The organism is Rhizobium sp. CFBP 13644 (assembly GCF_014842165.1).
Taxonomy (GTDB): domain Bacteria; phylum Pseudomonadota; class Alphaproteobacteria; order Rhizobiales; family Rhizobiaceae; genus Agrobacterium; species Agrobacterium tumefaciens_C.
Map to the genome: position 1 here is coordinate 1 of NZ_JACYVF010000006.1, position 57,671 is coordinate 57,671.

A 57,671-nucleotide genomic window follows, 5' to 3' on the forward strand; every position below is an offset into this window, starting at 1 on the left:
ACCCGCCGCTACCGCCCCGAATACAGCAACCCAAAACCGCTGGAGCGAACTCAAAACTGGATAAAACTTGGGGGCAAGGTCAACACCGATGTTCAACAGTTCCGATAGAGCAGCAGCGCTTTACTGCCGTGCCTTCAGGCGGTCGATATCGAATGGATCGACTTGTGTGTTGGCCTTTGACAAGTCGGTGTTCAGGCTGGCCAAATCCTGCGTCTGGTTGGTGAGTGTGAGATTAGCCGGTGTCAGGGTTGCCCTGGCGCCACCCGTCTCCTCTTCCTTCGCGGGCTGGCTGACGGATGGCAGAGGGATGCCAGACGGGCTGAGCGTGATGCCGCTGGCCGAGGTGGAAGCTTCCGAGCGGTTCTCGATATCCGAATAGGTCAGATGATCGGCGGTCAGGCTGTTGTTCTTCGCGGCCGATGACGCGATGACGCCAGCCTTCAGATCAACGCCACCCTCTGCCACAACATGATAACCGCCGGAACCGGCGACAATGCCGCTTTGCTCAGAGGCGTCGGCTTAGTCTCACGTCCTAATTGCATCCGACATCACATTGGTTCAGTAAACGGCAGAAAGTTAAAATTGCCTTCCTTGCGCGAGAGAACATGGTCACAATAGCCATCAATTGCCTGCGCAGGATTTGTAAGAATGCGCATGTTTTCGACATCGTTACCACGAATGTGGTAAACGGTACCGTCCTCGCAAAAGCTTTTCACCCAAAGAAAATCAACCATTCCATTCTCGTCAGGGACACTCTCTAACATGCAGCGAAAATCAAAGAACCCGTACTTAGATGGTTTTTTCGGCTGAGTTTCTGGTAATTTTTCAATCAGCCAAGGAATATATTTTTTCTTATAGCCGCGGAACTGCCCTAGATATTGATCCCAAAGTGTCCAATTATTTGTATTACGTGGTAAAAAGCGACCATAGACGGAAACTGTGGGGCGCTCCGGCAGCTTCATTCCATCGAAGGTTGTGTAATAAGCTTCTCGCAAGGGTTCAGGCAATGCCCGCAGAAGTTCTGCACCAGGCTTGTTCTGATGAAACGTAGTATCCGCTGGGTGCATACCATAAAAGCCTCGCTCGATCATTACCATTTGACGATTGACTTCTAGTCCGAAATTTAAAACCCAACTTTCGACAGGGCCGACAGCCATAGTAGGAATCTTACTAGCACGTAAAATAAGCGCCCCCCCCTCTGTTAGCAATTTGGCTGTCCGCGGCTGATGTTGACGAAGCCCAGTAAACAACCCATCTTTTTCTAAATGTAACGGGGTATAGTAGTCAATTTGGGAACCATCAACTAACATTGCCTCAATCAAATCATTAGGAAGCTCACCTGCAGACATCCAAAAACCAATTGTGTTCTCTTCTGAGGTGAACTCGAATTCATCGATAGTTTTACATCTCATTATTTGAATTCCAATTGCATTAAGCTCAGAGTTTGCTTGGTATCATACTATTGATCTCTTGGCTAAGTTCTCTACGAATCGCCTCCTGAGTGACATCCAACCATTTCTGATAATCTGAATTCAAGGGCTGCCCTTTGTAAGTCAGCCAAGGCTTGTCTCCAGACATTACACAGTTGCTTTTCGAGCAGTTCATTGAGCCATTCAATGGCTGAAAATTGGAAGGATGATTGAGTATTTGTTTTTGCTGAGCTGGCGTCAACGCTGTGAACCCTCTGAGCTGACTGATTTCCGATATTGGATATATATGATCACGATGGAATGGAACACCCGTAGGAATTGGCTCAACTTCATTGGTTAGTGGGTTTCTCCATTTGACTGGATTCCCTGCTTCATCGTAGAAGTTCGCGTTAGGAGTTTTGGGAAAGCCCTCGTTTGGTTTTCCTGGTAGTTTGCCTAAACCCGACTCACCACCTCCGCCATTACCATTAGGCTTACCACCCACTACCGATTTTGCGTTTCCGTGGCCTCCATAGAGTATGACACCCAACATAATCGGATCACGAACGATCTTTGCGATTTCCTCTTTCGTTCCCGTAAGAAGCGCTCGGGCCTGCTCACTTCTGAGTGTCGCTGCGAAGTCGGCCAGATCTTGCCTGCTCGTATCATCTTTGGAGTCCGCGTACTTCCAGACAGATAGAAACACCATATGACGTTCAAGCAAAGAAAGTTCATCCAGATCGTCACCACCGCCGGATAATGCAGCGTCAAGATACGTCGCCGCCGCGACTCTCAGATCGGTCCTAGCCTTGACGCACGAGCTTGACGTTTGGCCTACGCAATCATCGAGCTGTTGGTCGCGAGCTGCAGACAGATCACGCAATTCATCCACGCGGTTACAACTCGACGCATCTCCCATGCCGCAAGCTGCCAGAACCTTTTTGAACTCCTTACGTTCAGCGTGCGTTAGATAATTATAATTGACGTTATCGAGCGCCGCCGCCGCCCCACCTTGGCCTCCAGCGGCTGCGCCGACAGCAACGGCGATCCACTGGGTGATTGCGCTCTTCTGCTCATCCGTCAGGTTCGGATCGGCCTTCAGAACCTCCTGCAAGGCTGCATTGGCGATTTCGCTCAACGCGCCCGCGAGGGCACCTGCGCCAACGTCCGTGCCCGCCATGGCGGCAACTGCGGCACCCACCGCTGCATGCAGCGCCACCTTAACCGGTGAACCTTCGGCAAAACCAAGCTGTTCAGATAGGTCGCCTACACCGATGTTCAACAGTTCCGATAGAGCAGCAGCGCTTTGCTGCCGTGCCTTCAGGCGGTCGATATCGAATGGATCGACTTGTGTGTTGGCCTTTGACAAGTCGGTGTTCAGGCTGGCCAAATCCTGCGTCTGGTTGGTGAGTGTGAGATTAGCCGGTGTCAGGGTTGCCCTGGCGCCACCCGTCTCCTCTTCCTTCGCGGGCTGGCTGACGGATGGCAGAGGGATGCCAGACGGGCTGAGCGTGATGCCGCTGGCCGAGGTGGAAGCTTCCGAGCGGTTCTCTATATCCGAATAGGTCAGATGATCGGCGATCAGGCTGTTGTTGTTCTTCGCGGCCGATGACGCGATGACACCAGCCTTCAGATCAACGCCACCCTCTGCGGCGACATGATAACCGCCGGAACCGGCAACAATGCCGCTTTGCTCGGCAACATTGGCATAATCACCTTCGATCTTGGCCGTACCAGCACCGCCGGAAACTTTGACGCCGCCACCCGAAATGGAAAGACCAATCGAAGCGTTTTTGCTCTTCTCATCATAGGTTGCCGTATTTTGGCGACTCTCAATGGAAAGATCACCTCCAACATTGGCAATGATCGTATTCCCTGAAACAACAGCGCCCTTCAGATTCGTGTCTTCGCCGGAATTGAGGGCCACGGTCCCTGTGCCGGTTACTCGGCTATTGATTTCATTGGTGATGGCAGAGTTCGATTTGGCCGAACCATGGGAGGCTTCAGCTTTCATACCGACTGAAGGCCCACCCATGCCAATGTCCACACTAAGGCCGATACTCGCGCCGGTGGAAGAGGAAGAGGAGGTTACGCTATTGGACGCCTGAGCGCTGGACAGCGAAATGTCCTTGCCCGCCGAGAGCAAAACGTTACCGGCCGATGGATCATTCGACGCTACAGGCTTACCGGCCTTGTCGAAACCTGCCGCGATTTGTGCACCATTGCCGGTTATATTGCCCTGCTCGGCAACGACGGCAGTGGAGCCGCCGCTTGTCAATTCGGTGACAACAGGGGCAAAAGCCGATGCGGCTTGTGAGGATTTCTGCGAATTAAAACCAACGTTCAACCCAATCGACGCAATCGGTGATGCCCCGTTATTGACGGCTTGAAGCTCTTTATAGGCTTTGTATGCTGAAAGAGCGGTCGGCGCGACGCTGTACTTCGCATTCTCCCCGCCCAAACCATTCGCTGCGCTAGCAACGTTTTCCGCCGCAGCTACCAGTTTGGAGGTAACGGAAAGGGTGACACCGGCAAACATCTGCTCATGGATGCGAGCATAATTCGTTTCATCCATGGCAGACAGCAGATTGACATCGCGAACCGCGTTTACTGTGAGGTCACGGGCAGCAAATGCCTTTGCTGCTTGGAGATTGGCATCTTGTCCTGGATCTATGGAAAAGTCGCGTCCAGCAGAGATTTTGGCAACAGAATTGATGTTGCCGGACTGAAGAACTTCATCCCTGGATTTCGCGACACCTAAACCAATGGAAAAGCCGCCATTGCCTGAGCCAAAGGAAATACCAAAACCGGATTTTTTCTCCTTTTCTTGAGATGCGTAAGCTTCCGCACCTGGCGTTACACTAACGTCTCGCGCAGCAGAGAGGCGAATGTCACGGTCGGCCTCGAGCATTGAACCAATGACTGCTATGTCGCCTTTCCGCGCGTTGACGTTGATATCTTCCCCGGCTGAAAGAAGGGAAGCGACGTTCTGAGTTGAAGAGCCGATTCGTTCCTTCTGTTCCTTGCCCCAAAGAGAGAAGAAACCGCTACCGGAGCCAGCAAACAGGCCAGACTTCTTGCGCTTTTCTGCGTAGGCGTGTTGTTCTTCTGCGCCCATGATGACGACGCTATTGCCTTCAACAGACACGGATTTTTCGGCATTGAGGCTTGAGCCTGATACGGCAATGTTGTCTTGAGCATTGAGGTTGACGTTGCCAGAGGCACTCAGCTGCGAAGCAACTGTCTGTTCATCGAAACGATTGAGCGAAGATGAGCTCTTTCTCAGGAAGCCTTTTGATGTCGTTTGTTCTTGCAACTCCACGACATTTTTGCCGGAAGAAATGACAATATCTTTGCCTGCCGATATATTCAGATCTGCCAGTCGATCTTTGTCTCCAGTGTCCAGGTGAGAAGCAGAGATAATGGTATCTTCACCTGATCGCAAGCCGATGCCGGAGCCGCCAGAAATCGACGAACCGACAGCGGTCTCGATACCAATTTGACTTTTTGATTTTGTGCGACCGGACTTGAACGCCAGTTTGGCGGACGATGTATCATGTGCTTCTGCGATTGTGAGGTCGCCCGCCGCCTCAAGATCGACTCGATTAACCGCCTGCAGTTTACTACCCACAATATTGATATCGTGGTCTCCGCGTTCTGTGCCAGCCACCGCCGAAATTGAACCGCCCGATGTGATCGAAGATGCATTGTTTGTCTGCGAAACAACGGCGCTCGAGCCAAAACTGCGGCTGTTTGCTTCTTGAGCCGTCGTGATGTTGATGTCATCTTTTGCGCGCAGAGCAACATCGCTGCCGCTACGAATGGACGAGCCAGACAGCAGAATGTCGTCACCGGCGCGGATGTTCGTAGAGCCACCAGCGCGCAGCACAGAATCCTGCTGACTTATCTCATTCATGCTGGTGTAACCGTCAGATGTTTTGCGACTTACACCAGCCGTGACGACGTTGACGGAGCCCTGTTCAGCTTCGATCAAGAGATCGTTGCCTGCTTTCGCTGAGCTTCCAATGATCGAAACATCGTTTTTCGAGACGATGGCAATGTCTGTACCCGCTCTCAACGCGCTACCGGTCGAATTTTGCGAACCCTGATTATTGGCCTTCAGGCTATCAAGAGTGATCGAATTGGCCGCAAGAGTCAGCACTCCGCCAGCTGCCAGTGTCGTTCCTTGCAGTTTCAGGTTATCATTTGCGGATAGAAAGACATTTCCGCCAGCACTGATCGCCGGACCAGGTACGATCATGTTCATGCCGCGCATATCGATGGATTGTGCTGTTAAAGTTATGTTTGCTGCAGACGCCAGGTGAACATTCCCGCCGGCAATAAAACTACCACCATTTAACCGGATATCATGCGCTTTAACCGCAATATCTGTGTCAGCAGCGATCACGCCAGAATTGTCGATCTCACCAACGTCCATGTTGAGATATCCGCCCGCGATAATCGCACCGCCCGCGGACAGCCGCTCCTTATCCACACTGGCCAGGTAGACGACCGGTGCCAAGACTTCGACACCTTTTACCGTGTGTTTTTCGTAAACCACGATGGACGTCGTTAGCTTGATAAGTTGTTCAGGGGAGAGCTTTTCACCAATCGAAAGGTTGTTGGCCTTCGCGTATTCGATGCCATTGTCGAGAAGCAGTTTCATCTCCTCGATGGCGTCTTTACCTTGACTAAAAATGCCCGAGCCCAACCGCAATCCCGTCGCTTGCTGGATTTGCTTGTTAATCAGCTGATTCTCGAAATAGGCGTCACCTAGGAAAGGGATTTGTGTGTCGGGCTGATATCCAATTCGACTTGCATAATAGCCAGAGCCATAGAATTTACTGACGTCAAGGAATTCTGCGCGCGTCTCAAAAAGGAAAACCTGCCCTGGAAGAGTTCCGCCGAAACCGCCTGAATTGGGCTTTGTAATGGCGCTCAATGTGCTCTGCGATAGCGCTAGACCCTGATTTGCCCCGATCGTCTGGGGCTGCAGCATCAATTCAGGTGTTTGTGGGGACGCGGGCACCACACTTACGTTGGCAGTGTCGCCGATGCTTGAGCTGGTAATAACCGAGCTTACATTATTTGGACCACCGATAGGGGCTTGCACCTCAGCGTTCAAACCAAGCAATGCAGCGTTGGGTGTGAACAGTGCCTCACCTGCTGTTAAGCCAGAAAGTGCCAATAGCGGGTTCCCGACACTCGATCCGTTGGCAATCTTTGAACCGCCAGCAATCGAATTCGACGCAGAAGTGTTGCTTACCGTTGTAAAACCACCGATATCCAGATTGCCGCCAGCCTTGATTAGTCCTGCTTCAACTCCAGTGACCGCTGCCTGAGAAAGGACAGATGTGCCCACCGCAATATCTCGGGACGGATCTCTGTTGCCTTCGGCATCATATCCCTCACATGCACCGAGGGCGTTACAGGTAGTCGACGTCGTTCTACGAAGAACAAGACCCTCATTGTTCAACGTGCCACCTCGAAGCTGCGCGTTATCGCCTGCTTCAATGGTGCTGTATGAATTCGTTAGATTATCCGCCGTAATGCTGAGATTGCGGGCTGCACGGATAACGGCCTCTTCACCACCTGATGTGGCGATCTGGTCTTCTCGAATCGTCTGAGTTACTTTGGAATTAGCATCCCAATAATAAGCCGTGCTCGTGTCCGTCTTGCTTCCTTCATATTGAACTACGAAGTACTTTGACGGATTGCTTGGATCCAAAGTCAGGTTTCCGGTTGAATCCCTTGGTGCGACAGATGCGATCCAGTTATAAATATTGTCTGACCACCTCGGACCGTTGCCTGAATGCCACGTCCATGCTCTCCAAGATGTTCCATCTGCAAGTTTTACTTCCGACCAAAGTTTATCTGAATAGTCCTGCCAATACTGTTTGGGTAAGTCCTGGTAAAGCCAACGACCGTCGCCATTGCTTCCATAGAAAAGGTGGGCGAATGGCATGCCGGCCACCTGGGAATTTAGCTTAAAACCCGTTTCAACATTGGTGGCCACCAAAACGTCACGGTTTATGACCGGATTTGATGACCGCTTGTTGGTAAGCATTTTGGTTTTGATCGATAAATCGCCATCGGCTTGAATCAAGCCCGATATATTGGTGAGAGTCGTACTATCGATGCCTGCGCTCTCTCCAGCAATCGTGAGATCGCTGCCGGAAAGAATTGCTCCACGGTCATTTAGAATTTCATCGCTTACAAGCAGACTTGTGTCACGCCCTGAGTACAATAATCCAGTAGAGAAATTACCCAGATTTCTTGCTGAGATGTTGAGATTGCTCCCGGCAGCGACTTGGCCATAATTTTCAAAATCAACTGTATACAGATTGATATCTCTCTCAGCCAAGAGAGAGGTCTGCGCGTTCGTTTTGATGGATTTGGCGTCAATCGTCACATTGCCACCGCTACCGGACCGATTAAGCGCTCTGATCGTGGATCCAAATAGTGTAGCCTCACCGGAAATCTTGAGATCGAAATTGCCGAAGCTATATGTACTATTCGAAAAATCGGCTGTATCCGCCGAAATCGACAATGTGCCATTAGTGGCGACGCGGCCTCTGCTTTCGCGGAAATCAAGGCTTCGTGCAGACAATGAGATGTCGCCAGCAGCGCGCGTAGTATGATTGATACTTATCGTGCCGGCAGCGCTCGCCAAATCTGCGTAATCAAAGCTCTGCAGGCTCTCATACGAAATATTCTGGTTGGCTGATGCAATCAAACCACCGGCACTTAAAAGATTTTTAGCCGCAATGCTGCCGGCAGAAGCAGTGATATTCAGTTGGCCTTGGGATTTGAGAGCTATCGCGCCACTAAGAGAGCTTTCAGTTTTTTTGAAATCAACACCAGCAATTGCTGTGTCTACATCCACATTTCTGGCGATCAAAGACAGATGACCACCAGCGAGTGTCTGGGATGACAACTTTATAGTATTGCCTGCGTTGATTGATACGTTTCCTCGCCCTGTGATTTGCGCGGAAACATCGCCTGTGGACGCCAGAACGGTATTCTCAGCAGATAACAGGCTGGCAGCGACGACATCGCCGGAGCTTGCCGTTAAGTGAATATTTCCACCATCCTTCAAAATTACTTTGCCGGAAGATATTGCTTCCATTGCAGAGAAATCGACGCCTGACACAAGAGTACCGGCATTTATGGCTGCGCCGTTTATATCTAGGTCATTACCCGCCAAGACAGTGCCTTCAATGAACGTTGTGCCCTTGATGGAGACATTGCCACCTGAGTTTATTATCTTGCCTGAAAAAGTGGCCGAGCGGCTCTCAACGTCATTGGCGCTTAGTATACTGCCAACCGACACATGCCCATTGATAGCGTCAATGATTACGTTTCCATTGGCCCCGGGCAGGAGCGAACCTTGAGTTGGAGACTGCGCGGGTGCAAAATCGACGCCGGATGCGAGTGATCCGACATCTATATTGTTGCCGGATATGTAGGTGTTTGATCCGCTCGATATGCGGTCAGCTGTCAGATTTCCTGAAACCCTCGCCTCGCCATGAGAACTGCTATTTGAAGCAGTGACCGTATCCGCTTTTAAAACTGAAGACCCGGCAGACATCAAAGTATCGAACTTGATGTCTCCATATATGGCGGTGATCGTAGCATCACCAGAGTTCCCCAGGAGAATATTACCCGTTGCAGATTGTCGTGTGGCGTCAAAATCCACCCCGGACACAAGTGTCTGGATGGAATGTTTTTCACCCAGGATCTCGACGTTTCCACCTGACAATAAACGGTCGCTAATATATGTGTTGCCAAGCACACTGACATCGCCTTGGCTCAAAATTGATTTGGCGCTTAAGTTTCCAGTCTGCACGTCAAGACGGCCAGCACTCTGGAGAGTGTCAATCTTTATCTCATCGCTTCGGACACCTACGTCTAGTTTCAAGTCTCCTGTATTTCCGAGGACAAGACTACCATCGCTCGCGCGTGTCCTGTCGAAGTCGACCCCAGATGCCGCCAATTCCGCTGTGATCGAACTTCCCGAAATCGACAGGTCTCGGGCGGCAAGAATTTTGCCTGTCACGTTAAGGTCGCCGACAACTTCTGCGTTGCCGTGCGCCGTAATATCAGAAGCAGAAAGCCTATTTACATTGAGGAACATGTCGGAAGCGGACATCAATGCTTCTGTATCTAAAATTCCTGATGCTGCATTTATGGTTAAATGTCCGCTATTCTCTAAAACAAGGTGACCCGCAAGCGCGGTTTCCTTGAAATTCATGCCAGCAATAACGGTTTCTATGGAAAGGCTACGCCCTGCAATATCGATGCCGTTGCCGGATAATAACTGGCCGACATCTGCGACGTCTGTATTTAAGGAGATGTTTGCTCTTCCGGTAACGGCGTCCGCTTTAATGTGCGCGCTTTTAAGAGCAATGTCCCCTCTCCCTTCAAGAGTACCCACTTCAACAAAGCTATGAGCGTTTATCGAAATATTTCCGCGGCTCATATTGCACGCTGTCTGATTGTCAGAATTGGGGTTGCCCGCGAAAATAGAGTTGGCTGCAATTGAAATACCGGTAAAGTCTACATTTCCACCTGCAATGATATTACCCTGCGTTTCGACCGAGCCGTTGAGATCGATGTTCTTGTTGCTGGTAATGTTTCCAATATTGATGTTTTGAGCTTCGGCTGTAAACGAACCGCCCGTTAGAACTGCGCGGGCGTTAAAATTTCCTGAAGCGGTTTGGATATGAACATCACCCGATGCGCCAACGACGATACTTTGAGAGTAGGCATTCGTAAAATTCACGCCAGACGCGAGAGAGCCGATTGAAATACGTTTACCGGAGAGGAAAATATCCCCGCCGGCCAACATTTGTTCTGCAACGGACGCATTGCCTTGGATGGCTATCAGGCCACGTGCTACGATGCTGTCTGACTCTAAGGCACCGGACTTGATATCCAGGTCTCCAGCACTATCGATCGACCGAACGTCAATTTTCCCGCCGGCAGAATCAATCGTGATGTCAGTGGCAGGTACGGAGACGGCAACATTTCTGGCGTTCTGATCCGAACTAAATATAAAGCCAGAGGTTATTGAATCAGCTACAACGGAATTCGCGGTTATTTTAATAGATTTTTGGGCAATAATATCTTCAGCGGCCTCGACATTTCCCTCAATATGTATCGAACCATAGCTGTTGGCGTTTTTGATCTGCGTTTTGGCTGCACTTATATCAAGAGCGCCTGCCGACAACAGAGACTGGGCTTTAACGTCCGCCGTCGCCCTTAGCGTGAGATCGCCATCCTGGCTCACGACAGGTGTTGCTTCAGAATTAACCGAGGTTGCGGCCACATCAAGTCCACTGACCGCAGATCCTACTTGAATAGAGCGACCTGTAGCGCCAATATTCCCGCCAGCCAAAAGGTCCTTAACTATGCCGACATCAAGGCCTGCTTCAATGGTAAGATTACGAAAACTGACGAGAGAGCCCGCCGAAACCGAACCAGATATTGCCCTTACAGAGACATCATCGCCAGCTCGGCCGTCTTGATCGATGTTAATATTTCCATCGCTGCTATGAATGATGAGCGACCCTTGTGCGCTGACACCTCCGGTCGAAATATCATTCTTGGCGCCAAGAAATACTGCTTTGGAGCCTGCTATATCGCCCGCCACAGTCAACAGGCCTGAGCCAGCGTTCATCTCAACATCATCTTCAGCGGCAAGCGATGTGATTACAATTCCGGTATCGGCTTTCACTGCCAAACGTTTTTTGGATGTAATCTGACCCGCTTGTACACTTGCTTTGGACCGGATGTTGACACCGCCAGCGCCTGACGTATTTCCAATGGAAATCTTGCCATCGGCGGAGAGTGACAGTTCTCCCACATTCGCTGCCATCCCGGATTTAACACGAACGCCCGCACCTTTGTCGGTGACAACTATTTTAATCCGGTCGGCCTGCATCGCCCCAAGGGCAGACCCATCCAGTGCAAATTCTGGCGTACCACTCAGTTCTTCTAGAGGTGTAAGCTCTCCCGTCGCGTAGGAAGACTTGTTTGCCCCCAAAGATACGCGCAAGTCTTTGGCAAAGAGAGGCCCATCGATCTTCAAGGAGCGGGAAACGACGTCAAATATATCAACGACGCCTTGGCCGGATGCAAAATTGCCCCCGTTTTTTCCAAATGTAACGTCACCACCTCTGACGGAAAAACCTTGCAATTGACCGTCCGCGCCGACATCTGGATTACCCGTTGTCAAAGTGGCTCTGGGCGTGTTGATGAACCCGCATCCGTCGCAAGTGATCCCGTTGGGGTTCGCAATGATTACGTCTGCACGCCCGCCAAAAACCTCAGTTGGCCCCAGCAACTGGCTCCGATGACCACTGGTGACCTCATTCAAAATGACCGTGGCGGAGCCGGTCTGGCGAAGATTTCGATTGCCTGGCGTGATCCCTCCCAGCATTGATGTCCCGACTTCACCGCTGAAATTGTTCAGGATCAGACCTGGCGTTCCGATATTAAATTGATCGTATTTGTTGTGTGACAGGCCCCTGCTGTTGGGTGTGACGATGTCGATAAGGGGGACGCCATTAGGCGCTGCTCCAATACCGGGCTGGCTCGTCGGTGATCCAGAACTTGCAGACAGCGATTGTGCATTTACCAAGACAGGCTGGAAAAGCAGAACACTGATCAATGTAACGCAGATTGTACGCTCATCCATTTTCACCAAGGAAGTCCGGTTGCGCGCAAACACTTTACTCATCACTGCAATCCACTTACCAAAATGCATCATTTGCAAAGTGGGTTCGACTTTTCGAACCCGTTTAAATCATTCACCATTTGAGTGATGTGACGACAAAGAAAAGGCCCGTGTCATTTTGGGACCGGTTGCTTACCTTGCCGTCAGAATAGCCGATATCGACATTGAGACGTCCCCCGCTCAGACGAGAGCCAATGGTCCAACCGAACATTTCGCCGCTATCGATCTGGTAAGCAGGTTGAGCGAACACACGCCCATGGTCGAGGCCGAGATATGGCTTCCATTCACCAAGGAGCTCGGTCACACGAGTGTTGTTTTCCCACGGAATTGTTCGCCATACCAACTCGTTGCGAACAAAGAAGCCATTGTTGGCGAACAACAATCCTTCCCTACTGCCGCGCACGTTGGAGAAGCCGCCGAGCGACGTTTGCTCCGCACCGAAAAAATTGTCATCAGACATTTGACCGTTGAACAGCGAATTTGCCTCGAAGCGCTGCCCGCCTAACTCGAAGGGGAAGCTGGCATTCACAGTGGCAGAAAATTTTGTAAAATTCGGGTCGGCATCGCCAGCGCCGGGTGCATTTGCGTCCACAGCATTAAACAGGTCGAGGCCTTGATCCACGCTAATGTCGAAAGACCATGAAACTCCTAGAGCCGATCGGGAATGCGATATCCCGAGAGAACCGACGGTGTAACGACGGCTGCCAACTTCAATGAGGTTGCCGAGGAGAAAGTTATCCGTTTCCTTGTAGGTCAGGCCACCTTGAACCTGAGTAATGGAATTTTTTCCACGATGAACGACGCGCTCAATTGTTGCGCCCCACTGAGAAGACGTGCCTTCTGTTTCCATTGAAGTGAAGCTACCGGGAACGCTGCTCGTATATTGATACCACGATCCGTTGATTTCGAAGGTCCAGTATCCATAAGGTATCTGATACGATCCTGAAACGCTGTTACTGCGACCCCATCCGTCACTTTTGCCGGGGTAATCGGGTCCACTACGCTCATAGCTGAGGGCCATAACATCGTTGATGTCCAGCAGATTGTCCTGGCGAAGAGATACGTTACTCTTGGAACTCCCCGTTGATTTTTGACCGAGGTTGTTATTCGCAACCGATATGTGCCAAGGATTTTTCCGTTCAAGCGCTATGTTGAGGATAGACGAACCCTCCGAAGATCCTGGCAGTAATTCTGTCGATGCTTTGCTTGACGGCAGGCGGTTGATTTGATCGAGACCCTGTTCCATATCTCGAATATTGATAGGCGATCCCACCATCCCCGGAAAGGCCGTCACGATTAACCCGGAATGTAACGGCTTTTTCCCGTTGAGATAAATATCAGCAAGAGTGCCTTCAACGACAGTTATCTTCAACGCACCGGATGTTGCGATATCCTGTTCTGGAATATAGGCGCGAGACGCGATAAAACCACGATCAATATAAAGATGCGTGACATCTTTCAAAATGCTATTGATTTCGCCGATACCAATGCATCGCCCCGCATATTTACGAGTAATAGTTGTGACGTCTTTGCTCGCAATCAGGCTCACACCCTCAACCAAAATGGTTTGGATCGAAAAACATGGTCCTCCGGGGCCGGTCGGCGAGTCGGCCTTTGTTCGCGAGATAACAGTCCTGGGTGTCTGAGATTGTAACTCATCCAGCCTCTCAAGACGCTGCTCTTGAGTTTTGATGCGGGAGAATTCGTCAGTCGGGGACTGCGCATACGCGCTCTGCAGCAGAAGAATCAGCCATATACCTGCAGCGGCAATATATCTAAGAAGCTCTACCATACTGTGCATGGTCAGTTGGAAGCGACTTGTTCTTTAAATTTCGCTAAAGCCGCTGTCAGCCCCTTGAGCGAAAACCGGATGGTTACATTCTGGCCGTTCATAAGACGTATCCGCGCCGCACCAGCCTGCCCCACCTGCAAGGCAGCTACCATTTTCGCATCCAAGCGCTGTTGAACCCAGCACCCAGCCTGATTGCAATTCCGGTAACCGCCTTCGAATAATTTCACATTGTCCGAATCCATTCCAAAGCCAGCGGGCAAAAACACATTTAACGGCACAAGAGCAGTGAGCAATAAAGCTGGCTCAGATGCCTTGTTCTTTGCTTCACCTGCGACCGACGCGGTGCGAGCGATGGCAAGCGTGAGAATACTGACGTCCTCTTCACCCTGCTTAACCTTCGCGACCTGAACCACTTCGCATTGTTTCAGCTCTGCGTCACCGGCGGTGTTTGATTCTGCGCAACGGTAGCTCCAGTCATGAAAACGTTCAGTCTGCGGCGTTACGGAACCAGAAAGCTCCCGTGCATTCGATATTGAAGCCAGAACGACAAAAGTTGCTGGCAGCGCGACCCATCCTAATCTCACAAAAACCACCAATAAATAAAATCATCCAAAGATTGAAATTTTTCGTAATTACCGAGTTAATATATGTCAACTACTGATGGATCATTGTTCGTGCGCAAGGCCGGGATGCTTTAAAATTAATTGTGATTTTGATTAGGATACAACCAATATGAACACGACGCTTTGTGGCCTGCTGCCGCTTTCGTGGACATCTAGTTAAAGTGTTCCTACTCAAGCTGGAGAGCATGAATTTAAACACGAATATGCACTCGAGAGTATAAAATTGAGGCGGTGAACCTGAACAGCGAACCTGTCGTCAGGCTGCCCAAGCCGCCCGTGCCCTTAATATGCATCGAATTGTGCTGCGCAAATAGGCTCGGGAAACTCGAATGCAATAAGACCTCAAAAGATCAGATTCCAAGATAAACTTTTACGTGTATATATCACACTTTGCCCAAAACCGTCGCTCGTCGCCATTTCGCCGCCATATGTCGTTGTCGCGTTAGTCGAATAGCTATGTTGATGTTCTGCTGATGGGGTTGAGGTGCATTGTCTTTTGGCATGATCTTTTGAGGAGAAAGAGGTTTGGCTGAGCAGGCGAGCATTTGAAACGTCGTATCTGAACTCGGAGGAGAGTTAGGAATGAGCAGGAACAGAGGTGTAGTGTATTTGCGGCCGGGCAAGGTCGAGGTGAGAGATATCGATGACCCCAGGCTTGAGGCGCCGGACGGCCGTCGGATAGAGCATGGTGTGATCCTCAAGGTCATTTCCACCAATATTTGCGGGTCCGATCAGCACATGGTGCGAGGTCGCACGACGGCCTTGCCGGGTCTTGTGCTGGGCCATGAGATTACCGGTGAGGTCATCGAAAAAGGCATCGACGTCGAGATGCTGGAAGTTGGCGATATCGTTTCCGTGCCGTTCAACGTCGCCTGTGGTCGGTGCCGCTGCTGCAAGTCACAGGATACTGGCGTGTGCCTCACCGTCAATCCGTCACGCGCAGGCGGAGCCTATGGTTATGTCGATATGGGCGGCTGGATCGGTGGCCAAGCCCGCTACGTGACCGTGCCCTACGCCGATTTCAATCTGTTGAAATTCCCGGATCGCGACAGGGCTCTGTCGAAAATCCGCGATCTGACGATGCTCTCCGACATCCTGCCTACGGGTTTTCACGGTGCGGTTAAGGCTGGTGTCGGTGTCGGATCGACGGTCTATGTTGCAGGGGCCGGTCCAGTCGGTCTTGCAGCCGCCGCATCAGCGCGCATTCTGGGTGCCGCTGTCGTCATGATCGGGGATTTCAACAAGGATCGCCTTGCCCATGCCGCCAAGGTCGGATTTGAGCCGATCGATTTGTCGAAGAGCGACCGACTCGGGGAAATGATTGCTGAGGTCACCGGGAGCGACGAGGTTGATAGCGCTATCGATGCCGTTGGGTTCGAAGCTCGCGGACATTCCGGCGGCGAGCAGCCGGCGATCGTTTTGAACCAGATGATGGAAATCACCCGCGCAGCAGGCTCGATCGGCATTCCAGGTCTCTACGTCACGGATGACCCCGGCGCGGTTGATGAAGCAGCCAAAATCGGCAGCCTGTCCCTTCGCCTGGGTCTTGGCTGGGCGAAGGCGCAGTCCTTCCACACCGGCCAGACGCCCGTGCTGAAATACAATCGCCAGCTCATGCAAGCGATCCTTCACGACCGGCTGCCGATTGCAGACATCGTTAATGCAAAGATCATTTCGCTTGAGGACGCCGCACAGGGCTATGAAAGCTTTGATCAGGGGGCAGCGGTGAAATACGTGCTGGACCCACATGGAGACCTGACAAAGGCCGCCTGATCTGCTCGAGCGGTACTCAAAATGGTTACAATTGCCCTCCCACGCGGCAGGGCAAGTGCAGTATTTTCGGCCGAATTGCCATTCCCGGCAATCCAGAGGATGCGAAAGAGGAGAACCCACTTTCGCATCCTGTCTGACGACGCTGGTCAAGCCGAGTGACGGAACTCCTCATCATATGCGTCTGGTCCACCCATCGACATATCCAGCGCGAAGCCTTTCGCACGCGCCTGCTGTGACTGCAGAGAGTGATCCTTGGCAGAAGGGCGTGGGGATACGGCTGGTTTCGCTGTGCTCCGTGGCTGTAGATTTGACCGGGATGGCTGTGCGGAACCAGTGCGATCGACCTTGAAGAAGGAAATGCTCGCCTGAAGTTCTTCAGCCTGTGCGGCCAGTTCTTCTGATGTTGCCGACATCTCTTCGGACGCACCTGAGTTCTGCTGCGTGACCTTATCAAGCTGCTGAATGGCCTCGTTGATCTGGCTTGCACCAATGTCCTGTTCGCGGCATGCAGCTGAAATCTCGGCCACCAGTTCCGCAGTCCTGCGAATGTCGGGAACGAGGCGGTTCAGCATGTCACCGGCTTCGGTCGCAACCTGAACGGTTTCGCCCGACAGCTCAGAAATTTCGGCTGCCGCTGCCTGACTGCGTTCTGCCAGCTTGCGCACTTCAGATGCAACGACCGCAAAGCCCTTGCCATGTTCACCGGCGCGTGCGGCTTCCACAGCAGCATTGAGAGCAAGAAGGTCGGTCTGGCGCGCAATTTCCTGCACGATGGATATCTTTTGGGCGATGGTGCGCATGGCGGTTACCGCACGGCCCACGGCCTCGCCGCTCACTTCCGCATCCTTGGAAGACTGGCGGGCAATCTTTTCGGTCTGGGCGGCGTTGTCGGCGTTCTGCTTGATGTTGGCGGCCATCTGTTCCATCGAAGCAGATGCTTCTTCGGCAGAAGACGCCTGTTCTGTTGCGCCCTGCGAAAGCTGTTCGGAGCTGGAAGACAGCTCCTGGCTGCCGGATGACACATTGCCGGCTGCGGCAAGCGCGTCAGTGACAACACCGCGAAGGCGTTCCACCATTTTCTGGAGAGCGAGGCCCAGTGTGTCATTTTCCGAAAGAGGTCTGGGGGTAACCGTCAGATCACCGTTGGAAATCAGGTCCGCAACCTTGGATGTCTCGCGCAGATTTCCAACCATGCGAAGCATCGCCTGACCGAGCAGATCCTTATCAGAGAGTGGCTTGACGTCCTTAGACAGGTCGCCCTCGGCGATCGTGCTGGCAACCTCGGCGGTTGCGCGCAGATTTCCAGTCATGATGTTGATGCGGTTGACCAGATCCTTGATTTCGTCATTCGTCTTGATATCGACGTCCTGGTTGAGGTCTCCGAGAGAAATAGCTTCGGCAACGACCATGATCTTGCGCAGACCGCTGCTGATACCAAGCGCGATCCAGAGAGCCGTGCCGACTGCAATGACGACAGCTGCCAACGAAATGATAATCAGCAACATGCGGGTTTGCAGATAGTCAGCATTCTGAGACGCTTTGGCATTCTCAAGACGTGTGCGGTTCATGGTGACGCCCTGCTCGAGCTTCTGCGTCAGCGCATTTGCAGCGGTGCGGCCTTCTTCCGACGAGTAGGCGGATGCGGCAGATGTGTTGCCTTGACGGACGTATTCCCGAACGCGGTTGTCACTGGCTTCAAACGCCTGGGTAACCGCCAATAGCTCAGCCCAGTAACTGCGCGTCTCAGTGCTGGCTGTGGCTGCCATGTCGTTGATCATCTTGTCCATTTCGAACCGTAATTCGTCGCTTGTGGCGATGTGTTTTTGCACTTCCTCCGGTGTCGCTGCCAGAATGATATTTTTCTGAGCGCGTACCGTGGAAATCGACAGGGCATTGATCTGGTGTGTCTTGTCCAGACGCACGACCGTGCCGTCCACCACATCATCCATTGCGTCCTTGGCAACGCCAAGGCTGTAGGTGCCGTATGCAGCTATTCCGGCGAGCATAAAGATCAAAAATCCGAATGAAACCGCTAGTTTCATTTTAATCGTAAATCGCATTTTAGACTTCCTTAGAGAGGTCGATATTTATTACGAGAAGTGCCGTTCACGTGTGTGTCTGGCTATGGGTCGAACTGGTAAATGGCTCAAACAGGGTTCGACACTCCATTCTCCTAAGAAATCTATTGAACATCGAATAAGTCGACGCGTTCAGAGGTAGATGTTCATTTGAGATTCGACTGCGGCACCTGATCTTTTTGAAAGCTCCCATGAGGACGGGGCGCACCGCGCCTTCCTGTTGGACATAGTATTCCCATCTCAACGCCGTGTACGCAGACCGCCACTCCCAAAGCGGCAAGCACACACGCGCATCGATGAAATCGATTTGCAATTTTCCACAAGGGGGCAGGCTGGCAGTTGCGTAAACGCTCCAGCAGTCAACCAGATTGAAGAACTATTTTGGGAGGGGAACTGCTGCTCTCATCATGTGATCAGCGGGGTGTAGTAACTTCACAAACCATTGAATTTACGAAGTGACTTTCCACGTAGAGGACTAAAGTAGTTACAGTTAACAGGAGTTTAAAAAGCAAATGCGAAACTTCGCCCATTGGCACCGAAGCACTGCGCCAACATGCGGAAATGACGATCCAATCGATATGATAATTCTCGACACGAGCCGACAGTGTGGCCTGTTTTTGGCAGGCTAGGCGAGCTTGCCATCCTGTTTTCGCATCAATTGACGCACTTGCGCCGCTGGCGCATCCGGCCAATAAATCAGGCCGTTGCGGTTGTTATTCCTGCTGGAAAGAATAGGTCCAAGACGAAGGCTGGATGGAGTCTGATCGCTATCCACTGGGTTTTCGATCAGCTGGTAATTGGCCGACCTGAACAGGCTTTACAACTCGGTTGGACATGTTGACCGACAGATTTCTGTCTAAAAAAATAGAGTTTTGAAACTGACTGGATGACCGCCATTTACGCCGAAATATGACGTAAATGGCATGATGTCTTTTGCCTCTCAGAGTTGTTTATTTCTCGCAACCTGAGACAGCATGCGCTCTGCTTCACGCGTGCGGGCGCAAACGAGCGCGTCCCAGATCTTCTTTCCAAAAGAGCTACGTGCGTGGTTTGAATTGCGGTTCATTTGATTGCTTTCCGGTTTGCTTTCTGAGCCTATTGATAAATCAGGCAGGCGGAAAGTTGCAGTCGAAAGCTTGCATCGCTGCATTGCGTTTTTGCCTTGATGAAAGCTTCAACAGCTAGGACGATGCAGTAAGGTGAGGTCACCCCGCAAAACCTTGCCGCAGATAAGGCGACCGAGAGAGTTCGAGAAAGCATGCAACTTCCCATTAAATCGATTCTGGTTTTTCATGCTGCGGCAAGAGCTGGAAGCATTTCACGCGCTGCGGAAGAACTGAGTGTTACTTCGTCGGCTGTCAGCCAGCAGATTCAGGTGCTTGAAGGCCAGCTTGGGGTAACGCTGCTTGCAAAGGCTGGTCGCGGCATCATGTTGACAGAGGCGGGCGAACGATATTTTTCGATGATTGCCGATCAGATCGAACGTATCGAAGAGGCCACAGGGACTATCAGGGGCTTCAGGTCAGTCACGACACTGACCGTGCGGGCCACACCCACTCTCTCCAACAAATGGTTGCTGCCACGGCTCGGCACTTTGCTTGATACGCATCCCGACCTCGAACTGCGCCTTGATGGCACCAATGAGCCAACGGATTTCAATCAGGAAGCAGTCGACATCGAAATCCGGCATGGTGATGGGCGTTGGCCGGGCCTTTTCGTGGAGGGCATAGCGGAAGAGCAGTTTTATCCGGTTTGCTCTCCGGATTACGCGGAAGCTGGCAGCTTGAGCGCGCAGGACCTACTCGAACACCGCCTTATCCATTCGGTAAAATCGCAAGCCCAATGGAACAGCTGGTTCCCTTTGGCCCAGGTCTCTCCAAAGGAACGATGGCCCCGTATTCTTTTCGACAGAAGCCATATGGCCATTGATGCCGCAGTGCGGGGAATGGGTATTGCTCTGGAGAGCACCCTCATGATGGGCGATGAGATTGAAAGTGGGCGGCTGGTCTGCCCGGTCGCTTCGCCACCCACTGTCAGGATCACGACACAGTGGATTGTTTGCCCGCGAGACCACCTTCGGCAGAAAAAGGTACGCATCTTTCTCGACTGGTTGCGGCTTGAGCGAGAGACCTGGCAAGGGATCTACCCGCTGGGCGCCCTGCCAGCGTAGCTGGCCGTTGCGCTTGAGGATCGTCCGCCCCGGACGATCCTGAGATGCGAAGTGTAACCGCCTCAGTACATGCCCAGCAGGCGGATCGGCCCCAAGGTCAAGACTGGAAACAGCACGAGGGCAAATATAGCCAGCGTCAGTACCGCCATGGGCCCAAGCGATCCACGTATGACATCCTCTACACTCATATTCGCCACCTGAGCCGCCGCAAACAGGCAAACACCGACGGGTGGCGTTACAAGCCCGAGCGTTAGCGTCATAACCGTAACGATCAGGAAATGCATGGGATCGATACCGAGCGCCTCCACGGGAGGCATCAACACCGGAATGAGAATGAACATGGCCGGGATGGCTTCCATGAAGATGCCAATGATCAGCAGGAAGACAAAGATAACGAGCATGCCCGTCATGGGACCCAGGTTCATGCCTTTCAGCAGCTCGGCAACCTTTTCCGGCAAACCGTCATAGGTGAAAACCCAGGCTGCGATCTGCGACGTCGCAGCGATGAAAAGGATCGTCCCGGAAATACGCGCGGTTGAGATCAAAATCTCCGGCAATTCTTTGATCGGCAGCGTCCGATAAACAAGAACGCCGAGGATGCCGACATAGACCACGGCAATTGCAGCGGCTTCCGTTGGCGTGAACAGGCCGCTGGCGATGCCGATGATCAGGATGAGCGGTGTCAGCATCGGCAGAATGGCGCGAAGACCCGTCACGATAACGACGCGCATGTTGAAAGGTGAAGGCGGATTATAGCCGTAATAGACCGAATAGATGTGGTTGTAGACCATGAAGGCAAAGGCGATAAACAGACCCGGCACCAGACCTGCAACCAGCAGCGTTCCAATCGAAACATTCGCAATCGAGCCTGCAATCACCACGAGGATTGATGGTGGAATGATCGACGACAGAGTTGCCGTGCAAAGCGTCATGCCAACGGCATAACCTTTGGGAAAGCCGTGGCGCTCCATGGCCTTGATTTCGATGGCGCCAACGGAGGCAATATCGGCAACCGATGAGCCGGAAACGCCGGAAAAGATGACCGACGAGATGACGTTGACGTGACCCAGGCCGCCCGGCAACCAACCCACCATTGCCTCCGCAAAGTCAAAGATGCGTTCTGCGACACGCCCACGCTCCATCACCGTACCGACGAGAATGAAAAGCGGCACTGCAACGAGCAAAAACGAATTCATCGACGAGAACATCGTCTGCGACAGGAGATCGAGCGGCATTGAAGTGTAGATGGACAAAGTCGCGACACTGGCAAGAGCCAGAGCGACGGCCAGCGGAATGCCGAGCATGCTCAGCCCGAAAAAGGAAACGAGAAGAAACACCGACATGGTCTAATGTCCTGACGTGATGGACACATCGGCGTGGGCAATTTCGCCCGCCGGAAGTCCGAGTTCTGGAAGTGCGATCAAGTCGCGACGGCTTTGCAGAGAATCGATGATCGCCAGGATTGCGATGACCGCCGACACCGGCATCACCATGCCAATAAGCCACATCGGTATAGGCAGCGTCGCAGCCGTTTCATTCATCATGACTTGCTGGCGCATGAGCGTGAACCCGGTCCAACCCATCAGACCGAAGAAAAACACGGACGAACCGACATAAATCGGAACGGCCAGATGCTGGAACAGGCGCCGACCCATTACGAGAAAGATGACGACACGGGCGCTTTCCACGGTTCGAAAACCGGCTGCAAGGCCAAGAAAAACCATCCAGATGAAAAGAAAGCGAGTGGCCTCCTCGGTCCAGGGAAGGGGATGGCCCGACAACCGGCCGATGACCTGCAACAACACGACGATCAACACGCCGCCACAGGCGACACCAGCTGCAACATCCGCAATGATTTTGACCACGGTACCCAGCAGCGAACTCACGGAACTACGCATATAAATGCCCTTTCAAGGAATGATGAAAAGATGGGAACCGACACGTTGCACTGAGCACAACGTGTCGGAAAAGCATCAATTCGTCTTGATGAAAGTACGCGTGCGATCGAAGAAGGACTGATCCTTGACCAGGGCTGAGAATTTGTCGGAAAGACCTGACGCGACATCGACAAAGGCCTTGCGCTGCTCGTCAGTCAACTCGTTGACCTCCATACCATTCGCCTTCAAGGTCGCGATGGATTTTGCAATGTCGCCATTATCGTTTTCAGCTTTCCACGCTTCTGTTTCTTTGGCGGCATCATTTAATGCGGCCTTGAAAGCGTCGCTCAAGCCATCGTAGCGTGCAGGGTTCATGCCAAGCACCCAGGCATCCGCAATGTGGTTGCTGATGGTCACGTATTTCTGGACTTCGTAAAGCTTTGCGCTGACCGGGACGTTGATCGGATTTTCCTGACCGTCAACGACGCGCAACTGCAATGCGTTGTAAACTTCTGCGAAGGCCATAGGCGTCGGTGCCGCCCCCATAGCGCCGAAAAACTCGACCCACAATGGATTGTTCGGAACGCGCAGCTTCATGCCCTTCATGTCAGCGGGGGACGTGATGGCAACCTTGGAATTTGTGATCTGGCGGAGCGGCCTTGACCAGAGATCGAGACCTTTGATGCCGATCTTGTTCAGATCGGATTGCAGCTCCTGGCCAAGATCGCTGTCGAGATAGCTGCGCAGCTGTTTGATATCGCGGAACTGATAGGGAATGGCAATTGCCGTGAATTTCGGGTTGAAGGTTGCGTAAAGCGATGTCGAGTTCAGCAACAGGTCAAGCGAACCGCCAGCCAGCTGCTTCACGCCAGCCGATGGGTCACCGCCGTAGAGCGTACCGTTTGGGAAGACCTTGATGGTCAATTCACCCTTCGTCTTAGCAGAAACAATTTCTGCGAATTTCTTCGCGGCAACTGTAATTTCTGATGTGTCTGCGTCTGGCGTGGAGAGTGTCAGCGTTTCCGCATGTGCGATAGAAACGGACATAAGCGCCGCCGCAGCGATCAAGCTACGAATCCCGTTATATTTCATTGTCATTCCTCCCGTTGGTGGTCATATCGCACGCATTCAACAGTTTGACTGTGAATTCATACGCTGTATTTCGCGGATAATTCCGCTGTGATCCAGTTCGCCATCGCCATTGTCGACCATAGCCTGGAAAAGTCGGTCGACCTCCTCGCCGACCGGTAGTGTCAAGCCACGGCTTCGCGCAAATGCCAGAGCCGTGGATGTATCTTTCACCTGATATTTAGCCGGTCCACCCGGCACAAAATTCCCTCCAACCATGCGCAGACCATGCTGGCGGAACACGGTGGAGTCAGCGAAGCCTCCAAGCAATGCTTCGCGGACCTTGGCCGGGTCCGCACCGCCGCTTTTAGCAAGCGTTAGTGCCTCGGCGACAGCACAGATCGTTGACGCCACGATCAGTTGGTTTGCGAGTTTCGTCAGCGCTCCGCTGCCCAAAGGGCCGACATGTGTGACACGTCCAAGGTGGGAAAAGACCGGTCGAAGACCGTCCACAACAGCCCCTTCGCCACCGGCCATAATGGCCAGGGTGCCTTCAACGGCCCCCTTCTCCCCGCCCGAAACGGGCGCATCGACGCAGAAGACGCCGCGCGCTCTAGCAGCCTCAGCGATGGTAACGGCTGTTTCCACCGGAATGGAACTCATCACCACGAGCACCGATCCCGCCGCCATCGCCTCTACGACGCCGCCCTCGCCAAGCAGAACCGCTTCGCAAACCGGCCCCGAACTCAGCATGCAGATAACCACCGTGGCCATGGACGCGGCCTCTGCCGCAGTGGCGACAGTGGCTACGCCCCTGCAATGCAGCGCCGCTGCCTTTTCCAACGTCCTGTTCCACGCCTTGACCGTGTAACCTGCCTGCGCCAGGCGACCGGCCATGGGTGCGCCCATGATGCCGGTGCCGAGGACGGCAATGGTCGTGTCACGCCTTTGCCCGTCCATTTCGCTCATGGGTATTGCCGTGTTGAGAAGCGGACGGGCCGCTCTTCCACGATCAATGACGGGAAGGCGTCTCGAAACCGGCCGAGATGCGGCGTTTCCAGATGCGCGTCGAATGCTTCCCGGCTGTCATAGACTTCGTAGAAGACAACGACGTCATCAGAGCCTTGCGGGCAGATCACATCGAACTGGTGGCAGCCCGGCTCATCTGCCACAGAATGCTCGGCATCATCCTTTGCTGCTTCCAGAAAAGCGGCCAGGCAACCCGGCTTTATCTGGAACTCTGCAATGACCACGAAGGCCTTGTTGTCTAGCGTTGTCATGTGGCTCACTCCGCCGCTATTTTGGCAGGACGGAAGCGATTTTCCATCTCCTGGCGAAGCGCAACCACATCAAGGTCATTCACAAGTTCCACGTCATCGAAGGACACGATCTGATCCTTCTTGATCGCACGCTTGAGTTTGACATTATGCGCAAGCCCGATCGGAAGCGCCTTGAGATCCAGACTGCGGCTGGCCGGAATGGCATTGGCCCAAACGGCGTAACCGCCCTCACCGTCCAGCATCTCGCCCGGCTGCATGTCCTTCTTCGCGGTTGCAACCGCATCTCCGCGAAACTCCTTCGAGCATCCGGTCGGCTCTTTGCGCAGAACGGCAGACAGAACGCTGATGGATGTTTCAAGGCCGATGATGTGAAACGGACGCCACATGGAAGCGTACCAGCCGGATGGATCGGTCAGAAGGCCGTATTGCTTGAAGCAGGCACGTGCATACTCATTATGCGCCTTGAATGTAACGAAAACACCGTAACGGATGTTGTTGAAGACCTCGCGGCCATCGGGCTCCTGACTGGCCGCGATATCGACCAGACCCGAGCGTGCCATGCGGCCGCCGTCGGCAACCGGTCGGAACACACGAGCCAGATCATGCAGGCCTGCGGGCGGGAAAGCCAGACCGTCATCCGGGCAATCAAGACCAGTCCCGTTGGCAACCGCCGCCATCTCGATCGCAGCCTTGGTGCCATCGGTGAAGGAGTTGTAAAGCTTCGGATTGAGATTGTCCGCAGCCACCTGCTCCTCGGTCCATCCGAACAGACCCCAAACCGTATCGGGGGTCGAATAGCGGTAGCGCGGCTCAAAATTCATGCCTTTGCCCGCTGATGTGATTTCAAAGCCTGTTGCTCTGGCCCAATCGACGAGTTCACAAATGAGGGCTGGCTGGTCACCATAAGCCATGGAGTAAATCAGGCCCTTGGCACGAGCCTTTTCCGCGAGGATGGGCCCCACCATCACGTCAGCTTCCACATTGACCATGACCACATGCTTGTTGTGTTCGATGGCGCCAAGTGCATGGCGCGTGCCTGCAATCGGGTGACCGGTCGCCTCGATAATGCATTCAATCTCGCCGCATTCAAACAGCGCCTTGACATCGTCAGTGACGAAAGTCGTGCCGTTCTTGATGGCATCTGCGGCGCTCGTGGCGGAATACCGCTCCTTTGGCCAGCCCACCCGGTTCATGGATTCTTTTGCTTTGCCGACATCGAGATCAGCAACGGCAACCATATGGAAGCCGTCGATCCGTTGCGCCTGAGCAAGGACCATGGAGCCGAACTTGCCGGCACCGATCAGTCCAACCCTGACCGGCTTGCCGCCCGCGGCCCGCAACGAAAGAAGAGAATACAGGTTCATTAAACAAAGTCCTCAACTAGGGAATGAATGTGAGGAGTGCTTTGCTTGGCAAAGCTGCACGAGTTCACCAAAGCAAAGCTCGCGCTTCGCTGGTCCAAGGTGGCGTCAATGCTGTTTCAATCTCCTCCAAGAAGCACCGGCAGAACCGCCACTCCCAGCTGCCTCCCAAGCAACTTGTATTAAACCTATGTTAAGGGAGAAATTAGCTCAATTTAGAAAGTCGTAAAAACATATTAGATTTTCTAATCCATTGACCAGCACTTGAACCGCAATTTTTGAGCTGAAGGCCTGCACGCCCACTCGCTTCTGAACCGTCTGGCCACACCGCTGCGTATTATTTGCCGCTGCCATCTTTGAATTCGGCCCGGGGCATGTAAGAACCCTTGCACGTGTTGAAAGGCAGCAGCGATATGCCTCTTGACCCTGTGCGGGCTGCACAAACATTTGGGGGTGTTATGGTATCGTCTGTTACGGTTGAGGATGGCCTCAGAATTGCCGGTGTCGGCGCGTTTCAAAAGCGGCTTTTTGCGATTTTTGGGCTGGTCTGGGCAGCGGATGCCATGCAGGTTCTGGCAATCGGCTTCAGCGCGCCGTCCATTGCCAAAAGCTTCGGCGTCACCGTGCCGCAAGCGTTGCAGACGGGCACGTTTTTCTTTCTCGGCATGCTGGTTGGCGCATTCGCGTTCGGGCGGTTGGCAGATCGGATCGGTCGGCGGCCGGTGTTGTTCATTGCCATCATTCTCGATGCGGTTTGTGGTGTAGCCTCGGCTTTCGCGCCTGATCTGCAATGGTTGATCGTCGCACGTTTTCTGACCGGTATCGGTGTCGGTGGAACGTTGCCGGTTGATTATGCGATGATGGCCGAGTTTCTTCCCTCCGACCGACGCGGCCGCTGGCTGGTTCTTCTGGAAGGATGCTGGGCCATTGGCACCGTTGCGCTGGCGCTTCTGGCGCTTGTGGCGGGCACGCAGGGGGGAGAGGCCTGGAGAACGATCTTCTTCGTAACTGGTCTTCCAGCACTCATCGGCATTCTGCTTCGCCTTTATGTGCCGGAATCGCCCTTCTACCTCAATCAGAAGGGACGCTCGGATGAAGCACGTAAAGTGTTGCAGAGGGTGGCGAACACCAATGGCAACACGGAGGAAATTCCGCCTCTGGCCCCGCAGCCGCAACAGCGCACCGCGCTGACCGACCTGTTTTCAAGCACTCTGCGCCGCAGAACGCTCTATCTCATGCTGGCATGGCTGCTGATCTCGGTGTCCTATTACGGCGTGTTCGTCTATCTGCCGGTCAAACTGGCCGCAGATGGCTTCGGCTTTGTGCGTGGTCAGGTCTTTCTGGTGTATCTGGCAATTGCCCAGTTGCCCGGCTACGCGCTTGCGGCTTACGGCGTGGAAAAATGGGGGCGCAAGCCCACGCTGATCGGCTTCCTGTTGCTCAGCGCCATCGGCACCTTCGCCTTTGGACTGGGCCAGAGTGCTGAGATCGCCGTCGCTGCCAGCCTGCTGCTCAGCTTTTCGCTGCTTGGCACTTGGGGAGCGATTTACGCATTCACGCCCGAGCTTTATCCCACAGCCCTTCGCGCGACGGGCATGGGCACAGCCGGGGCCGTGGCGCGCTTTGGTGGATTGCTGGGACCGCTCATCGTCGCGCCGCTGATGGTCTCGAATTTTGGACTGGCGCTTGGGCTTATCTCTGGCTTGCTGGTTCTTGCCGCCGCCAGCGTATGGCTGATTGACGCAGAATCGAGACATCAGGCCCTAGAATAGAGCCTGATGTCGCCAATATCCTATCGCTTTCTGAGCAGCGCCACGCCGAGGCCACCAGCAACCTGTGCGGGGTTGATTGTCTCGCCGAGTTGCCATTCCGTCCTTGTCAGCACATCCACATAGGTGTGGTTGGCAAGTTCGGGCGGAATCGCGATCTCGACAGATGAATAGGAGCTCTTCCCATCGCCGTCGGCCTGCATCGTCAGGCGTTGCGCAATGGTGATGAGAGCCGCGTCCGGGCTCACCCTTGCAAAGGCAACAAAACGCCCAGCCCCCTCTCCTTGTTCAACCAATGGAACATAGGTCCCCGCGCCAAACAGCTGCGGCATTTGCTGGCGCATGGGCAAGACGGTGGCGATGAGGTGCTGTTTCAGTTCAAGGCTTGAACTGTGCTCACCTCTGTCCAACCGCTTCTGAAACGTATCATAGTCCGGCATACGCCTGTTGTCAGGGTCCACAAGGCTGAGGTCGAAACCTTCACTTCCCTGATAGATGTCCGGCACGCCGGGCGCCGTCAACTTTATCAGCGTCTGCGCCAGACTGTTGGAAAGCCCGGCCTTGACGAAAGGCTCTAGCGTCTCAGTGAAATCCCTGAGGAACGCACTGTTTTGCGGCGCAAGAAGATCGCGCACATAGCCCGCCACGGCACTTTCATAGGTCTCGTTGTTCTCGCCCCAATCCGTGCGCAGCTTGGCTTCACGCAATGCCTTCTCAAGATAGGCAAGAAAGCGTTCTTCCAATTCCTTTAGCGCTTTTTCATCCGTCCAATCGAATTCGACAGGCCAGACACCGGCCAGTGCCTGATAGATCAGCCATTCCACCGCAGGCTCGGGCGCTGGACCATCGTCCAGCGTCTGAACGAAATGCGCGTTCGTGGCCTGCCAGCGCTTCACGGCGCTTACCCATATGCCCGGCTGCTCCGTGATGGCGTAAAGCCGCGCACGGGCGTCTTCGCCGCGTTTCGTATCATGGGTTGATGTGGCCGAGAGGGCATCCGGCTGCTGCCGAAGCCGCTCAGCCATGGCGTCATGAAACTGATTGACGGAAAATGCATGCTGCAGGGGCTCAGCGCCCACTTCATTCAGCGCAAGCGCCATGTTCTGCCGGTAAAACAGCGTGTCTTCCACCGACTTTGCCATCAGCGGGCCGGTCAGTTGCTGAAAGCGCGTCCTGAATTCGCACGCCAACTCACCCGTGCCTTCGCTCAGCAGGCTCTGAAGACTTGCAAGCAGGTCGGCATCCGGCGCATGGGCACTGGCTTTGATGGTCTCAACGACATTTTTTAGAACCGCTTTGCTCTCATTGGGAAATCCATCCGGCGTGCCATAGGTTCTGTAGACCGGGAAGGCGACCAGCAATTCACGCAACGCCGACCGAAGCTTCTCGTCATCGGGCTGTCTGTCATGCGATTCAGCGCCAAGCAGATCACGCGCCATCTCAAGCAGCCGGTTGAACTCGCCGGCAAAGTTGCGGTCCGCCATCAAAAGCTTGGCATCCCGCAAGTGCTTGGGCATATCCACGGACTCGCCCAGACATGCCTCATAGGCCGCGCGCAATTCGCCCAGTTTATCGTTCGCGACGAACAGATTGCTCAGCGCCGCGATGAACTCGTAGCCGGTCGTGCCAAAGACAGGCCAGTCCTTCGGCAGTTGTTCCTCTGGGCCCAGTATCTTCTCAACGGTGATATGGCACTCTGGACCAGCCTCGCGGCGCAGACGCTCCAGATAGGCTTTGGGGTCGGCGAGACCATCGACATGGTCCACACGCAAGCCATCCACAGAGCCGTCCCGCACAAGCTCCAGAATCAGGCGATGGGTATCATCGAAAACGTCAGCGTCTTCCACCAGCACACCGACCAACCCCGCGACCTCGAAAAACCGTCTATAGGACAGGTCGCGGCTGGCATCGCGCCAGGATGTGAGCCGGTAGGGCTGGCGCTCATGCAGCTCAGCAATGGCAGCCGTATTGATCGTTTCGAGCACGCTACCGTCCAGACCGGCATAGGAGGCCGGGTTCAACGGATAGAACGAACCTTCGTAAAAGAGTGCGGGCTTGCCCGTCTCAAGGTCGGTCTTGACGCTGATCTTGCCCGCCTCCAGTTCCTTGTCAAAGTCATCACCCAGAAACGGCATTGTCAGGCGTCGTGACCAATCGATATCGAAATGTCGGGCATATCGGCTGTCTTCGCCATGTTCGATCACATCTTTCCACCATGGATTATCCAGAGACGACGCCATGTGGTTGGGCACGATGTCGAGGATCATGCCAAGACCCGCTGATTTCAGCGTCTGGACCAGCCTGTCGAAGCCTTCGCGACCGCCAATGGCAGGGTCGATCTCGTTGGCATCGGTAACATCATATCCATGGGTGGAGCCATCCGTGGCCGTAAAAACGGGTGAGGCATAGAGGTGGCTGATGCCGAGTTGTTTGAGATAAGGCACGAGTGTCGCTGCGCGATCAAAACTCATGCCGTTGCGGAATTGAATGCGGTAGGTGGAAGTCGGGACGGTCATGCAAGGCTCCAGTGGGAGAGGAGCGAGAACTGCACCGGCCACGACTTGTTCCACATTTCAGCCGGGAAATATCAAATGGCCGCAGCAGTCGACATCGTGTCGCCCATGTGGTTGGCGAGAAAATGCTTGGCTCTGTTCACCCGGCTTTTCACTGTGCCGACGGAAATCGCGCATTTGTCCGCCGCCGCATCATAGGCTTCGCCATCCTCGATGACGAGATGGAAGACATCGCGGTAAATCTCCGGCATTGCCGCAAGCGCCCGGTCATATTCGATCTTACGAATGGCCCATTCCTGCGGCGAGGGCGCTGCCGGAATAAGGTGTTCCATATTGTTCGTACCAACTGTGATACGCTTGTTTTTCTGATAGGCGGTATGATGCGCGTTGCGCATGATGGTGAACATCCAGGATTTCAGATTTGTACCTGGCGTATAGGATGGCAAGGCGCGCAGCGCTTTCAAAAGCGTTTCCTGCACAAGATCCTCGACGTCGGTCTGGCTGCGGTGAAATCTCGATCCGAACCTGTGAAGGGCTGGAATAAGGGCAATGACTTCCTGCTGAATATTCTGCTCTGCTGACATTCTCGATCTCCCTTGGTGCATGGGAGATCAAGTCATTGCCACCATCATCGTTCCGGCTTCTGCGCTCTGGGTACGATAACGTACGCTGGCGCTAATATGCTTGATTTTCTCGGCATCTGGCACGTATCGGTCGAATGTTCAGCACAGTGCAGAGGACCGACGCACGGGAAATACGGTGCTTCAAGAACCGCGGTTTTCAGGGTTCGAACTTTACGCTGTCCCTGAAGGGAACAGTTCGGACGATATCGCCGTTTTCCATCGTTATTTCGAAAATCTCTCCATCGATCACCTCCCCGCGGAGCAACCGATCGGCGAGGATTTCACGTGCGGAATGAAAGGCTTCATCACATGCTGCGTTCAGGCTCTCAAATTCAGCCCCTTCAGGGTCGAGTGCCAGCCCGTCATGACTGCGAACGTGAAAATAATATCTCATTACAATTCTCCACTGTTCTTCCCGAACCAAGGCCGCTTGCAAAAGTTTCATCACAACAGAATTTACGGCCAGAAAGACCGCAGGCCTGCCGCCCGGCATTTGATGGCCTCACATGTTACAGACCATTTGAAAGGGTATCGCTTTGACCTGGACCAACAACGGCCTTCTTAAAACCCTCAATCGGGAAGACATGGCGCTCATTCAGCCGCTCTTGGAAAAGGTGACGCTCGCCCAGGAACAATCCCTGTTTGAAAGCTACGAGCCCATCAGCCATGTCTATTTCTTCGAAAGCGGCCTCTCGTCTGAGGTTGTGGTTGCCTCGAAGTCGATTGAAGTCGGCTGCATCGGCCATGAGGGCTGTTCCGGCGTTCCAGTTTTGCTGGGCGTTGAGGCCAGTCCGCACAAGGCCTTCATGCAGGTTGGTGGCGAGGCCCTGCGCATCCCCTCGGCTGACTTGCGCGCGCTGATGAACGACAGCCGGACGCTTCGCGAGCACCTGCAAAAATACGCCCATGTCTTCATGATCCAGATCGCGGCGACAGCTCTGGCGGATGGTCGGTATGATGTGGAACAGCGGCTAGCCCGCTGGCTTCTCATGTGTCAGGACCGGTTGGGTGATGAGCTACCTCTGAAGCATGACTTCCTCGCCATCATGCTGGGCGTCAGGCGGCCCAGCGTCACCGATGCGCTTCACAAGCTGGAGGGAAATCTCGCCATCAAGGCAGAGCGCGGCATGATCACAGTCAAGAACCGCGACATATTGCTGGAAACCGCTGGCGATTCCTACGGCATACCGGAAGCCGAGCACCGGCGCCTCATCACGCAACAGCAAGGGTAAGGCAAGTGCTTGGCGTGGATCAGTATCCAGTCATTTCCAGATAGCCCTCGCCTCTTGCACTTCCGTCAAAGCTGATCGGGCCTTCCCAATAGGGCATGGAGGTCCTCATCCATGCCTGATCGTTCAGTGCCCGTGTGGTGATATCCAGCCCCTTGCCGGGAACACGCACGCGCCATTCAACCGGCACGTCCTTGCCATTCACGGAAGCGCTGCGCACCGGCTCAAGCACCACATCGCCCGGAAGCAGGGGCGTGGTCTCGCCGCTCGGCAATATCCAGTTACCGGATGTGTAACCGGCGCCAGCATCGCGCAGCCGAAACGCCATGAGTTTTTCGCCAGATGGCAAATGCAGCGAGAACCAGTCCCATCCCGTCTGGTCAGATGCGAGCGGCTGAGACGACCACTCGCGGTCCAACCACGCCTTGCCGCTAACCTTGACCGGCGCCCCATCCAGCGTCACCATTCCCGTCACCTCGTAAAATGGCTGGGAGTAATAGTAGCTCGCCTGACCGGATGCTGATTTGACCGAGTAACCGCGATCACCTTGCGCAACGAGTGGTCCCTTGACTGCGAGGGTCAGTTGGTAGCCGAAATCATTGCCCTTGGCACCAAGCTCAAGCCTGTCCAACTCGTCGCGGCCATCATTCGGCAAAGCCTTCATCTGCCAGTCATCGATCCAGGCTTCAAACGGTGTGGCAGTTACGCCCGCCTGCCCCACACCACCTCGCCCCAGCCGCTCCGCAACGTAATGGCGGGAAGCCGTCGTCACCGCCGCATGGCCGATCCATATTTGCGGACTTGCCCAGCCTTGCGCATTCTCAGGCGCAAGTGCCGATCGAAACAGTGTCCACTGTATGCCAAGCGGCGTGCCATCCTCCGTCTGAAGGTTGGCGGTGACATACCACCATTCGATGCGAAAATCCGGGTGGGGACCATGATCTCTAGGGAAGGACAAGGCCGTACCGCGCACAGGCACCTGAAAGCCTTGGGCATCAGACCCTAGCCCGGCAAAGCCCTGAGCAAGCGCGCCACCCGGCAGACAGGCCAGTGCAAGCAGCATCATCAAAACGCGCAGAATTCTAGCGTTCATTGGCAAATACCCGCAGCAGATCGGAAGGGTTGATGGTTGCCAGCCGGATGACGGGCACAGCCACGGACAGCATCGCCGCAACAAGCGCAATCGCGGCCAGCCGCAGCCAATCCCACGGAAAGATCATCATCGGCAACTTCCAGCCAAAGGCCTCGACATTGATGACTGACAGTAGCACCCATGCCAGTGCAAGCCCGACGGGAATAGCGGCAACAAAGGTCACGCACCACAACGCAAATGTTCTCAAAACCTCGAGCAAGGCAAGGTTTCTGCGGCGTATCCCCATCGCCCAGACGGGCGCAAGCTGCGGCAGGCGCAATGTGGAAAGCGTCAGCAAACTGGCAAACATGGCAAAGGCCGCCACACCCAGCGTCAGCACATTCAGCGCGCCAGTCACAACGAAGGTCTGTTCGAACACGGCACGTGATTGCTGTTTGAGCGAGACTTGATCGATAATACCCGCCTCGGGAAGACCAATCTGCTCGAAAAGCTGCTTTTTCAAATCCTGCACCCGGGCTGGATCAACGCGAATGCCATATCGCAGTTTCGAAACGTCAGGGTAGTGTCGGGTGAGCGCATCCACACCCACCATCACCTGCCCCTTCGGATTTCCATAGTCGGAATAGACCCCAGCAACGGTTACCACCCAGCCACCCGGCAATGTCAGCTCCTGCCCCGGCTGAAGCTTCTTCTCTCGCCATAGCTGCTCGTTGATCAGCGCACCCCGTCCCTCGGCCACGCTGTCCCAAACATCAGGCTGCTGTTCCAAGAGCGGCCAGTGGTCGCGATAGGTCGCGTGGTCGGAAATCCCGGCAATCTCCAGCTCCTCTCCCAGAACCGTCCCTCGCGTGCTCCAGATGGGCAACACAGCATCGGAGTGGAGCGGCAGCCACGCACGAAGCTTCATCGCCTCGTTCTCATCGCGGGCTGTCACGTAAAGCTCAGCCACCAGCCTCTGGTCCAGCCAACCGAGAAAGGTGGTGCGGAAACTAGACACCATGGTTCCGACACCGACATTGGCAGAAAGCGCCAGAAGAAGCGCCATGAGCGCCAGCGAAAGGCCCGGCAGTTGCAGGCGCGTATCCGCCCAAAACCAATGCGTCATGGCGTGCCGCGACCGGCGCTCGACGGATCGCAGAAAGATGGACAGGACAGGCGGCAGCAAAAGCGCGCAACCCAGCAGAAGCGCACCCAGAACCACAAATCCCGATATGAGGCCAGAGCCTGCCACGGCAAAACCCGCACTGATCAGAAGCAACACGACGCCCGCCAGAGACTGGAACCGCAGTGCTGTTGCCGATGCCAGACCCCAGGCCTGGGGCTGCGATGATGCCAGAATGGGCATCGTCCGCACTCGCCACAGGCTTTGGAGAGATGACAGTGCCGTGCCTGCCAGCGCCATGCCCATGCCCGCCAGCCACCATTCCGGCCGCAGCGAAAGAGTGCCGGAAACCTCTGCGCCATAAAGCCCGCGCAATGTGGCCACCACACCCGGCAACAGCATGGATGCCATCACATAGCCAATCACCACGCCAAGAACGCCCGAGATAAAGGCCAGCACCATGATCTCAATGACCAGCATGAGGGTGAGCCCCCGCAACGAGACGCCCAAACAGCGAAGAGTGCGAAAGGTTGCGCGGCGCTGCTCGAAAGAAAGCCCCGCCGCAGAATAGACGATGAACAGACCAACGATAAAGGCAAGGAAGCCGAAGGCGGTCAAATTCAGATGGAAACTGTCCGTCAGCCGCGCCATGTCAGGCCTGTCAGGCGTCTGGAGACCAAGATCGGGCGCGAGGCTTTCCAACGGCTCCAAACCGGGCAATTGCACCGGCGCGACAACCAACCGGCTGATGAGACCGTTCTTCGCGAGCAGCCTGTCGGCGACACTGATATCGGCAAAGGCTGCACCATCGGGGATGGTTTCGGAAACGCGCAGCCGAAAGCCCTCAGGATTTCCAAGACGGGCAGCTGTTGCGGGCGAAACGATGAGCACGCTCTGCCCCGCCATAAAATCCACCAGATCCGAGGACCCGCTGATAGAAACGACGCGGCCTTCGCTCGGCATGGTCAGCGCATCGATGCCGATCACTTTTATCCGCACGCCGCCTATTCTGGTTTCACCCTCGATCACGGGAGAAACGTTCCACCCGGCCCGTCGCAATGCAGCGAAGGTGCCAAGCGAAATACCGGTGCCATCTTTTGCGGTCAGCTGCGAAAGGCCGCTTTGCTCCAGAATGGAGGCAGAGCGCGCATAGCTTGCTCGCGCTTCGGCATTGATGGCCTGCACGCCAGACCAGAGCGCTGTTGCAAGCGCAATGCCCAAAATCAATGTTAGGAGTTGAAGCGGGCGGTGACGCCAGTGCGAGAGGAGCGCGAAAAATGCAATGCGGCTCATGTCGCGATTTTTCCGCCACGCAGCACGATCTTTGAGTCCAGCTTGTCTGCCAGCCGCATGGAATGGGTCACGAGCAACAGTGCTGAACCGGCCTGCCTGCTGAGCGAGAGCATTAGCTCCAGAACGGCATCACCAGTGGCTTCGTCCAGATTGCCGGTCGGCTCGTCTGCCAGCACCAGTGCGGGCTTTGCCGCCAGAGTACGCGCAACCGCGACCCGTTGCTGCTGACCACCGGACAATTGCTCAGGATAACGCTGTAAAAGGCTCTCAAGCCCAAGCTTTTGCACCAGTTCCGCCTGCCACGCCGCATCGAAGCGATCAGCAAGGCGTGCGTGAAAGCTGATATTGGCCTCTACATTCAGGGATGGAATGAGGTTGAATTGCTGAAAGATCAGCCCCACCTCCTTGCGCCGGTAAAGCGCGCGTCCCGGCTCGTCCAGCCCGGTGATATCCCGGCCATTCATGGTGATCGTGCCGCCATCTGGCTTGTCCAGACCGCCAGCCAGATGCAGCAAAGTGCTCTTGCCGCTGCCGGACTCTCCGGTCAGCGCAACGCTCTCCCCGCTTGAAACCGATAGATCAACACCTCTCAAGACCTCGATGGGGCCTTCGGGGCTGACATAGGATTTACGAATATTGGACAGGAACAGGATCATTGCGGCCAGTCTTGCACCGGAAATGCAGAACCGCAAGACCCTTGACGTGCCGACGGATCAGCCCTGCGCTGGGTCGGCACGCTGGTCAGGCTAGCTTTACTTCTCGTCGGTATCATCAACAACATCGGTCTGGGGCCGGTCGCCGCCTTTCACATGCTGCTCCTGCCATGTGCCATCCGAAAGCTGGAAAGAAATATCGACCTCTTCGCCACCAAGCTGCTGGCGTCGTGCAGCATCATTGGCCGCGTTCAGCGCGGAATCATGGTCGGGAAACGTCTCCGACCACACATCGCCAAGCCGGTAAGCGTAGCCGCCATCGTGTTCACCAACGTGATAGGTCACTGCCATCATAGTCTCCTTTTTCAAGCACAGGAAAACGCTGCGGCGTCTGAGATGTTCCTCCGGGCTGTTTTAATCTTAAGCGGCATTGACCCTAGGTGTTGTTTGAAACCCATCGAAGGATGCCGGGACATGCGCGGTAGGCCAGTTCGATCAGCTTTCCGCGACCGGGATAATGAATCTCCCGTCCCGCCTCCAGCGCCTTTTCGACAGAGGCCACAACAGCCTCAGGGGCCATCATCTGTGAGATCCACGTTCGACCATTTTTGATGAAGCCAGGGCCATCTTCAATGACTTGCGCGATCAACGGCGTGTCCACCGCTGGCGGACAGACGAGCTGAAAACGTAAGCCCGAATTGCGGTTTTCGCTGATCAGCACCTTCGCATAATGGTTGACCGCCGCCTTCGTCGCCCCATAAGCGCCAAAGCGGTTTACGGGAACAATCCCCGCCGTCGAGCCATAAATGACGACATCGCCCTTCGCCCGAGGCAGCATTCGTGAGAGCACAATCCCGGTGACATTGACCGTGCCACCATAATTGATCTGCATGAGGCGATTGATCTTTTCCGGTTCGGTCGCCGCCAACTCGCCACCCGGCATCATCGCCGCACAGACAAAGAGCCGGTCAATCTCACCAAGATCGCGCTCGATTTCGCCGACGATGTTCGCCAGTGCGGCATGGTCCGTTACATCGCAGCGGAAGGCGTGGATCGAGGAGTGTCTCGCCGAAACCTCCGCAAACCCCTTATCATTGAGATCGATAATGGCAACGGTCGCGCCTTTTGCAGCATCGCGAAGGGCGTGCAGCCTGCCAATGCCACTTGCCCCACCGGTAATCAGGGTTACGCCGGCCATGGTCAGAGCCTCACATCCATGGGCTTATCGTCCCGCTCCAGGCAGAATGCATAGGGACCGCTCATGCCCTTGAGGTCCATGATGCCCAAAACACGCCTGTCATCTATCTTCACGAAATGATCGAAGATCGGCTTGCCATCATAGGCCATGGTGGCGGTCGAGCGCCCGCGATACTCGATCATCCGAAGCCGGGCCTTGGGCAACCTCGTTTGCAAAACAGGCCGCAGAACGGCCATGGCAAGACCCAGCACCGATGTGCGGGGGAAGGGCAAGCCCAACGGCACCAGCAGAGGATCAACGGCGTAAAGCCCTTTGCCGTCGCGGGTGTTGAACAGAAGCGGGTGCACCGCCTCCGGGCTGATGAACAGTTTGCCATACCAGCCGCTCGGCTCCAGCAGACCATCGAGCCTGTGACCCGTCTTGATCTCGAAACCCCGCCAGCGCCCTGCCATAAACGAAAGATCGACCACCGGCAGAATGTCAAAACATGCGAGCACCTGTGCCGGACTTGCCACCCGCGTGGCAATTATATTTTCTATCATACTGAACTCGACAATTCGCTTATTCGCAACAAACCTAAAATATATACTCTTCTCGTTGTATGAGATGGGCAGGCCAATGCCAAACAGATTCTACTTATTGCCGGTGGGCGCAGTTACCCATGCCACGAAAAAACCCGCACAAGGCGGGTTTCAACATCTCATATCGGCAGCAAATAGGCGCGATGCTCAGATTTCCGGGCAACCGCGTTCATTTGCGAAGGTGATCGTGCTTGGGCCGCGACGGGTAAAGCCCTGCACGACAACGCGGCGAGGCGTTACGCGCACGATTTCAGGATCACGCAGACCGTAATCACGGGCTGCCGCACGGGCTTCGCGCTCTCCGCATCCACGGCGAGGCGGTGGGCCACGGCGGTCGATGTCGCGGTCGCGAATGACAGGGCGAACGCCGTCACGGCCAATTCTGAGTTCCATGTCCTGCGCGTTGGCAGGGGCCGTGGCAGCCATGCCACCCATAGCCATGACCATCGCAAGACCCGACACCTGAATCAATTTAAACATATATCCTCCTGGTGCCTTATGCTGGCACATCAATTTCACGAGGCAATAACGCAGATGTGACTGAGTTGTTCCTTGATCCGGAAATATAGACCGGCTGACGCCGGTCTATTCTCAAGCAGCTGCATCTGCCGTGAAAGCAGATTGGATCAGTGTTTTGGTGTAATCGGCAGCCGGGTTGTTGAACACCGCATCCGTCTCACCCTCTTCCACGATCTTTCCGTCTTTCATCACGATCACATAGTCTGAAATCGCCTTGATGACCGACAGGTCATGGCTGATGAAAATATAGGAAAGACCATGCGCAGTCTGGAGGTCGCGCAAGAGATCGATGACCTGCCCCTGCACCGAACGGTCCAGCGCCGATGTCGGCTCATCCAGAATGACCACATCCGGCTTGAGGATAATCGCGCGTGCAATGGCAATACGCTGCCGCTGACCGCCGGAGAATTCGTGCGGATAACGGTTGCGCGCCGCCGGGTCGAGGCCCACCTCGGTCAGCGCTTCAATCGCCCGCTTGTCGCGCTCGCCACGGCTCAATTGCGGTTCGTGCACGTATAGACCTTCGGTAATGATTTCACCCACCGTCTGGCGTGGAGACAGCGAACCATAGGGGTCCTGAAACACCAGCTGAAGCTGGCGGCGCATGGGCCGCATGGCCTTTCTGTCGAGACCCGAAATCTCCGTCTTGCCGAAGAACAGCCGCCCGGTGGATGGGGTCAGCCGCAGCAAGGCACGCCCAAGCGTGGATTTACCTGAGCCGGATTCGCCCACAATGCCGATGGTCTGGCCCTGCCGCAGATTGACGGTCACGCTTTCAACTGCTCGGAAGGCGCTGGCCTTGGTGAAGATGCCGCCGGGGATTTCGTAATCCACCGTCACGTTCTGGCCGGAGAGAACCACAGGTGCTTGCGCACCAACAGGCGGCTTGTGGCCGCTGGGTTCGGCATCCAGAAGCATCTTCGTATAGTCCGCCTGCGGACGCTCGAAAATGTCTTCCGTGGTTCCTGTTTCCACAATCTCGCCGCGCCGCATGACAGCAACACGGTCGGCAAAATGCCGCACGACGCCCAGATCATGGGTAATCAGCACAACGGCCATGCCGAAACGCTGCTGCAAGGATTTCAGGAGGTCGAGGATCTGCGCCTGAATGGTCACATCGAGCGCCGTTGTCGGCTCATCCGCGATCAGCAGGTCCGGCTCATTGGCCAGAGCCATGGCAATCATCACGCGCTGGCGCTGCCCGCCGGAAAGCTCATGCGGATAGCTGTCGATACGCCTTTCAGGGTCGGGAATACCGACCAGTTTCAGCAATTCCAGCACCCTCGCCCGCGCTTCCGTCTTGCTGGAACCGCGATGGTGGATGATCGGCTCGGCAATCTGCTTGCCGATCTTGTAAAGCGGATCAAGCGAGGTCATCGGCTCCTGAAAGATCATCGTGACCTTCGCGCCTCTGATGCCGTTGAGTTCATCCACCGGAAGGCCAACCAGCTCGCGACCGCGATATTTGGCCGAACCCTGCACGCGCCCATTGGCCGCCAACAGCCCCATGATGCCCATCATGGTCTGGCTCTTGCCGGAGCCGGATTCACCGACCACAGCCAGCGTCTCACCCACTTTTACATCGAGATCGATACCCTTGACGGCGTTCACATCGCCATCCGGCGTTGTGAAATCCACTTTGAGACCGCTCACGGTCAGGATGGTGTCAGATGTCATATTCATATCAGCGATCCTTCGGGTCGAGCGCGTCACGCAACCCGTCGCCCACAAAGTTCAAGGAAAACAGCGTCAGCACGAAGAATGTCGCCGGGAATATCAGCAGCCATGGGGCAGACTGGATATTCTGCGCACCTTCGGAAATCAGCGCGCCCCAGCTGGTCAACGGTGCCTGAACGCCAAGACCGAGGAACGACAGGAAGCTTTCCAGAAGAATGACCTTCGGCACCACAACGGTTACGAACACAACGACAGGGCCGATGGTGTTGGGAATGATGTGACGGCGGATGATCTGCCAGTCGGTCAGGCCCAGCGCCTGTGCGGCACCGACGAATTCACGACGTTTGAGAGCCAGCGTCTGGCCACGCACGATGCGCGCCATATCCAGCCATTCCACCGCCCCGATAACGAGGAAGATCAGAATGAAACTTCGCCCGAAGAACACCACAAGCACAACGACGAGAAACACGAAGGGAAGCGAATAGAGGATTTCCACAAAGCGCATCATCGCATTGTCGACACGTCCGCCAATATAGCCAGCTGTCGCTCCATAGACGACGCCGATGCCGAGCGACACGAGGCTGGCGAGGACGCCCACCGCAATCGAGATCTGCCCGCCCAACATGACGCGAACGAGAAGGTCACGGCCATTGCTGTCTGTGCCGAAGAAGAAATATTCGCGGTTCACATCGCCTTCGATCTTCAGCGTACGGCCTTCATCTTCTGTGGCAACGACCGTGGTGTTTTCAAACTCGTTGGCGCGGTCGAAATAGCGTGTCGTGCGTGGATCAACCGTGCTTGAAGAGGTCACGGTTGCAGTAAATTTCTGTCCTTCGACAGCAAATTCCCTGATTTCGACCCGTGCCCGCTCGGCCACGCCCTCCATCACGCTCTGGAGACTGCCGGCATCAGGCCGCGCCTCAAGGCTTGGTGGAACCGAAACATAAGACGAGAACACCTGATCATAGGTGTGGGTGAGGAACTGCGGCCCCAGAAACGAAAACAGCGTGATCAGCACCAGCATGACCGATCCGGCCATGGCTGCGGTGTTGCGCCGGAAACGCATGGTTGCGAGCTGGAAGAGGCTTCGGCTTTTCACCGAAGGAGAAACGGCTGTTGTGCCGGGGATATCAGTCATGTCTGACCCTCGGATCAAGAAGGCCGTATAGAATATCGACCACCAGATTGAAAACAATGACGAAAAGCGCGATGAGAACGACGGTTCCCATCACAAGCGTATAGTCACGATTGATAGCGCCCAGAACGAAATAGCGACCGACACCGGGAATGGTGAAGATCGTTTCGATCACGGCAGAGCCGGTCAGAAGTGCGGCAGCGCAGGGTGCAAGATAGGAAACAACGGGCAGCATGGCAGCGCGCATAGCATGCACGATAACGACCGTGCGGCTGGGAAGACCATAGGCTTTGGCGGTTCGGATGTGATCCATCCGCAAGGCCTCGATCATGGAGCCTCGTGTTAGGCGGGCAATGACCGCAAGCTGCGGCAAGGCGAGCGCTATCATCGGCAAAAGCAGGTAGCGCAGAGAGCCATCACCCCAGCTTCCGGCGGGCAGAAGTCCGAGCAGAACTGCAAAGACCAGCGTCAGGACCGGTGCAACAACGAAGTTCGGCACCGTCACGCCAACCGTGGAAACGGACATGAGCGAGAAGTCGAACAGGCTGTTTTGCCTCAGCGCCGCAAAAGTCCCGGCCAGCACACCGCCGATCAAGGCCAGCAGCAGCGCGTAAAAGCCAAGCTCCAGCGAATAGGGCAGACCCTTGCCGATCAATTGGGCAACGGTGTTGTCCTTATAGATGTAGCTCGGGCCGAAATCGCCGGTCACGGCGTTCTTCATGTAGATCAGATACTGACGCCACAATGGTTCATCCAGATGATAGGTTCTCATCAGGTTTTCCATGGTCTGCGGAGGCAGCGGACGTTCAAGATTGAACGGGCCGCCGGGTGCAAATCGCATCAGAAAAAAAGAAATCGTGACGACGATAAACAACGTCGGCACGGCGCTCGCCAAACGGCGCAGAACGAAAGAGATCATGATAATTCGGGCTCCGGCATGGCACGGCGGCGAAATGCGTCGGGATTTTCATCCCGCCGCACATATAACCCGTTCTTGCAAACATGTCGCGCGATCAAGATGCGCGACATGTTTCAGAACCACCGTGGCAGCACTGCTTATTCGGAAACGCTCAGGAAGCGGCTGAGGTGCTCGTTATTGGCATTATCAATCCAGCCCTTGACGCGGTTCGAAACCAGCCAAAGGTCTGCCTGCGTCAGGAACGGCGCAACCGGCTGTTCCTTCATCAGGATGGTTTCTGCCTCGTGCAGGATCTTGTTGCGAGCAGCAGCGTCTTTTTCTTCGTAAGACTTCTTCATCAACGCATCGAATTCAGCATTGTTGAATTTCGCGTAGTTGAAGGTCTTGTTGGAAGAGACAGAAAGATTGAGGAAGTTTTCCGCATCCGCATAGTCAGCAACCCAGCCAGCACGGGCAACGTTGAACTTGCCGCCTTCCTGGAGGTAGCCATAGTGCGAGGCAACGTCGAGGTTAACCAGTGACACGTTGGCACCGAATGTGGTCTTCCACATATCGGCAACGGCAGTCGCAACGCGCTCATGATTAGGATTGGTGTTATAGCGGATTTCGACGGACAATTTCTTGCCGCCTTCGCCATAACCGGCTTCCTTCATCAGCTTCAAAGCTTCGTCTTCACGGTCCAGCTGCGAAAGTGTGGCGAAGTCTGCCTTGGCAGGCTCACCATAGCTGCCCATGCCGGGCGGAACCATGGAGTAGGATGGCAGCTGCGAGCCGCTGTAGATTTCCTTGGCAAGGAAGTCACGGTCTACGGCCATGGAGAGTGCGCGACGAACGCGAACGTCGTTATAGGGCGCTTCACGCGTATCGAAGGTGTAGTAATAGGTTGCGAGTGTCGGCGTTACGCGGACCTGATCACCGTAGGACTTGCGCAGACGATCCAGCTGATCGGCCGAGAAATTATAGGCAAGGTCCATTTCCTTGGCTTCGAAACGGCGCACGGAAGCGGCCTGATCGTCGATCGGGTAGAAAATGACCTTGTCGATCTTGGTGTTGGCCGCGTCCCAGTGGTTCGGGTTCTTCACAACCGTCAGGCTGTCATTGGGAACATGCGCCTGCAGCGTATAGGCACCGTTCGAAACCATGATGCCCGGCTTGACGAAGTCAGCGCCGTTCTTCTCAACGCTTGCTTTTGAAACGGGCAGTGCAGTCTGGTGCGCGAGCAACTCAAGGAAGAATGGTGTTGCGCGCTCAAGGGTGATTTCCAGCGTCTTGGCGTCAACAGCCTTGATGCCGAGCTCTTCGAGCTTGGCTTCGCCCTTGTTGATCTTTTCGGCATTCTTGATGGGGTAGAGAATATTTGCGTATTTCGCGGCAGTCTTCGGGTCTTCAACGCGCTGGTACGAGAACACGAAGTCCTCGGCGGTCACTGGTGTGCCGTCAGACCATTTTGCGTTTTCGCGCAGCTTGAATGTGTAGACCGTGCCGTCGTCAGACAGCGTCCAGCTTTCCGCAGCGCCGGGAACGATCTTGCCCGCGGCGTCATAGATGGTGAGGCCTTCATAAAGGTCCTTCACGATGAAAGCTTCAATGTTGATCGAGGTCTGGGCCTGGTCGAGCGTCTGCGGCTCGCCGGAATTGCCACGGTGCAGAACGGTTTCTGCGAGAGAAGGAGTTGCGCCAATCAGGATCGAGCCTAGCAGGAGTGCGGCTCGCGTTGTTGTTTTTATAGATTTCATTTTTTTAATTTCCCCATAAAGTGTGAGAACCCGCAAACAATGACAAATCCGCCTGACGCGCAACCCCAATATTTATCAGGCGGACAATTTAAAGGGTTTATAACCCCGCAGATTGTGGAAAACCTGCGCGAAATGCACCTCTCTACCGCTTTCGTTTTCTCAAAAAATGAAATAAAACGAAAATTCATCGATATTGCCGGGTAGAAGCCTTCATGATGTTCTCATCGCGCCAACTTGATATCATCGAGCTTGCAAAATCCGAGGGCAAGGTCAGCGTGGATGATCTGGCGTCACGATTTTCGGTGACCGCACAGACAATCCGCAAGGATCTGAACGACCTTTGCGAGGCGCGTGCGCTCACGCGCATCCACGGCGGCGCGATTTTTCCGAGCAGTACAGAGAACGTGAAATATGAGGCGCGACGCTCCATTGCGGCCACTGAAAAACAGGCGATAGGCCGCGCAGCAGCCGATATCATTCCCGGAAAATCATCGCTTTTCATCAATATCGGCACCACCACGGAGGCCGTTGGCGAAGCCTTGGTGGACCATCAGGAACTGATGGTCATTACCAATAACATCAATGTTGCCAACAGGTTGAGGATATTCTCAGGCATCGAGGTCGTCATTGCCGGTGGCGTGGTGCGCGGCACCGATGGCGGGATCGTGGGAGAGGCGGCTGTCGATTTCATTCGACAGTTCAAGGTGGACTATGCCGTCATCGGCGTTTCTGCCATCGACAAGGACGGCGCACTCCTCGATTACGACTTCCGCGAAGTGAAAGTCGCACAGGCCATCATCGCCAATGCGCGGCACGTCATTCTCGTCTCGGATTCAAGCAAATTCGACCGCACGGCACCCGTCAGAATTGGCCATCTATCGCAGGTTCACACCTTTATAACCGACCACTGCCCCTCTGCATCGGTCAAGGCCATCTGTCGCGAAAACGACGTCCGGCTGATTGAAACCGAAAACCAAACGAAGCTGAATTGAGCTGCGAACATTCGTTTGACATTCGCTTTATTTTCATTTTAACTCTGATTAAGTTCGGATTTAAAGAGAACAAGCGGCGCATAGTCGCATCAGGGAGAATGCAGTGACTGAGAGCGCTGTCCGCGATATTTTCGTGATCGGTGGAGGCATCAATGGATGCGGAATCGCGCGTGATGCTGCGGGCCGTGGCTATTCCGTGACGCTTGCCGAGATGAACGATTTCGCTTCCGGCACGTCTTCAGGCGCAACCAAGCTCATTCACGGCGGCCTTCGTTATCTCGAACATTACGAGTTCCGCCTAGTGCGCGAAGCCCTGATGGAGCGCGAAGTGCTCTGGGCCATGGCACCGCACATCATCTGGCCCATGCGTTTCGTTCTGCCCTTCCACAAGGGCGGCATTCGTCCGGCATGGCTCATCCGTCTCGGCCTTTTCCTTTACGACCATCTTGGTGGCCGCAAGCTGCTGCCCGCGACCAAATCCCTCGACATGCGCCGCGATCCTGCTGGAAAGCCGCTGAAGCCGCTGTTCACCAAAGCCTTCGAATATTCCGATGGCTGGGTGGATGACGCCCGCCTCGTCGTCTTGAATGCGCGTGATGCGGCAGACCGGGGCGCGGATATCATGAGCCGCGCCAAGGTTACATCTGTGCGCCGCGATGGCGGATTGTGGAATATCGACGTGAAGGATACCGCAAGCGGCGCGATCAAGACTGTTCAGTCCCGCATGCTGGTCAACGCATCCGGCCCTTGGGTGGATAATGTCCTGTCCAATGCGGCGGGCAAGAACCAGGTTCACAATGTGCGTCTGGTTCAGGGCAGCCACATCATCGTGAAGAAGAAGTTCAATGATGTCAGAGCCTATTTCTTCCAGAATCCTGATAACCGCATCATTTTTGCCATTCCCTATGAGACGGATTTCACGCTGATTGGCACCACCGACCGCGACTACACCGGCGATCCTGCCGATGTGAAGATCAGCGGCGAGGAAACCGATTACCTGTGCAACGCCGCCAGCGAATATTTTGCCGAGCCTGTGACGAAGGACGATATCGTCTGGACCTATTCGGCTGTGCGCCCGCTGTTTGATGATGGCGCATCCAGCGCGCAGGAAGCCACGCGCGATTACGTGTTGAAGCTTGAGGGCACGGACGGAGCCGCACCACTTCTGAATGTGTTCGGCGGCAAGCTCACCACCTATCGCCGTCTGGCCGAACATGCGCTGGAAAAGGTGGCGGAAGCCATCGGCGACAAAGGTAAGCCGTGGACCGGCAAAAGCTCGCTTCCGGGCGGAGATTTCGCAGCAACCGGCTACGAGACTGAGGTCAATAAGCTCAAAGCAAAATACAGCTTTCTTTCAGATCGTCAGGCGCGCAGACTGGTGCGTCTTTATGGAACGAAGGCACACGCGATCCTCGGGAATGCGGCCAGCATGGAGGCGCTTGGCCAGCATTTCGGAGGCGATCTTTACGAGCGCGAAGTTGAATGGCTGATGCAGCAGGAATGGGCCAGAACCAGCGAAGACGTGCTGTGGCGCAGAACCAAGCAGGGCCTGCATTTTTCTCGCGAGCAAGCTGCCGCACTGAACGACTATATGGCAACGAACACCGCCTGAACCATGCCCGCAGGGGCATAAAACACTGACATTGAAGCAGAATCTTGCAGGTTGGGAGGCCTCGGGAACGCATGCTGGAATTACGCAATATCGCAAAGATGGTGGGTGGTGAGTACCATATTCACCCCACAAATCTGACCCTGAAGCGGGGCACATTGAATGTGCTCTTGGGGCCGACCCTATCTGGAAAAACATCGCTGATGCGGCTCATGGCCGGCCTGGACAGACCGACCGAGGGACAGCTTCTGTTTGATGGAGCGGATGTGACGGGCAAGCGCGTGCAGGACCGCAGCGTGGCCATGGTCTACCAGCAGTTCATCAATTATCCCGCGCTCACCGTTTATGAAAACATCGCCTCCCCGATGCGCATTGCCAAGAAGGATGCAGCAACGATTGACCGGGAGGTGCGCCGCGCCGCTGAGATGCTGCGGCTGACGCCCTATCTCGACCGCACGCCGCTCAACCTATCCGGTGGCCAGCAGCAGCGCACGGCCCTTGCCCGCGCCATCGTCAAGAATGCCAGCCTCGTTCTGCTCGATGAGCCACTCGCCAACCTGGATTACAAATTGCGCGAAGAGTTGCGTGAGGAACTGCCGAAGATCTTCGCAGAATCTGGCGCGATCTTCGTTTATGCAACCACCGAGCCATCGGAGGCCTTGCTGCTGGGCGGCAACACCGCGACCATGCATCAGGGGCATGTGGCCCAGTTCGGCAGCACCATCGATCTCTACCGAAACCCGGTCGATCTTGTGTCGGCAAAGACCTTTGCCGATCCGCCACTCAACATCCTGCCGCTGACCCGCTCCGGCGCGTCCTTCCTTCACAATGGCGAAGCTGCCTTTCCAGTCCCTGCCCATCTCTGCGATGTAGCGGAAGGTCCGGTCACGCTCGCCTTCCACCCGCACCATCTTTACCCGGCACCAAGCAATGACGGCGCGACGGCAAAGCTTGGCGCGAAAACGCTGATTTCGGAAATTGCCGGCTCGGAAAGCTTTATCCACCTCAATTATGCGGACAACCGCTGGGTCATGCTGACACGCGGCATTCTGGATATCGAGCCGGATCGCGAGATTGATGTCTATCTCGACACCCGCCACCTGATGGCATTCGATGCAACGGGACGCTCCCTTGGCGCCCCGCAACAAGCAGCCGCGTGAGGAGAAGAGACCATGGCACGCATCAGTCTCGATCATATCCGCCACGCCTACAATGCCAAGGCACGGGCGGCCAATGATTACGCCTTGAAGGAAGTGGACCATGAGTGGAGCGATGGCGGCGCCTACGCGCTGCTCGGCCCCTCCGGCTGCGGCAAGACAACTCTGCTCAACATTATCTCCGGCCTGATCCACCCATCCGATGGTCGCATTCTGTTCGATGGCAAGGACGTCACCAACCTACCCACGGAACAGCGCAACATCGCGCAGGTGTTCCAGTTTCCCGTCATTTACGACACCATGACCGTTTACGACAATCTCGCCTTTCCCCTGCGCAATCGCGGCGTGGCGGAAAACGATGTCGGTCGTCGCGTGAACGAAATCCTCGAGATGATCGATCTCAAGGATATGGCGACCCGCCGCGCCAATCGCCTGACCGCCGACCAGAAGCAGAAGATATCGCTGGGACGCGGCCTTGTGCGCGATGACGTGAACGCCATCCTGTTCGACGAGCCCCTGACGGTCATTGACCCGCATATGAAATGGATTCTGCGCTCGCAACTCAAACGGCTTCACAAGCAGTTCGGCTTTACCATGGTCTATGTCACCCATGACCAGACCGAGGCCATGACCTTCGCGGATAAGGTCGTCGTCATGTATGACGGCCAGATCGTGCAGATCGGCACGCCAGCGGAACTGTTCGAGCGGCCTAGCCACACCTTTGTCGGATATTTCATCGGCTCTCCGGGCATGAACTTCATGCCGGTTGCGCTGGATGGTGCAACGGCCCGTATTGGCGATCAAAATCTGGTTCTGTCATCGGCACCCGGCGTCAAGGCCGGTGCGCGCACGGAGCTTGGCATCCGGCCTGAATTCATCACCCTTGGCCGTGAGGGCATGCCCGTCACCATCAGCAAGGTTGAGGATATCGGTCGCCACAAAATCGTACGGGCAAGCTTTGCCGGCCATCCCTTGACGGTAGTCGTTCCTGAGGATGGCGATATTCCGTCCGAACCGCATGTCAGTTTCGATCCCAAGGCCATCGGAATCTACGCCGATAGCTGGCGCGTTGGCATGGAGGCCTGACCATGGAAAAAACAGTCAACAACAAGGCATGGCTGCTGCTCATTCCCGTTCTGGTGCTCGTGGCATTTTCCGCCATCATCCCGCTGATGACGGTGGTCAATTACTCGGTTCAGGATACATTCGGAAACAACCAGTTCTTCTGGGCCGGAACCGACTGGTTCATGGAAATCCTGCATTCGCCCCGCTTCTGGGATGCGTTGATGCGCAACCTGATTTTCTCCTTCGTCATTCTGGCAATCCAGATCCCGCTCGGCATTCTCATTGCGCTGAACATGCCCAAAACCGGCCTTGGCGTACCCGTCTGCCTCGTGCTTATGGCGCTGCCGCTTCTCATTCCGTGGAACGTTGTCGGCACCATCTGGCAGGTCTTCGGGCGCGTCGATATCGGCTTTCTCGGCCATTACCTCTCCATGCTCGGCGTCGATTACAACTACACGCAGGACCCTGTGGATGCCTGGGCAACCGTCATCATCATGGATGTCTGGCACTGGACAAGCCTTGTCGTGCTGCTCTGCTATGCTGGTCTGGTCTCTATCCCCGATGCCTATTATCAGGCGGCGCGCATCGATGGCGCATCCCGCTGGTCGGTCTTCCGCTATATCCAGTTGCCGAAAATGAAGCGCGTGCTTCTCATCGCTGTGCTGCTGCGCTTCATGGACAGCTTCATGATCTACACCGAGCCTTTCGTGGTAACAGGCGGTGGACCCGGCAATTCCACCACCTTCCTGTCCATCGATCTCGTGAAGATGGCGGTCGGTCAGTTCGATCTGGGGCCAGCGGCGGCCATGTCGATCATCTACTTCCTGATCATCCTTGCCCTGTCCTGGATCTTCTACACCGTCATGACCAATAGCGACGAACAAGCTTGAGAAAGGAGATTATCATGAGCAATTCAAAGTCCATCACGCGCTTCTCCTTTCTGATCCCGACTATCTACATCCTGTTTCTGCTGCTGCCGATCTATTGGCTCGTGAATATGAGCTTCAAGGAAAACGGTGAAATTCTCGGCGCCTTCTCGCTGTGGCCGCAAAACCCGACGCTGCGCAACTACACCGTCATCTTTACCGATCCGGCCTGGTATAATGGCTATATCAACTCCATCATCTATGTGGTGATGAACACGGTGATTTCCGTCGCCGCCGCACTGCCCGCAGCTTATGCCTTTTCCCGCTACCGCTTTCTGGGCGACAAGCATCTGTTCTTTTGGCTGCTGACCAACCGCATGGCACCACCCGCCGTGTTTGCGCTTCCCTTCTTCCAGCTTTATTCCGCTTTCGGGCTGATCGATACGCACATCGCAGTGGCCATTGCCCACTGCCTGTTCAACGTTCCCCTGGCAGTCTGGATTCTCGAAGGCTTCATGTCTGGCGTGCCGAAGGAAATCGATGAAACCGCCTATATTGATGGTTATTCCTTCCCGCGCTTCTTCGTGAAGATCTTCATGCCCCTCATTGCAAGCGGCATTGGTGTGGCAGCCTTCTTCTGCTTCATGTTCTCTTGGGTCGAACTTCTGCTGGCCAGAACGCTGACGACAACGGCCGCAAAGCCAATCGCCGCCACCATGACACGCACGGTTTCCGCCTCGGGCATGGATTGGGGCGTGCTGGCCGCAGCCGGTGTGCTCACCATCATACCCGGCGCATTGGTCATCTATTTCGTCAGAAACTACATCGCCAAGGGCTTTGCGCTCGGCCGCGTCTAACAAAGGAGAAGATCGATGAGTTTTTCCTGGATGGCGTGGACGCTGCCCACGGCACTGTTTTTTCTAACCATTCTGGCGCTGCTGATCGGCATGGCGGTTTGGGAATATATATCGCCCGGCGGCAATCCGCGCGTCGGCATATTGCGGTTCGAGACAACGCGCGGCGACCGGCTGTTCGTGTCGCTGCTCGGCTCGGCATTCATCCACCTGGCATGGCTCGGCCTTATCGGCCCCGGCCTCTGGTGGGCACTGGCTCTTTCGGTTGTCTATGCGATTGGCGTGTTCCGCCTCATATAGATCACCGACGGAAATACCGGGCGGAGGGACCGCCCGGATATGGGACTGCAAGCAATCGTAAACATTGGGAGGATGATTATGCGAGCGCATCTATTAGCAACCACGGCAGCCGCGCTGCTGGCACTGACCGGCGTGGCCAACGCCGGGATGAATGAGGCCAAGACCTTCCTCGACAAGGAAGTCGGCGATCTCTCCAGCCTCAGCCGGGCGGAGCAGGAAAAGGAAATGCAATGGTTCATCGATGCGGCAAAGCCTTTTGCCGGCATGGATATCAAGGTCGTTTCCGAAACCCTCACCACGCATGAATATGAATCCAAGGTGCTGGCCAAGGCCTTCTCGGAAATCACCGGCATCAAGCTGACCCACGACCTCATCGGTGAAGGCGACGTGGTGGAAAAGCTCCAGACGCAGATGCAGTCTGGCGAAAACATCTATGACGCCTTCGTCAACGACAGCGACTTGATCGGCACCCACTGGCGCTACCAGCAGGCCCGCAACCTGACGGACTGGATGGCGAATGAAGGCAAGGCCGTTACCAATCCCGGCCTAGACCTGAAGGACTTCATCGGCACGAAATTCACAACCGCGCCGGATGGAAAGCTTTACCAGCTGCCTGACCAGCAATTCGCCAACCTTTACTGGTTCCGGTATGATTGGTTCAACGACGAAAAGAATAAGGCGGATTTCAAGGCCAAGTACGGCTATGACCTCGGCGTTCCCGTCAACTGGTCTGCTTACGAGGACATCGCCGAATTCTTTACCGGTCGTGAAATCAACGGCAAGAAAGTCTACGGCCATATGGACTATGGCAAGAAGGACCCATCGCTCGGATGGCGCTTCACTGATGCCTGGCTTTCCATGGCTGGCAACGGCGACAAGGGCCTGCCAAACGGCCTGCCGGTCGATGAATGGGGCATCAAGGTCAACGAAAAGTCTCAGCCGGTCGGTTCCTGCGTTGCGCGCGGTGGTGATACCAACGGACCAGCGTCGGTTTATGCCATCCAGAAATATCTCGACTGGTTGAAGGCTTACGCGCCTCCAGCAGCGCAGGGCATGAACTTCTCCGAATCCGGTCCAGTTCCGGCGCAGGGCGAAGTGGCCCAGCAGATCTTCTGGTACACGGCCTTTACGGCTGATGCGGTCAAGAAGGGCCTTCCCGTGGTCAACGAGGACGGCACGCCGAAGTGGCGCATGGCGCCCTCCCCGCATGGCGTCTACTGGAAAGACGGCATGAAGCTCGGCTATCAGGACGTGGGCTCCTGGACCTTGATGAAATCCACCCCTGACGATCGCGCCAAGGCCGCATGGCTCTACGCGCAGTTCGTGACATCCAAGACCGTGGACCTGAAGAAAAGCCATGTCGGCCTGACACTCATCCGCGAATCCTCGATCAACCACGAAAGCTTCACCAAGCGCGCCAAGGATCTCGGCGGCCTGATCGAGTTCTATCGCTCGCCAGCCCGCGTTCAGTGGTCCCCAACCGGCACCAACGTTCCTGATTATCCAAAGCTGGCACAGCTATGGTGGCAGGCAGTGGGTGATGCATCCTCCGGAGCAAAGACTGCTCAGGCGGCGATGGACTCGCTTTGCGCAGAACAGGAAAAGGTCTTGCAGCGTCTGGAACGTGCAGGCGTTCAGGGCGAATTCGGACCGAAACTCGCTGAAGAACACGACCTCGAATACTGGAACAAGGACGCCGTTTCTAAGGGCAACCTTGCACCCCAGCTGAAGGTCGCCAACGAAAAAGAAAAGCCGATGACCGTCAACTATGACGAACTGGTCAAGAGCTGGCAGAAGTAAGTCTGCTGAAGTCAATGACGCCGGGGGCGGCTTGCTGCCCCCGGTTTTTTGCGACCAACTCCACCAGCCCCACCAGCCCCACCATCCGACCAGCCATCCCACCTCCGTCACCCTCGGGCTTGTCCCGAGGGTCTACTGCCGCCCAAGCGACTTCGACGTGGGCTTTCAGAAACGCAAAAGCCGAAGGCGAATTCATCGCCTCCGGCTTTTGCTTTTCAAAATCTGTCTCATGAGACCACCACCGCCGTAAACAACGAGCCGTGGTTAGATCCTCGGGACAAGCCCGAGGATGACGGTGGTAGGGATGGGCCTCCAAGGAGTCACCGCGTAGCGGTGCGCGCCCTATCAAAAACTCACGAAATCACAGGGTCCAGCGAACCCGACGCATAACGCTTCGCCATTTCCCGCAGCGGCAGCGGCGTGATCTTCGACGCCTGACCTGCAGTCCAGAACAGCTCGAACCGTTCCTTGCACAGCTTGGTCATCGCATCGCGTGCCGGTTTCAGATATTTGCGCAGATCGAATTCCGCTGGGTCTTCCGCAAGCACCTTGCGGATCTGGCCCGTAATGGCCATGCGGCAGTCCGTGTCGATGTTGATCTTGCGCACGCCGTTCTTGATGCCGCGCTGGATTTCCTCGATCGGAACGCCCCAGGTCGGCTTGATGGCGCCGCCATAGGCGTTGATGATATCCTGCAAATCCTGCGGCACCGTCGATGAGCCGTGCATGACGAGATGCGTGTTGGGCAACTTGTGGTGGATCGCCTCGATCACATTCATCGCCAGAACCGAACCATCAGGACGGCGGGTAAATTTGTAAGCGCCGTGGCTGGTGCCCATGGCAACGGCCAGCGCATCCACCTTGGTTTCGCGCACGAACTTTACCGCTTCGTCGGGGTCGGTCAGCAACTGGTCGTGCGAAAGTACGCCTTCGGCACCGTGGCCGTCTTCGGCTTCGCCCATACCAGTTTCCAGCGATCCCAGAACACCAAGTTCGCCTTCCACGGAGATACCGCCGTAATGCGCTGTCGTCGTCACTTCACGGGTCACGCCGACATTATAGTCCCAGTCTCCAGGCGTCTTGCCATCGGCCTTCAGGGAACCGTCCATCATCACCGATGTGAAACCGGCCTGCATGGCGGTCATGCAGCTGGCTGGCTCGTTGCCATGGTCCAAATGCACGCAGACGGGAATGTGTGGGTAGATTTCCACAACGGCATCCATCATGTGCTTGAGCATGATGTCGTTTGCATAGGCACGTGCGCCGCGTGATGCCTGCATGATAACGGGAGAGTTGGTCGCATCGGCTGCATCCATAATGGCCAGCGCCTGCTCCATATTGTTGATGTTGAAAGCAGGCACGCCATAACCGTGTTCTGCCGCATGATCGAGCAATTGACGAAGCGTAATTCGAGCCAAGGTGTTTCCCCCAAACGAGTTCGATTGCGGACGACATCCCTCAACGCCATCCTGCCCTTTCCGGACAACTCCCATTATTGGCATGGGAAAATCAACTATCCAGCTTTTTTTGACATCCGTCAGCAAACAGTGCGTGATCCTGTTGTGCTGATCGCCAAATGCTCAAAAAGTTACCTAAAGTTTAAAATGCCTCACACTGTCGTGCTTGGGTAACTCCCCGTCGCATTTTGCGCAGGTTCGCACGGGGCTTCGCGCCATCATCCGCTCAACTTTGCAAAGACAAAGACAGGGGCAACCCCAAGCGGCAGGCTTGCCTCTTTATAAGCGTCGCGAATAAAGGGAACGGATATGAAGTCATTGCTTGCATCAACCTGTCTGGTGTTTGGTTTGCTGGGAGGCGCGGCGGCAGCCAATGCTGCCAATTGCGGAAGCCCAACCATCGCCAGCATGAACTGGCAGAGCGCCGAAGTGCTCTCCGCCATCGATAAGATCATTCTCAATGAAGGCTATGGTTGCAGCGCCGAAATTACCATCGGCGACACCGTGCCAACCATCACCTCCATGGTCGAAAAGGGCCAGCCGGATATTGCGCCTGAAGCCTGGGCGGATACGCTTCCTGAGGTCGTCAAGCGCGGCGTGGATGAAGGCAAACTTGTGGTGGCCGCAACGGCCCTGCCGGATGGCGGCATTCAGGGCTGGTGGATACCCAAATACGTGGCCGATGCCCATCCCGAGATCAAGACCATCGGCGACCTGATGAAGAACCCGAAGCTTTTCCCGAATGCGGAAAATCCGGATAAGGGCGCCATCGTCAACGGCCCGCAGGGCTGGGGCGGCACCGTCGTCACGGGTCAGCTTTTCAAGGCATACGGAGCTGAAAAAGCTGGCTTTACCCTCGTCGATAGCGGCTCTTCTGCCGGTCTGGATGGCTCCATTGCCAAGGCTTATGAGCGCAAGCAGCCATGGGTCGGCTATTACTGGTCGCCAACCGCCCTTCTCGGCAAGTACGAAATGGTCAAGCTTGAGCCCGGCGTTGCCGCTGATGCCGCCGAATGGAAACGCTGCAACACGGTTGCCGATTGCCCGGACCCCAAGCCAAACGCATGGCCGGTGGACAAGGTCGTGACGCTGGTTGCCAAGCCTTTTTCCGAAAAGGCCGGGCCTGAAATCATGGATTACCTCAACAAGCGCCAGTGGAGCAACGCCACCGTCAACAAGCTGATGGCATGGATGACGGACAACCAGGCAACGGGAGAAGACAGCGCCAAGCATTTCCTGAAAGAAAGCCCCGATATCTGGACGAAATGGGTGTCTCCAGCCGCAGTCGAAAAAATCAAGGCCTCTCTCTGATGGCTTTCCCTGCTGCCTGAACATTCCGGCAGCCACGCAAATGGACATGCGGCGGGCAAACCCCGTCGCATGTCACCGCGATCACAGGGGAAAGCCATGGACTGGTTTTACAAGTTTCCGCATATGGATGACGAAACGCTTCGAAATCTGAAAAAGATGATCGATGACGGGTTTCGCGAGTTCACCCGCGCCTGGGGTGGCAGCATCGAAGGCTTCTTTTCACCGCTGCAACAATTCCTGATCTGGGCCGAGCGTTTCATGACGCAAACGCCGTGGCCGGTCATCATCCTCATCATTTTAGGCATCGCATGGGCTGGCAGTCGCAGCCTCAAAATCGTCGCGGGCTGTCTCTTCACGCTTCTGGCCATCGGCTATTTCGACATGTGGATGGATACGATGCGGACCATTTCGATGATCTTCGTCTGCACCGTTCTGTCCATTGCCATCGGCCTGCCCATCGGCATTGCCATGTCCCATTCCAACCGCTTCCAGCGCGTGGTCAATCCCATACTGGATGTGATGCAGACCATGCCAAGCTTCGTCTATCTCATCCCGGTCGTCATGCTGCTCGGCATTGGCCGCGTTCCGGGGCTGATTGCTGTCGTCATCTACGCCATTCCGCCGATGATCCGGCTCACCAATCTCGGCATCCGCCTTGTGGACCGCGATGTGCTGGAGGCCGCCGATGCTTTCGGCTCTTCCGGCTGGCAAAAGCTGTTCAAGGTGCAGCTGCCGCTCGCCCTTCCCACCATCATGGCTGGCATCAACCAGACCATCATGATGGCGCTCGCCATGGTCGTCATCGCCTCCATGATCGGCGTTCAGGGGCTTGGCCAACCGGTGCTGAAAGCCATCGCCAACCAGTATTTCACGCTGGGCATCTTCAATGGCCTCGCCATCGTCGGCATCGCCATCATCTTTGATCGCATCAGCCAGGCCTATGGCAAAAGGCTCCAGAAACATCAGGAGATTTCCCATGGCTGAAACGTCTTTTGGCGGCATCACGATCAGAAATCTCTACAAGATTTTCGGCGTTTCACCGCAAGCCCATATCGACGCCGTCAGTGCCGGCATGACAAAAACCGAGCTCAACGAAAAGCACGGCCATGTTCTGGGCTTGCGCGATATCAATATCACCATTCCCTCCGGCTGCATTCAGGTCATCATGGGCCTGTCCGGTTCCGGCAAATCGACCCTCATCCGCCACGTCAACCGGCTAATCGATCCGACAGCGGGCGAAGTGCTGGTCGATGGTGTGGATGTGGTCAAGATGAACGCGACCGAATTGCGGACCTTTCGCCGCCACCAGACAGCCATGGTTTTCCAGAAATTTGCGCTTCTGCCCCATCGCAACGTGCTGGATAACACGCTCTACGGCCTCGAAGTGCAGGGCATGGCCCGGGCAAAAAGTGTCGATATCGCCATGCGCTGGCTGGAGCGGGTGGGGCTGAAAGGGTTCGAAAAGCGCTTTCCCAACCAGCTGTCCGGCGGCATGCAGCAGCGTGTGGGGCTGGCGCGCGCCCTTTCCAACGATGCACCGGTGCTGTTGATGGATGAGGCGTATTCCGCGCTCGATCCTTTGATCCGCACCGACATGCAAACGGTGCTTCTGGATATCCAGAAGGAAATCAAAAAGACCATCGTCTTCATCACCCATGATCTGGATGAGGCGCTTCGTCTGGGAGACCAGATTGCCATTCTGCGTGACGGCGAGGTCATCCAGCAGGGCAACAGTCAGGATATCGTCCTGCGCCCGGCAGACGATTACATCGCCAATTTCGTCAAGGAGGTGAACCGGGGTCGCGTCATCAATGTCGAGGCGGTCATGTCTCAACCCCCGCCGGGCTTTGCTGCCGCCCACCGCAAAGTGCTTGTCGGCACCAGCATCGAAGACACGATGGGCATGCTGGCGCGCAGCGGCGAGGAAACCGCAACGGTTATCGATGCTTCAGGCGAAACTGTCGGCCATGTCACCTTCCGCCAGCTCGCCAGCGCCATCGTCGGTGTGCAGGTTGAGGGCACCGCGCATGACGGTGCGAGCACCCTTC

General features: G+C 55.3%; 41 protein-coding genes and 2 pseudogenes (1 of these 43 running past the window's edge). 15 read left to right on the forward strand and 28 right to left on the reverse strand.

What is annotated here, in order from left to right; genetic code table 11:
- Positions 1 to 120: 120 nt before the first annotated feature.
- The 5 genes from IFT53_RS15405 to IFT53_RS15425 form a co-directional block, all read right to left on the reverse strand.
- Positions 121 to 465, reverse strand: a complete 345-nt coding sequence (locus IFT53_RS15405; protein ID WP_192096939.1) for a hypothetical protein — start codon at positions 463 to 465, stop codon at positions 121 to 123.
- 83 nt (positions 466 to 548) lie between these two features.
- Positions 549 to 1,412, reverse strand: coding sequence for a hypothetical protein (locus tag IFT53_RS15410; RefSeq protein WP_192066284.1), 864 nt, complete (start codon positions 1,410 to 1,412; stop codon positions 549 to 551).
- Between the two features lie 25 nt (positions 1,413 to 1,437).
- Complete coding sequence (locus tag IFT53_RS15415) at positions 1,438 to 12,153, reverse strand: hemagglutinin repeat-containing protein (RefSeq protein WP_192096941.1); 10,716 nt, start codon at positions 12,151 to 12,153, stop codon at positions 1,438 to 1,440.
- Between the two features lie 70 nt (positions 12,154 to 12,223).
- Complete coding sequence (locus IFT53_RS15420) at positions 12,224 to 13,942, reverse strand: ShlB/FhaC/HecB family hemolysin secretion/activation protein (RefSeq protein WP_192066279.1); 1,719 nt, start codon at positions 13,940 to 13,942, stop codon at positions 12,224 to 12,226.
- A gap of 11 nt (positions 13,943 to 13,953) precedes the next feature.
- On the reverse strand, positions 13,954 to 14,535 hold the full coding sequence (locus IFT53_RS15425) for an invasion associated locus B family protein (RefSeq protein ID WP_342365822.1): 582 nt from the start codon (positions 14,533 to 14,535) through the stop codon (positions 13,954 to 13,956).
- 612 nt (positions 14,536 to 15,147) lie between these two features.
- Between IFT53_RS15425 and fdhA the strand changes: the two genes are divergently transcribed.
- On the forward strand, positions 15,148 to 16,338 hold the full coding sequence (gene fdhA / locus IFT53_RS15430; RefSeq protein WP_192066277.1) for a formaldehyde dehydrogenase, glutathione-independent: 1,191 nt from the start codon (positions 15,148 to 15,150) through the stop codon (positions 16,336 to 16,338).
- Positions 16,339 to 16,484: 146 nt separating this feature from the next.
- Here fdhA and IFT53_RS15435 read toward each other — a convergent pair.
- Both IFT53_RS15435 and IFT53_RS24150 read right to left on the reverse strand, forming a co-directional pair.
- Positions 16,485 to 17,798 (reverse strand): annotated as a pseudogene (locus IFT53_RS15435) (methyl-accepting chemotaxis protein); the annotation flags it as partial.
- 75 nt (positions 17,799 to 17,873) lie between these two features.
- Positions 17,874 to 18,398, reverse strand: a pseudogene (locus tag IFT53_RS24150) (MCP four helix bundle domain-containing protein); the annotation flags it as partial.
- A 1,276-nt stretch (positions 18,399 to 19,674) separates the two neighbouring features.
- Between IFT53_RS24150 and IFT53_RS15440 the strand changes: the two are divergent.
- Positions 19,675 to 20,586, forward strand: coding sequence for a LysR substrate-binding domain-containing protein (locus IFT53_RS15440; RefSeq protein ID WP_192066273.1), 912 nt, complete (start codon positions 19,675 to 19,677; stop codon positions 20,584 to 20,586).
- A 62-nt stretch (positions 20,587 to 20,648) separates the two neighbouring features.
- On the opposite strand, the gene IFT53_RS15445 is transcribed toward IFT53_RS15440, so the two are convergent.
- From IFT53_RS15445 to IFT53_RS15470, 6 genes are all read right to left on the reverse strand, one after another.
- Positions 20,649 to 21,929 (reverse strand): TRAP transporter large permease, encoded by a 1,281-nt coding sequence (locus IFT53_RS15445; protein WP_042616945.1) that lies wholly within the window; start codon positions 21,927 to 21,929, stop codon positions 20,649 to 20,651.
- A gap of 3 nt (positions 21,930 to 21,932) precedes the next feature.
- The gene (locus IFT53_RS15450; RefSeq protein ID WP_192066272.1) at positions 21,933 to 22,484 is read right to left on the reverse strand and encodes a TRAP transporter small permease; all 552 of its coding nucleotides are present in this window, start codon (positions 22,482 to 22,484) and stop codon (positions 21,933 to 21,935) included.
- 75 nt (positions 22,485 to 22,559) lie between these two features.
- On the reverse strand, positions 22,560 to 23,555 hold the full coding sequence (locus IFT53_RS15455; RefSeq protein WP_192066270.1) for a DctP family TRAP transporter solute-binding subunit: 996 nt from the start codon (positions 23,553 to 23,555) through the stop codon (positions 22,560 to 22,562).
- A 36-nt stretch (positions 23,556 to 23,591) separates the two neighbouring features.
- Positions 23,592 to 24,500 (reverse strand): NAD(P)-dependent oxidoreductase, encoded by a 909-nt coding sequence (locus IFT53_RS15460; RefSeq protein WP_192066268.1) that lies wholly within the window; start codon positions 24,498 to 24,500, stop codon positions 23,592 to 23,594.
- Complete coding sequence (locus IFT53_RS15465; protein WP_192066267.1) at positions 24,497 to 24,811, reverse strand: putative quinol monooxygenase; 315 nt, start codon at positions 24,809 to 24,811, stop codon at positions 24,497 to 24,499. The genes IFT53_RS15460 and IFT53_RS15465 overlap by 4 nt, the downstream gene beginning before the upstream one ends.
- A gap of 5 nt (positions 24,812 to 24,816) precedes the next feature.
- Entirely contained in the window at positions 24,817 to 26,175 is a 1,359-nt protein-coding gene (locus IFT53_RS15470) for an NAD(P)H-dependent oxidoreductase (RefSeq protein ID WP_192066265.1), read from the reverse strand.
- Between the two features lie 455 nt (positions 26,176 to 26,630).
- On the opposite strand from IFT53_RS15470, the gene IFT53_RS15475 reads away from it, so the two are divergent.
- Complete coding sequence (locus tag IFT53_RS15475; protein ID WP_192066264.1) at positions 26,631 to 27,944, forward strand: MFS transporter; 1,314 nt, start codon at positions 26,631 to 26,633, stop codon at positions 27,942 to 27,944.
- A gap of 20 nt (positions 27,945 to 27,964) precedes the next feature.
- Here the strand turns inward: IFT53_RS15475 and treY are convergent, their stop codons facing one another.
- The 3 genes from treY to IFT53_RS15490 form a co-directional block, all read right to left on the reverse strand.
- Entirely contained in the window at positions 27,965 to 30,457 is a 2,493-nt protein-coding gene (gene treY / locus IFT53_RS15480) for a malto-oligosyltrehalose synthase (RefSeq protein ID WP_192066262.1), read from the reverse strand.
- A 71-nt stretch (positions 30,458 to 30,528) separates the two neighbouring features.
- Positions 30,529 to 31,038 (reverse strand): RNA polymerase sigma factor, encoded by a 510-nt coding sequence (locus tag IFT53_RS15485; RefSeq protein ID WP_052496772.1) that lies wholly within the window; start codon positions 31,036 to 31,038, stop codon positions 30,529 to 30,531.
- A 196-nt stretch (positions 31,039 to 31,234) separates the two neighbouring features.
- Complete coding sequence (locus IFT53_RS15490; RefSeq protein ID WP_244656356.1) at positions 31,235 to 31,570, reverse strand: DUF6894 family protein; 336 nt, start codon at positions 31,568 to 31,570, stop codon at positions 31,235 to 31,237.
- A 43-nt stretch (positions 31,571 to 31,613) separates the two neighbouring features.
- On the opposite strand from IFT53_RS15490, the gene IFT53_RS15495 reads away from it, so the two are divergent.
- Positions 31,614 to 32,309, forward strand: coding sequence for a Crp/Fnr family transcriptional regulator (locus IFT53_RS15495; RefSeq protein WP_192066260.1), 696 nt, complete (start codon positions 31,614 to 31,616; stop codon positions 32,307 to 32,309).
- A gap of 19 nt (positions 32,310 to 32,328) precedes the next feature.
- Here IFT53_RS15495 and IFT53_RS15500 read toward each other — a convergent pair whose 3' ends face one another.
- The 11 genes from IFT53_RS15500 to IFT53_RS15550 all read right to left on the reverse strand — a co-directional run bounded on the left by IFT53_RS15500 (position 32,329) and on the right by IFT53_RS15550 (position 44,212).
- Entirely contained in the window at positions 32,329 to 33,399 is a 1,071-nt protein-coding gene (locus IFT53_RS15500) for a lipocalin-like domain-containing protein (protein ID WP_192066259.1), read from the reverse strand.
- Positions 33,389 to 35,794: an ABC transporter permease gene (locus IFT53_RS15505; RefSeq protein ID WP_192066257.1), complete on the reverse strand. Its 2,406-nt coding sequence runs from the start codon at positions 35,792 to 35,794 to the stop codon at positions 33,389 to 33,391. Before IFT53_RS15505 ends, IFT53_RS15500 begins: the two co-directional genes overlap by 11 nt.
- Positions 35,791 to 36,450, reverse strand: a complete 660-nt coding sequence (locus tag IFT53_RS15510) for an ABC transporter ATP-binding protein (protein WP_192066311.1) — start codon at positions 36,448 to 36,450, stop codon at positions 35,791 to 35,793. The genes IFT53_RS15505 and IFT53_RS15510 overlap by 4 nt, the downstream gene beginning before the upstream one ends.
- A 96-nt stretch (positions 36,451 to 36,546) precedes the next feature.
- A complete protein-coding gene (locus IFT53_RS15515; protein ID WP_192066255.1) occupies positions 36,547 to 36,801 on the reverse strand; it encodes a hypothetical protein in 255 nt (84 codons plus the stop codon).
- A gap of 82 nt (positions 36,802 to 36,883) precedes the next feature.
- Positions 36,884 to 37,645, reverse strand: a complete 762-nt coding sequence (locus tag IFT53_RS15520) for an SDR family NAD(P)-dependent oxidoreductase (RefSeq protein ID WP_192066254.1) — start codon at positions 37,643 to 37,645, stop codon at positions 36,884 to 36,886.
- 2 nt (positions 37,646 to 37,647) lie between these two features.
- Positions 37,648 to 38,187: a DUF4334 domain-containing protein gene (locus IFT53_RS15525; protein WP_192066252.1), complete on the reverse strand. Its 540-nt coding sequence runs from the start codon at positions 38,185 to 38,187 to the stop codon at positions 37,648 to 37,650.
- A 186-nt stretch (positions 38,188 to 38,373) separates the two neighbouring features.
- Complete coding sequence (locus tag IFT53_RS15530) at positions 38,374 to 38,706, reverse strand: hypothetical protein (protein WP_192066250.1); 333 nt, start codon at positions 38,704 to 38,706, stop codon at positions 38,374 to 38,376.
- Between the two features lie 111 nt (positions 38,707 to 38,817).
- Positions 38,818 to 40,428 (reverse strand): ABC transporter ATP-binding protein, encoded by a 1,611-nt coding sequence (locus tag IFT53_RS15535; protein ID WP_192066248.1) that lies wholly within the window; start codon positions 40,426 to 40,428, stop codon positions 38,818 to 38,820.
- 1 nt (position 40,429) lies between these two features.
- Positions 40,430 to 41,560 (reverse strand): ABC transporter permease, encoded by a 1,131-nt coding sequence (locus IFT53_RS15540; RefSeq protein WP_192066247.1) that lies wholly within the window; start codon positions 41,558 to 41,560, stop codon positions 40,430 to 40,432.
- On the reverse strand, positions 41,553 to 42,476 hold the full coding sequence (gene oppB, locus IFT53_RS15545) for an oligopeptide ABC transporter permease OppB (RefSeq protein WP_112501497.1): 924 nt from the start codon (positions 42,474 to 42,476) through the stop codon (positions 41,553 to 41,555). The genes IFT53_RS15540 and oppB overlap by 8 nt, the downstream gene beginning before the upstream one ends.
- Positions 42,477 to 42,613: 137 nt before the next feature.
- Positions 42,614 to 44,212 (reverse strand): peptide ABC transporter substrate-binding protein, encoded by a 1,599-nt coding sequence (locus tag IFT53_RS15550; protein WP_192066245.1) that lies wholly within the window; start codon positions 44,210 to 44,212, stop codon positions 42,614 to 42,616.
- Between the two features lie 212 nt (positions 44,213 to 44,424).
- Between IFT53_RS15550 and IFT53_RS15555 the strand changes: the two genes are divergently transcribed.
- The 8 genes from IFT53_RS15555 (at position 44,425) to IFT53_RS15590 (ending at position 52,855) form a co-directional block, all read left to right on the forward strand.
- On the forward strand, positions 44,425 to 45,204 hold the full coding sequence (locus tag IFT53_RS15555) for a DeoR/GlpR family DNA-binding transcription regulator (RefSeq protein WP_192066243.1): 780 nt from the start codon (positions 44,425 to 44,427) through the stop codon (positions 45,202 to 45,204).
- Between the two features lie 103 nt (positions 45,205 to 45,307).
- Positions 45,308 to 46,816, forward strand: a complete 1,509-nt coding sequence (glpD, locus tag IFT53_RS15560; RefSeq protein ID WP_192066241.1) for a glycerol-3-phosphate dehydrogenase — start codon at positions 45,308 to 45,310, stop codon at positions 46,814 to 46,816.
- A 71-nt stretch (positions 46,817 to 46,887) separates the two neighbouring features.
- The gene (locus tag IFT53_RS15565; RefSeq protein ID WP_192066240.1) at positions 46,888 to 47,973 is read left to right on the forward strand and encodes an ABC transporter ATP-binding protein; all 1,086 of its coding nucleotides are present in this window, start codon (positions 46,888 to 46,890) and stop codon (positions 47,971 to 47,973) included.
- A 12-nt stretch (positions 47,974 to 47,985) separates the two neighbouring features.
- Positions 47,986 to 49,056, forward strand: a complete 1,071-nt coding sequence (locus tag IFT53_RS15570; protein WP_192066238.1) for an ABC transporter ATP-binding protein — start codon at positions 47,986 to 47,988, stop codon at positions 49,054 to 49,056.
- 2 nt (positions 49,057 to 49,058) lie between these two features.
- Complete coding sequence (locus IFT53_RS15575) at positions 49,059 to 49,925, forward strand: carbohydrate ABC transporter permease (RefSeq protein ID WP_192066236.1); 867 nt, start codon at positions 49,059 to 49,061, stop codon at positions 49,923 to 49,925.
- A 14-nt stretch (positions 49,926 to 49,939) separates the two neighbouring features.
- Positions 49,940 to 50,758 (forward strand): carbohydrate ABC transporter permease, encoded by an 819-nt coding sequence (locus IFT53_RS15580; protein ID WP_042616922.1) that lies wholly within the window; start codon positions 49,940 to 49,942, stop codon positions 50,756 to 50,758.
- 15 nt (positions 50,759 to 50,773) lie between these two features.
- Positions 50,774 to 51,055, forward strand: a complete 282-nt coding sequence (locus IFT53_RS15585; protein ID WP_192066234.1) for a DUF2160 domain-containing protein — start codon at positions 50,774 to 50,776, stop codon at positions 51,053 to 51,055.
- A 78-nt stretch (positions 51,056 to 51,133) separates the two neighbouring features.
- The gene (locus IFT53_RS15590; protein WP_192066233.1) at positions 51,134 to 52,855 is read left to right on the forward strand and encodes an ABC transporter substrate-binding protein; all 1,722 of its coding nucleotides are present in this window, start codon (positions 51,134 to 51,136) and stop codon (positions 52,853 to 52,855) included.
- A 353-nt stretch (positions 52,856 to 53,208) separates the two neighbouring features.
- On the opposite strand, the gene fba is transcribed toward IFT53_RS15590, so the two are convergent.
- Positions 53,209 to 54,273: a class II fructose-bisphosphate aldolase gene (fba, locus tag IFT53_RS15595; protein WP_042616918.1), complete on the reverse strand. Its 1,065-nt coding sequence runs from the start codon at positions 54,271 to 54,273 to the stop codon at positions 53,209 to 53,211.
- Positions 54,274 to 54,621: 348 nt separating this feature from the next.
- Between fba and IFT53_RS15600 the strand changes: the two genes are divergently transcribed.
- From IFT53_RS15600 to IFT53_RS15610, 3 genes are all read left to right on the forward strand, one after another.
- On the forward strand, positions 54,622 to 55,623 hold the full coding sequence (locus tag IFT53_RS15600) for an ABC transporter substrate-binding protein (protein ID WP_192066231.1): 1,002 nt from the start codon (positions 54,622 to 54,624) through the stop codon (positions 55,621 to 55,623).
- 96 nt (positions 55,624 to 55,719) lie between these two features.
- Positions 55,720 to 56,607 carry an ABC transporter permease gene (locus IFT53_RS15605; RefSeq protein WP_042616916.1) on the forward strand — a complete coding sequence of 296 codons (888 nt, stop codon included), beginning with the start codon at positions 55,720 to 55,722 and terminating at the stop codon, positions 56,605 to 56,607.
- Positions 56,600 to 57,671 carry the 5' portion of a quaternary amine ABC transporter ATP-binding protein gene (locus IFT53_RS15610; RefSeq protein WP_192066229.1) on the forward strand. Its footprint extends 14 nt past the window's final position, so 1,072 of the gene's 1,086 nt are visible here — the first part of the coding sequence; it begins with the start codon at positions 56,600 to 56,602; the stop codon falls past the right edge of the window. Before IFT53_RS15605 ends, IFT53_RS15610 begins: the two co-directional genes overlap by 8 nt.

What these genes read in the sequence shown, in the direction of transcription:
- IFT53_RS15510 (WP_192066311.1), bottom strand. Translation starts at nt 36,450, where the DNA reads ATGATCCTGTTCCTGTCCAATATTCGTAAATCCTATGTCAGCCCCGAA.
- IFT53_RS15555 (WP_192066243.1), top strand. Translation starts at nt 44,425, where the DNA reads ATGATGTTCTCATCGCGCCAACTTGATATCATCGAGCTTGCAAAATCC.
- treY (WP_192066262.1), bottom strand. Translation starts at nt 30,457, where the DNA reads ATGACCGTCCCGACTTCCACCTACCGCATTCAATTCCGCAACGGCATG.
- IFT53_RS15490 (WP_244656356.1), bottom strand. Translation starts at nt 31,570, where the DNA reads ATGCCGGGCGGCAGGCCTGCGGTCTTTCTGGCCGTAAATTCTGTTGTG.
- IFT53_RS15605 (WP_042616916.1), top strand. Translation starts at nt 55,720, where the DNA reads ATGGACTGGTTTTACAAGTTTCCGCATATGGATGACGAAACGCTTCGA.
- IFT53_RS15455 (WP_192066270.1), bottom strand. Translation starts at nt 23,555, where the DNA reads ATGAAATATAACGGGATTCGTAGCTTGATCGCTGCGGCGGCGCTTATG.
- IFT53_RS15570 (WP_192066238.1), top strand. Translation starts at nt 47,986, where the DNA reads ATGGCACGCATCAGTCTCGATCATATCCGCCACGCCTACAATGCCAAG.
- IFT53_RS15500 (WP_192066259.1), bottom strand. Translation starts at nt 33,399, where the DNA reads ATGAACGCTAGAATTCTGCGCGTTTTGATGATGCTGCTTGCACTGGCC.
- IFT53_RS15565 (WP_192066240.1), top strand. Translation starts at nt 46,888, where the DNA reads ATGCTGGAATTACGCAATATCGCAAAGATGGTGGGTGGTGAGTACCAT.
- IFT53_RS15460 (WP_192066268.1), bottom strand. Translation starts at nt 24,500, where the DNA reads ATGAGCGAAATGGACGGGCAAAGGCGTGACACGACCATTGCCGTCCTC.
- IFT53_RS15415 (WP_192096941.1), bottom strand. Translation starts at nt 12,153, where the DNA reads ATGAGTAAAGTGTTTGCGCGCAACCGGACTTCCTTGGTGAAAATGGAT.
- IFT53_RS15420 (WP_192066279.1), bottom strand. Translation starts at nt 13,942, where the DNA reads ATGGTAGAGCTTCTTAGATATATTGCCGCTGCAGGTATATGGCTGATT.
- IFT53_RS15445 (WP_042616945.1), bottom strand. Translation starts at nt 21,929, where the DNA reads ATGTCGGTGTTTCTTCTCGTTTCCTTTTTCGGGCTGAGCATGCTCGGC.
- IFT53_RS15475 (WP_192066264.1), top strand. Translation starts at nt 26,631, where the DNA reads ATGGTATCGTCTGTTACGGTTGAGGATGGCCTCAGAATTGCCGGTGTC.
- IFT53_RS15540 (WP_192066247.1), bottom strand. Translation starts at nt 41,560, where the DNA reads ATGACTGATATCCCCGGCACAACAGCCGTTTCTCCTTCGGTGAAAAGC.
- IFT53_RS15550 (WP_192066245.1), bottom strand. Translation starts at nt 44,212, where the DNA reads ATGAAATCTATAAAAACAACAACGCGAGCCGCACTCCTGCTAGGCTCG.
- IFT53_RS15485 (WP_052496772.1), bottom strand. Translation starts at nt 31,038, where the DNA reads ATGTCAGCAGAGCAGAATATTCAGCAGGAAGTCATTGCCCTTATTCCA.
- IFT53_RS15470 (WP_192066265.1), bottom strand. Translation starts at nt 26,175, where the DNA reads ATGAACCTGTATTCTCTTCTTTCGTTGCGGGCCGCGGGCGGCAAGCCG.
- IFT53_RS15520 (WP_192066254.1), bottom strand. Translation starts at nt 37,645, where the DNA reads ATGGCCGGCGTAACCCTGATTACCGGTGGGGCAAGTGGCATTGGCAGG.
- IFT53_RS15505 (WP_192066257.1), bottom strand. Translation starts at nt 35,794, where the DNA reads ATGAGCCGCATTGCATTTTTCGCGCTCCTCTCGCACTGGCGTCACCGC.
- IFT53_RS15515 (WP_192066255.1), bottom strand. Translation starts at nt 36,801, where the DNA reads ATGATGGCAGTGACCTATCACGTTGGTGAACACGATGGCGGCTACGCT.
- IFT53_RS15450 (WP_192066272.1), bottom strand. Translation starts at nt 22,484, where the DNA reads ATGCGTAGTTCCGTGAGTTCGCTGCTGGGTACCGTGGTCAAAATCATT.
- IFT53_RS15410 (WP_192066284.1), bottom strand. Translation starts at nt 1,412, where the DNA reads ATGAGATGTAAAACTATCGATGAATTCGAGTTCACCTCAGAAGAGAAC.
- IFT53_RS15600 (WP_192066231.1), top strand. Translation starts at nt 54,622, where the DNA reads ATGAAGTCATTGCTTGCATCAACCTGTCTGGTGTTTGGTTTGCTGGGA.
- IFT53_RS15530 (WP_192066250.1), bottom strand. Translation starts at nt 38,706, where the DNA reads ATGTTTAAATTGATTCAGGTGTCGGGTCTTGCGATGGTCATGGCTATG.
- IFT53_RS15535 (WP_192066248.1), bottom strand. Translation starts at nt 40,428, where the DNA reads ATGAATATGACATCTGACACCATCCTGACCGTGAGCGGTCTCAAAGTG.
- IFT53_RS15440 (WP_192066273.1), top strand. Translation starts at nt 19,675, where the DNA reads ATGCAACTTCCCATTAAATCGATTCTGGTTTTTCATGCTGCGGCAAGA.
- IFT53_RS15465 (WP_192066267.1), bottom strand. Translation starts at nt 24,811, where the DNA reads ATGACAACGCTAGACAACAAGGCCTTCGTGGTCATTGCAGAGTTCCAG.
- IFT53_RS15525 (WP_192066252.1), bottom strand. Translation starts at nt 38,187, where the DNA reads ATGATAGAAAATATAATTGCCACGCGGGTGGCAAGTCCGGCACAGGTG.
- IFT53_RS15580 (WP_042616922.1), top strand. Translation starts at nt 49,940, where the DNA reads ATGAGCAATTCAAAGTCCATCACGCGCTTCTCCTTTCTGATCCCGACT.
- fdhA (WP_192066277.1), top strand. Translation starts at nt 15,148, where the DNA reads ATGAGCAGGAACAGAGGTGTAGTGTATTTGCGGCCGGGCAAGGTCGAG.
- IFT53_RS15575 (WP_192066236.1), top strand. Translation starts at nt 49,059, where the DNA reads ATGGAAAAAACAGTCAACAACAAGGCATGGCTGCTGCTCATTCCCGTT.
- IFT53_RS15590 (WP_192066233.1), top strand. Translation starts at nt 51,134, where the DNA reads ATGCGAGCGCATCTATTAGCAACCACGGCAGCCGCGCTGCTGGCACTG.
- IFT53_RS15585 (WP_192066234.1), top strand. Translation starts at nt 50,774, where the DNA reads ATGAGTTTTTCCTGGATGGCGTGGACGCTGCCCACGGCACTGTTTTTT.
- oppB (WP_112501497.1), bottom strand. Translation starts at nt 42,476, where the DNA reads ATGATCTCTTTCGTTCTGCGCCGTTTGGCGAGCGCCGTGCCGACGTTG.